At 49.2% G+C, this 55843-nt stretch carries 62 protein-coding genes, 2 tRNA genes, 1 other RNA gene, 1 pseudogene and 1 other annotated feature (2 of these 67 running past the window's edge); of the genes and pseudogenes, 33 read left to right on the top strand and 33 right to left on the bottom strand.

All coding sequences use genetic code 11. The features are described 5' to 3' along the window. On the top strand, window positions 1-404 hold the final stretch of the coding sequence (gene pdeR, locus ACJHXA_RS01625) for a cyclic di-GMP phosphodiesterase (protein ID WP_000859945.1). It extends 1582 nt beyond the left edge of the window; 404 of the gene's 1986 nt are visible here — the last part of the coding sequence; the start codon falls outside the window, past its left edge; its stop codon occupies window positions 402-404. Here the strand turns inward: pdeR and ymiD are convergent. Continuing rightward, entirely contained in the window at window positions 386-514 is a 129-nt protein-coding gene (gene ymiD / locus ACJHXA_RS01620; RefSeq protein ID WP_211180493.1) for a protein YmiD, read from the bottom strand. The genes pdeR and ymiD overlap by 19 nt on opposite strands. A gap of 36 nt (window positions 515-550) precedes the next feature. Between ymiD and yciZ the strand changes: the two genes are divergently transcribed. From yciZ to osmB, 3 genes are all read left to right on the top strand, one after another. Then, the gene (gene yciZ, locus ACJHXA_RS01615) at window positions 551-724 is read left to right on the top strand and encodes a protein YciZ (protein WP_001288368.1); all 174 of its coding nucleotides are present in this window, start codon (window positions 551-553) and stop codon (window positions 722-724) included. Between the two features lie 89 nt (window positions 725-813). Then, entirely contained in the window at window positions 814-1563 is a 750-nt protein-coding gene (locus ACJHXA_RS01610; protein ID WP_001088621.1) for a DNA-binding transcriptional regulator YciT, read from the top strand. A 268-nt stretch (window positions 1564-1831) separates the two neighbouring features. Next, window positions 1832-2050: an osmotically-inducible lipoprotein OsmB gene (gene osmB / locus ACJHXA_RS01605; RefSeq protein WP_000498253.1), complete on the top strand. Its 219-nt coding sequence runs from the start codon at window positions 1832-1834 to the stop codon at window positions 2048-2050. Between the two features lie 125 nt (window positions 2051-2175). On the opposite strand, the gene yciH is transcribed toward osmB, so the two are convergent. The 5 genes from yciH to pgpB form a co-directional block, all read right to left on the bottom strand. Continuing rightward, on the bottom strand, window positions 2176-2502 hold the full coding sequence (yciH, locus tag ACJHXA_RS01600; protein WP_001295580.1) for a stress response translation initiation inhibitor YciH: 327 nt from the start codon (window positions 2500-2502) through the stop codon (window positions 2176-2178). Continuing rightward, window positions 2502-3239: an orotidine-5'-phosphate decarboxylase gene (gene pyrF / locus ACJHXA_RS01595; protein ID WP_000176283.1), complete on the bottom strand. Its 738-nt coding sequence runs from the start codon at window positions 3237-3239 to the stop codon at window positions 2502-2504. Before pyrF ends, yciH begins: the two co-directional genes overlap by 1 nt. A gap of 192 nt (window positions 3240-3431) precedes the next feature. Continuing rightward, window positions 3432-4601, bottom strand: a complete 1170-nt coding sequence (gene lapB, locus ACJHXA_RS01590) for a lipopolysaccharide assembly protein LapB (RefSeq protein WP_000891353.1) — start codon at window positions 4599-4601, stop codon at window positions 3432-3434. Between the two features lie 6 nt (window positions 4602-4607). Continuing rightward, on the bottom strand, window positions 4608-4916 hold the full coding sequence (lapA, locus tag ACJHXA_RS01585; protein WP_000876286.1) for a lipopolysaccharide assembly protein LapA: 309 nt from the start codon (window positions 4914-4916) through the stop codon (window positions 4608-4610). Between the two features lie 148 nt (window positions 4917-5064). Continuing rightward, entirely contained in the window at window positions 5065-5829 is a 765-nt protein-coding gene (pgpB, locus tag ACJHXA_RS01580) for a phosphatidylglycerophosphatase B (protein WP_039023324.1), read from the bottom strand. Between the two features lie 169 nt (window positions 5830-5998). On the opposite strand from pgpB, the gene ribA reads away from it, so the two are divergent. Then, window positions 5999-6589 carry a GTP cyclohydrolase II gene (ribA, locus tag ACJHXA_RS01575; RefSeq protein WP_001176295.1) on the top strand — a complete coding sequence of 197 codons (591 nt, stop codon included), beginning with the start codon at window positions 5999-6001 and terminating at the stop codon, window positions 6587-6589. A 63-nt stretch (window positions 6590-6652) separates the two neighbouring features. Here ribA and acnA read toward each other — a convergent pair whose 3' ends face one another. From acnA to topA, 6 genes are all read right to left on the bottom strand, one after another. Next, window positions 6653-9328, bottom strand: a complete 2676-nt coding sequence (gene acnA / locus ACJHXA_RS01570) for an aconitate hydratase AcnA (protein WP_000099530.1) — start codon at window positions 9326-9328, stop codon at window positions 6653-6655. A 163-nt stretch (window positions 9329-9491) separates the two neighbouring features. Continuing rightward, a complete protein-coding gene (gene ymiC / locus ACJHXA_RS01565) occupies window positions 9492-9587 on the bottom strand; it encodes a small membrane protein YmiC (RefSeq protein ID WP_001310756.1) in 96 nt (31 codons plus the stop codon). Between the two features lie 113 nt (window positions 9588-9700). After that, the gene (gene yciX / locus ACJHXA_RS01560; protein ID WP_001297116.1) at window positions 9701-9868 is read right to left on the bottom strand and encodes a protein YciX; all 168 of its coding nucleotides are present in this window, start codon (window positions 9866-9868) and stop codon (window positions 9701-9703) included. 2 nt (window positions 9869-9870) lie between these two features. Further along, window positions 9871-10011: a YmiA family putative membrane protein gene (locus ACJHXA_RS01555; protein ID WP_001300896.1), complete on the bottom strand. Its 141-nt coding sequence runs from the start codon at window positions 10009-10011 to the stop codon at window positions 9871-9873. Between the two features lie 318 nt (window positions 10012-10329). After that, window positions 10330-11304 carry an HTH-type transcriptional regulator CysB gene (gene cysB / locus ACJHXA_RS01550; protein WP_000776253.1) on the bottom strand — a complete coding sequence of 325 codons (975 nt, stop codon included), beginning with the start codon at window positions 11302-11304 and terminating at the stop codon, window positions 10330-10332. A 209-nt stretch (window positions 11305-11513) separates the two neighbouring features. Further along, window positions 11514-14111 carry a type I DNA topoisomerase gene (gene topA, locus ACJHXA_RS01545; RefSeq protein WP_001297122.1) on the bottom strand — a complete coding sequence of 866 codons (2598 nt, stop codon included), beginning with the start codon at window positions 14109-14111 and terminating at the stop codon, window positions 11514-11516. A gap of 379 nt (window positions 14112-14490) precedes the next feature. On the opposite strand from topA, the gene ACJHXA_RS01540 reads away from it, so the two are divergent. Further along, window positions 14491-14742: a YciN family protein gene (locus ACJHXA_RS01540; RefSeq protein WP_001031530.1), complete on the top strand. Its 252-nt coding sequence runs from the start codon at window positions 14491-14493 to the stop codon at window positions 14740-14742. Window positions 14743-14777: 35 nt separating this feature from the next. Here ACJHXA_RS01540 and sohB read toward each other — a convergent pair whose 3' ends face one another. Next, window positions 14778-15827, bottom strand: a complete 1050-nt coding sequence (gene sohB / locus ACJHXA_RS01535; protein WP_000422045.1) for a protease SohB — start codon at window positions 15825-15827, stop codon at window positions 14778-14780. 219 nt (window positions 15828-16046) lie between these two features. On the opposite strand from sohB, the gene ACJHXA_RS01530 reads away from it, so the two are divergent. Further along, entirely contained in the window at window positions 16047-16805 is a 759-nt protein-coding gene (locus ACJHXA_RS01530; RefSeq protein ID WP_000559280.1) for a YciK family oxidoreductase, read from the top strand. Continuing rightward, window positions 16802-17392 (top strand): cob(I)yrinic acid a,c-diamide adenosyltransferase, encoded by a 591-nt coding sequence (gene cobO, locus ACJHXA_RS01525; protein ID WP_001278906.1) that lies wholly within the window; start codon window positions 16802-16804, stop codon window positions 17390-17392. The genes ACJHXA_RS01530 and cobO overlap by 4 nt, the downstream gene beginning before the upstream one ends. Before the next feature lie 39 nt (window positions 17393-17431). Here cobO and rluB read toward each other — a convergent pair whose 3' ends face one another. From rluB to rnm, 3 genes are all read right to left on the bottom strand, one after another. Then, the gene (gene rluB / locus ACJHXA_RS01520) at window positions 17432-18304 is read right to left on the bottom strand and encodes a 23S rRNA pseudouridine(2605) synthase RluB (RefSeq protein WP_001291216.1); all 873 of its coding nucleotides are present in this window, start codon (window positions 18302-18304) and stop codon (window positions 17432-17434) included. Between the two features lie 100 nt (window positions 18305-18404). Next, window positions 18405-19025 (bottom strand): L-threonylcarbamoyladenylate synthase, encoded by a 621-nt coding sequence (locus ACJHXA_RS01515; protein WP_001295575.1) that lies wholly within the window; start codon window positions 19023-19025, stop codon window positions 18405-18407. Beyond that, a complete protein-coding gene (rnm, locus tag ACJHXA_RS01510) occupies window positions 19022-19903 on the bottom strand; it encodes an RNase RNM (RefSeq protein WP_001285661.1) in 882 nt (293 codons plus the stop codon). The genes ACJHXA_RS01515 and rnm overlap by 4 nt, the downstream gene beginning before the upstream one ends. Window positions 19904-20040: 137 nt before the next feature. Between rnm and trpL the strand changes: the two genes are divergently transcribed. From trpL to ACJHXA_RS01465, 9 genes are all read left to right on the top strand, one after another. After that, window positions 20041-20085, top strand: a complete 45-nt coding sequence (trpL, locus tag ACJHXA_RS01505) for a trp operon leader peptide (RefSeq protein ID WP_001700591.1) — start codon at window positions 20041-20043, stop codon at window positions 20083-20085. Further along, window positions 20062-20155 (top strand) — a sequence feature (Trp leader region). Its footprint overlaps the gene before it by 24 nt. 21 nt (window positions 20156-20176) lie before the next feature. After that, the gene (gene trpE, locus ACJHXA_RS01500; RefSeq protein WP_001194590.1) at window positions 20177-21739 is read left to right on the top strand and encodes an anthranilate synthase component I; all 1563 of its coding nucleotides are present in this window, start codon (window positions 20177-20179) and stop codon (window positions 21737-21739) included. Continuing rightward, window positions 21739-23334: a bifunctional anthranilate synthase glutamate amidotransferase component TrpG/anthranilate phosphoribosyltransferase TrpD gene (gene trpD / locus ACJHXA_RS01495; protein ID WP_000763511.1), complete on the top strand. Its 1596-nt coding sequence runs from the start codon at window positions 21739-21741 to the stop codon at window positions 23332-23334. Before trpE ends, trpD begins: the two co-directional genes overlap by 1 nt. Continuing rightward, the gene (gene trpCF, locus ACJHXA_RS01490; protein WP_000983930.1) at window positions 23335-24696 is read left to right on the top strand and encodes a bifunctional indole-3-glycerol-phosphate synthase TrpC/phosphoribosylanthranilate isomerase TrpF; all 1362 of its coding nucleotides are present in this window, start codon (window positions 23335-23337) and stop codon (window positions 24694-24696) included. An 11-nt stretch (window positions 24697-24707) separates the two neighbouring features. Next, window positions 24708-25901 (top strand): tryptophan synthase subunit beta, encoded by a 1194-nt coding sequence (trpB, locus tag ACJHXA_RS01485; protein WP_000209530.1) that lies wholly within the window; start codon window positions 24708-24710, stop codon window positions 25899-25901. Further along, the gene (gene trpA, locus ACJHXA_RS01480) at window positions 25901-26707 is read left to right on the top strand and encodes a tryptophan synthase subunit alpha (RefSeq protein WP_000443056.1); all 807 of its coding nucleotides are present in this window, start codon (window positions 25901-25903) and stop codon (window positions 26705-26707) included. The genes trpB and trpA overlap by 1 nt, the downstream gene beginning before the upstream one ends. A gap of 380 nt (window positions 26708-27087) precedes the next feature. Next, window positions 27088-27267, top strand: a complete 180-nt coding sequence (locus ACJHXA_RS01475) for a general stress protein (protein WP_000807651.1) — start codon at window positions 27088-27090, stop codon at window positions 27265-27267. A gap of 85 nt (window positions 27268-27352) precedes the next feature. Beyond that, window positions 27353-27853 (top strand): ferritin-like domain-containing protein, encoded by a 501-nt coding sequence (locus tag ACJHXA_RS01470; protein WP_001056491.1) that lies wholly within the window; start codon window positions 27353-27355, stop codon window positions 27851-27853. 45 nt (window positions 27854-27898) lie between these two features. Then, window positions 27899-28405 (top strand): ferritin-like domain-containing protein, encoded by a 507-nt coding sequence (locus ACJHXA_RS01465; RefSeq protein WP_001079514.1) that lies wholly within the window; start codon window positions 27899-27901, stop codon window positions 28403-28405. Between the two features lie 59 nt (window positions 28406-28464). Here the strand turns inward: ACJHXA_RS01465 and ompW are convergent, their stop codons facing one another. Continuing rightward, window positions 28465-29103, bottom strand: coding sequence for an outer membrane protein OmpW (gene ompW, locus ACJHXA_RS01460; RefSeq protein ID WP_000737226.1), 639 nt, complete (start codon window positions 29101-29103; stop codon window positions 28465-28467). A gap of 239 nt (window positions 29104-29342) precedes the next feature. On the opposite strand from ompW, the pseudogene ACJHXA_RS01455 reads away from it, so the two are divergent. The 4 genes and pseudogenes from ACJHXA_RS01455 to yciA all read left to right on the top strand — a co-directional run. Beyond that, window positions 29343-29432 (top strand): annotated as a pseudogene (locus ACJHXA_RS01455) (YkgJ family cysteine cluster protein); the annotation flags it as partial. Between the two features lie 27 nt (window positions 29433-29459). Further along, complete coding sequence (locus ACJHXA_RS01450) at window positions 29460-30203, top strand: YciC family protein (RefSeq protein WP_000028545.1); 744 nt, start codon at window positions 29460-29462, stop codon at window positions 30201-30203. 29 nt (window positions 30204-30232) lie between these two features. Next, window positions 30233-30772: a septation protein A gene (locus tag ACJHXA_RS01445; RefSeq protein ID WP_000808667.1), complete on the top strand. Its 540-nt coding sequence runs from the start codon at window positions 30233-30235 to the stop codon at window positions 30770-30772. 104 nt (window positions 30773-30876) lie between these two features. Beyond that, window positions 30877-31275 (top strand): acyl-CoA thioester hydrolase YciA, encoded by a 399-nt coding sequence (gene yciA / locus ACJHXA_RS01440; RefSeq protein WP_000108160.1) that lies wholly within the window; start codon window positions 30877-30879, stop codon window positions 31273-31275. Between the two features lie 39 nt (window positions 31276-31314). Here yciA and tonB read toward each other — a convergent pair whose 3' ends face one another. Further along, window positions 31315-32034, bottom strand: a complete 720-nt coding sequence (tonB, locus tag ACJHXA_RS01435) for a TonB system transport protein TonB (RefSeq protein WP_000171273.1) — start codon at window positions 32032-32034, stop codon at window positions 31315-31317. Window positions 32035-32257: 223 nt separating this feature from the next. On the opposite strand from tonB, the gene ACJHXA_RS01430 reads away from it, so the two are divergent. Further along, entirely contained in the window at window positions 32258-32554 is a 297-nt protein-coding gene (locus ACJHXA_RS01430) for a YciI family protein (RefSeq protein WP_000967595.1), read from the top strand. A 298-nt stretch (window positions 32555-32852) separates the two neighbouring features. Further along, entirely contained in the window at window positions 32853-34106 is a 1254-nt protein-coding gene (gene kch, locus ACJHXA_RS01425; protein WP_001299682.1) for a voltage-gated potassium channel protein, read from the top strand. Between the two features lie 54 nt (window positions 34107-34160). Here the strand turns inward: kch and ACJHXA_RS01420 are convergent, their stop codons facing one another. Further along, complete coding sequence (locus ACJHXA_RS01420; protein ID WP_001309467.1) at window positions 34161-34334, bottom strand: YciY family protein; 174 nt, start codon at window positions 34332-34334, stop codon at window positions 34161-34163. A gap of 142 nt (window positions 34335-34476) precedes the next feature. Between ACJHXA_RS01420 and cls the strand changes: the two genes are divergently transcribed. Then, a complete protein-coding gene (gene cls / locus ACJHXA_RS01415) occupies window positions 34477-35937 on the top strand; it encodes a cardiolipin synthase (RefSeq protein ID WP_000214516.1) in 1461 nt (486 codons plus the stop codon). A gap of 34 nt (window positions 35938-35971) precedes the next feature. Continuing rightward, window positions 35972-36301 carry an HI1450 family dsDNA-mimic protein gene (locus ACJHXA_RS01410; protein WP_000366959.1) on the top strand — a complete coding sequence of 110 codons (330 nt, stop codon included), beginning with the start codon at window positions 35972-35974 and terminating at the stop codon, window positions 36299-36301. Between the two features lie 52 nt (window positions 36302-36353). Here ACJHXA_RS01410 and oppF read toward each other — a convergent pair whose 3' ends face one another. From oppF to oppA, 5 genes are all read right to left on the bottom strand, one after another. Further along, entirely contained in the window at window positions 36354-37358 is a 1005-nt protein-coding gene (gene oppF, locus ACJHXA_RS01405; protein ID WP_000994905.1) for a murein tripeptide/oligopeptide ABC transporter ATP-binding protein OppF, read from the bottom strand. Further along, window positions 37355-38368: a murein tripeptide/oligopeptide ABC transporter ATP-binding protein OppD gene (gene oppD / locus ACJHXA_RS01400; RefSeq protein ID WP_000110945.1), complete on the bottom strand. Its 1014-nt coding sequence runs from the start codon at window positions 38366-38368 to the stop codon at window positions 37355-37357. The genes oppF and oppD overlap by 4 nt, the downstream gene beginning before the upstream one ends. Window positions 38369-38379: 11 nt before the next feature. Next, entirely contained in the window at window positions 38380-39288 is a 909-nt protein-coding gene (oppC, locus tag ACJHXA_RS01395; RefSeq protein WP_000979661.1) for an oligopeptide ABC transporter permease OppC, read from the bottom strand. A 14-nt stretch (window positions 39289-39302) separates the two neighbouring features. Next, window positions 39303-40223, bottom strand: a complete 921-nt coding sequence (gene oppB, locus ACJHXA_RS01390; protein ID WP_000911112.1) for an oligopeptide ABC transporter permease OppB — start codon at window positions 40221-40223, stop codon at window positions 39303-39305. An 85-nt stretch (window positions 40224-40308) separates the two neighbouring features. Beyond that, a complete protein-coding gene (oppA, locus tag ACJHXA_RS01385; protein ID WP_001297114.1) occupies window positions 40309-41940 on the bottom strand; it encodes an oligopeptide ABC transporter substrate-binding protein OppA in 1632 nt (543 codons plus the stop codon). A 283-nt stretch (window positions 41941-42223) separates the two neighbouring features. On the opposite strand from oppA, the gene ACJHXA_RS01380 reads away from it, so the two are divergent. Continuing rightward, complete coding sequence (locus tag ACJHXA_RS01380; RefSeq protein WP_001211509.1) at window positions 42224-42520, top strand: hypothetical protein; 297 nt, start codon at window positions 42224-42226, stop codon at window positions 42518-42520. A 157-nt stretch (window positions 42521-42677) separates the two neighbouring features. Here the strand turns inward: ACJHXA_RS01380 and ychE (ACJHXA_RS01375) are convergent, their stop codons facing one another. Both ychE (ACJHXA_RS01375) and ychE (ACJHXA_RS01370) read right to left on the bottom strand, forming a co-directional pair. Further along, window positions 42678-43325, bottom strand: a complete 648-nt coding sequence (gene ychE, locus ACJHXA_RS01375) for an NAAT family transporter YchE (protein WP_000616560.1) — start codon at window positions 43323-43325, stop codon at window positions 42678-42680. Window positions 43326-43355: 30 nt separating this feature from the next. Next, window positions 43356-43409, bottom strand: a complete 54-nt coding sequence (ychE, locus tag ACJHXA_RS01370; protein WP_211180492.1) for a protein YchT — start codon at window positions 43407-43409, stop codon at window positions 43356-43358. A 392-nt stretch (window positions 43410-43801) separates the two neighbouring features. Between ychE (ACJHXA_RS01370) and adhE the strand changes: the two genes are divergently transcribed. Next, the gene (adhE, locus tag ACJHXA_RS01365) at window positions 43802-46477 is read left to right on the top strand and encodes a bifunctional acetaldehyde-CoA/alcohol dehydrogenase (protein ID WP_000301651.1); all 2676 of its coding nucleotides are present in this window, start codon (window positions 43802-43804) and stop codon (window positions 46475-46477) included. A 302-nt stretch (window positions 46478-46779) separates the two neighbouring features. On the opposite strand, the gene tdk is transcribed toward adhE, so the two are convergent. Then, complete coding sequence (tdk, locus tag ACJHXA_RS01360) at window positions 46780-47397, bottom strand: thymidine kinase (RefSeq protein WP_000068079.1); 618 nt, start codon at window positions 47395-47397, stop codon at window positions 46780-46782. A gap of 604 nt (window positions 47398-48001) precedes the next feature. On the opposite strand from tdk, the gene hns reads away from it, so the two are divergent. Then, window positions 48002-48415 carry a histone-like nucleoid-structuring protein H-NS gene (hns, locus tag ACJHXA_RS01355; protein ID WP_001287378.1) on the top strand — a complete coding sequence of 138 codons (414 nt, stop codon included), beginning with the start codon at window positions 48002-48004 and terminating at the stop codon, window positions 48413-48415. A gap of 143 nt (window positions 48416-48558) precedes the next feature. Here hns and galU read toward each other — a convergent pair whose 3' ends face one another. The 3 genes from galU to rssA form a co-directional block, all read right to left on the bottom strand. Beyond that, a complete protein-coding gene (galU, locus tag ACJHXA_RS01350; protein ID WP_000718995.1) occupies window positions 48559-49467 on the bottom strand; it encodes a UTP--glucose-1-phosphate uridylyltransferase GalU in 909 nt (302 codons plus the stop codon). 201 nt (window positions 49468-49668) lie between these two features. Next, window positions 49669-50682, bottom strand: a complete 1014-nt coding sequence (gene rssB / locus ACJHXA_RS01345) for a two-component system response regulator RssB (RefSeq protein WP_000193437.1) — start codon at window positions 50680-50682, stop codon at window positions 49669-49671. Window positions 50683-50773: 91 nt separating this feature from the next. Further along, the gene (gene rssA / locus ACJHXA_RS01340; RefSeq protein WP_001226476.1) at window positions 50774-51679 is read right to left on the bottom strand and encodes a patatin-like phospholipase RssA; all 906 of its coding nucleotides are present in this window, start codon (window positions 51677-51679) and stop codon (window positions 50774-50776) included. Window positions 51680-51791: 112 nt separating this feature from the next. Here rssA and ACJHXA_RS01335 point away from each other — a divergent pair, with 112 nt between their 5' ends. The 5 genes from ACJHXA_RS01335 (at window position 51792) to ACJHXA_RS01315 (ending at window position 53683) form a co-directional block, all read left to right on the top strand. Next, complete coding sequence (locus tag ACJHXA_RS01335) at window positions 51792-52250, top strand: YchJ family protein (RefSeq protein WP_001307143.1); 459 nt, start codon at window positions 51792-51794, stop codon at window positions 52248-52250. 49 nt (window positions 52251-52299) lie between these two features. Beyond that, window positions 52300-53142 carry a formyltetrahydrofolate deformylase gene (purU, locus tag ACJHXA_RS01330; protein ID WP_000555849.1) on the top strand — a complete coding sequence of 281 codons (843 nt, stop codon included), beginning with the start codon at window positions 52300-52302 and terminating at the stop codon, window positions 53140-53142. A 159-nt stretch (window positions 53143-53301) separates the two neighbouring features. Beyond that, window positions 53302-53386: transfer RNA gene (locus ACJHXA_RS01325), tRNA-Tyr, on the top strand. A 34-nt stretch (window positions 53387-53420) separates the two neighbouring features. Continuing rightward, a tRNA-Tyr gene (locus ACJHXA_RS01320) sits at window positions 53421-53505 on the top strand. Window positions 53506-53551: 46 nt separating this feature from the next. Next, window positions 53552-53683: non-coding RNA, RtT sRNA (locus ACJHXA_RS01315), on the top strand. A 183-nt stretch (window positions 53684-53866) separates the two neighbouring features. Here ACJHXA_RS01315 and narI read toward each other — a convergent pair. The 3 genes in view from narI to narH are tightly spaced (each overlapping or abutting the next) and all read right to left on the bottom strand, a layout consistent with a single transcriptional unit that may run on beyond the window. Next, complete coding sequence (gene narI / locus ACJHXA_RS01310; RefSeq protein ID WP_001160110.1) at window positions 53867-54544, bottom strand: respiratory nitrate reductase subunit gamma; 678 nt, start codon at window positions 54542-54544, stop codon at window positions 53867-53869. Further along, the gene (narJ, locus tag ACJHXA_RS01305; protein ID WP_000571699.1) at window positions 54544-55254 is read right to left on the bottom strand and encodes a nitrate reductase molybdenum cofactor assembly chaperone; all 711 of its coding nucleotides are present in this window, start codon (window positions 55252-55254) and stop codon (window positions 54544-54546) included. Before narJ ends, narI begins: the two co-directional genes overlap by 1 nt. After that, a protein-coding gene (narH, locus tag ACJHXA_RS01300) for a nitrate reductase subunit beta (protein ID WP_000702660.1) crosses the window boundary here: on the bottom strand, window positions 55251-55843 show its end. It continues 946 nt past the right edge of the window; only the last 593 of its 1539 coding nucleotides appear in the window; its start codon lies beyond the right edge, outside the window — the gene reads right to left on this strand; the stop codon is at window positions 55251-55253. The genes narJ and narH overlap by 4 nt, the downstream gene beginning before the upstream one ends.

Below are 55843 nucleotides of genomic sequence, written 5' to 3'. Positions count from 1 at the left end.
ATGTTGAACTGACAGAGAGTTGTCTGATTGAGAATGATGAACTGGCACTGTCTGTTATTCAACAATTTAGCCAACTAGGTGCGCAAGTGCATCTGGATGATTTTGGTACCGGCTACTCTTCACTTTCGCAACTGGCGCGCTTTCCGATCGATGCCATCAAACTTGACCAGGTTTTTGTTCGAGATATTCACAAACAACCTGTCTCGCAGTCACTGGTCCGGGCGATCGTCGCTGTGGCCCAGGCATTGAATCTTCAGGTGATCGCCGAAGGTGTAGAGAGTGCAAAGGAAGATGCTTTTTTAACCAAGAACGGGATCAATGAGCGGCAAGGATTTTTGTTTGCCAAACCGATGCCCGCCGTCGCCTTCGAACGCTGGTATAAACGCTATCTGAAGCGCGCATAAGTAGATGAATATATATACTTAGCGCTATATCCCGTCATTATATATCGTATTCCTGGATGATAATTAGCCGTTGCTGTTAAACACTTCTCTTTTAGCGGCAATTTTTGCATTATTCATTTTCCACTTTTGCTATAAGGATGTCCTTGATGTCTGAATTTGATGCCCAGCGCGTTGCCGAACGTATTGATATTGTGTTAGATATCCTTGTGGCAGGCGATTACCACTCTGCGATCCATAATCTCGAGATACTTAAAGCAGAACTCTTGCGCCAGGTTGCTGAATCTACGCCAGACATCCCGAAGGCACCGTGGGAGATTTAACAATCGTGCCTTCAGGTTTTCCTATTTGAGGATGCCCGGCGCGTCAGTATTTTTTTATTTAGTATTATAACGTTATAAGAATTACAGCGATGAATTCCCGACAACAAACTATTCTACAGATGGTCATTGACCAGGGTCAGGTTAGCGTAACCGATCTGGCAAAAGCCACTGGAGTTTCTGAAGTTACCATTCGCCAGGATCTCAACACCCTCGAAAAACTGAGTTACCTCCGCCGTGCACATGGCTTTGCAGTTTCGCTTGATAGTGATGACGTCGAAACCCGTATGATGAGCAACTATACGCTGAAGCGTGAACTCGCCGAGTTTGCCGCGTCACTGGTTCAACCGGGCGAAACCATCTTTATCGAAAATGGTAGCAGCAATGCCCTGCTCGCCCGGACTCTGGGCGAACAGAAGAAAAATGTCACTATCATCACAGTCAGCAGCTACATTGCGCATTTGCTGAAAGACGCGCCTTGTGAAGTCATTTTGCTCGGTGGCGTGTACCAGAAAAAAAGCGAAAGTATGGTTGGCCCTTTGACACGCCAGTGCATCCAGCAGGTACATTTCAGCAAAGCATTTATTGGTATTGATGGCTGGCAACCTGAAACTGGATTCACCGGTCGCGATATGATGCGTACCGATGTGGTCAATGCCGTGCTGGAAAAAGAGTGCGAAGCGATAGTCCTGACTGACAGCTCGAAATTTGGTGCTGTACATTCATACTCCATCGGTCCCGTTGAGCGATTCAATCGCGTGATTACCGATTCGAAAATACGCGCCAGCGATCTGATGCATCTTGAGCACAGTAAACTCACCGTTCACGTCGTTGACATTTAACCATTTCCCTTCTCTACGGATGATTTGCAGTTTGGCAAATCATCCGCTCTAAGATGATTCCTGGTTGATAATTAAGACTATTTACCTGTTATTAACACTCTCAAGATATAAAATTATTATCAGCGATATAACAGGAAGTCATTATCACCTGCGTGATATAACCCTGCGCGCGAGCAGATTTCACGGAATAATTTCACCAGGCTTATTCTTAGCTATTATAGTTATAGAGAGCTTACTTCCGTGAATCATAAATTCAGGAGAGAGTATTATGTTTGTAACGAGCAAAAAAATGACCGCGGCTGTTCTGGCAATTACCCTGGCAATGTCTCTGAGTGCCTGTTCTAACTGGTCTAAACGGGACCGCAACACCGCAATCGGCGCGGGTGCAGGGGCATTAGGCGGTGCAGTACTGACCGATGGCAGTACGTTGGGTACATTAGGTGGTGCAGCTGTCGGTGGTGTTATTGGTCACCAGGTCGGTAAATAATCGTAAATAAATGTCGATTATCGACTCGCAATTATAATACGCTTGATTCTGTTCAGTACGAAATAACTGAATAATACACACAGTAAAATATTCGAAAGCCACGGATATATCCGTGGCTTTTTATGTTAACCACCTGCGAGTTTTACCTTCATCCCTTTCGCTTCAAGTAGTGATTTTAATAAATCACGCTTATCGCCCTGGATTTCAATAACTCCATCTTTAACTGCTCCGCCGCAGCCGCATTTTTTCTTCAGTTCCGCTGCAAGTTTTGTCAGTTCGGCATCATCGAGATCGACACCGGTAATCAGGCAAACGCCCTTACCTTTACGTCCACTGGTCTGACGCTGAATACGCACCACACCGTCGCCTTTAGGGCGTACAGGGGCCGCTTTGGGCTCATCAATACGTCCGGTTTCCGTTGAGTAGACCAGACGGCTGTTGGAATCACTCATCATGCACTCCGCTGTAAAGAGGCGTTGATCGCTTTCAGCGTCTGCGCTGGATCTACCGATTGCGTTACCGGGCGACCAATCACCATATAATCAACACCAGCCGACAACGCCTGTTCTGGCGTCATAATGCGGCGCTGGTCACCAGCTTCACTCCCCTGCGGACGAATGCCCGGCGTAACCAGTTTGAACTCCTGACCGAATACCTGTTTAAAGCGCACAGCTTCCTGAGCAGAACACACCACACCATCAAGGCCACATTTTTGCGTCAGTGCCGCCAGACGTTCTGCATAATCTGCAGGTGACAGTGTCATGCCAAGATCGACCAGGTCGCTGGCTTCCATGCTGGTCAACACTGTCACAGCAATCAAAAGCGGTGCATCTTTGCCAAACGGAACCAGTGCCTCACGCGCTGCGGTCATCATACGCGCCCCACCAGAGGCATGAACATTCACCATCCACACGCCTAAGTCAGCTGCAGCAGCGACAGCGTGCGCAGCAGTGTTAGGAATATCGTGGAATTTCAGGTCAAGAAAGATATCAAAACCACGCTGTTGAAGTTCGCGCACAAACTGTGGCCCAAACAATGTAAACATCTCTTTGCCGACCTTCAGACGACAATCGCGTGGTTCGATCTTGTCGACAAAGGACAGCGCGTCATCACGATTATGATAATCAAGGGCAACAACCACAGGAGAATTCGTAACAGCGCGGGAAGAAGATGAAGCAGTTAACGTCATGACCAGACCTTCTTGATGATGGGCACCGGAAGTGGCGCGAAACAGGTAAACGGCGAGCATTCTACCCGTGGAAATAAAAAATTAACAGTTGCGATTTTTCCCCTGGCAGGCTTTTTCTGCGCCGTCGTTGCCGGAGCACAATGGAACATCAATAACTAGTATGTTGTAACTAAAGTAGGATTTTTTTAAAAATTACAGGCCATCAAGACCGCGAATCGGTTTAATGGTTGACCAGGCCCGACAAGACGGACAATGCCAGTAGAGGGTGTATGCGGTAAAACCACATTTCTGGCAGCGATAACGAGGCTTACTACGTACCTTTTCGCCAACCATGTCACGCAGCACCATCAGGCTCTCTTTGGCACGCCCTTCTTCCGCTTCATTTAAGTGGTAATCCATTAACTTATGGAACACACGCATGGTCGGATGACGCTGAAGCTGGCGCGTAATATAGACCTGTGCGGCCTCACTACCGTCGCGCGCTTCGATGATATCAGCAAGCATCAATTCAGCATCGGCACCGGTGTTCTCTTCCACCGCGCGTTGCAGGAATTCTGCCCATTCGGCAGTTTTACCCAACTGCTGATAGCAGGTTTGCAACATTTCCAGCGTTTCGCTGACCAGTTCTCTGTCCTGGGATATCACGCGTTGCAAACTTTCGACGGCTTTGGCGTATTCTCCTTTCGCCATAAACACGCGTCCCATCATGATGGATACGCGGGCGCTGTTTTTATCTGCCGCCGCCCCTTTTTTTAGCAAGGTCATGGCACGATCGAGATCGTCGCTGGCCATATGCTGCAGGGCTAACTCACAGTAGAAATGGGCAATTTCGACGCGCTGTTTATCTTTACCCAGCTTCACCAGGCGTTCGGCAACATCAATTGCTTTCTGCCACTCACTGGTAGCCTGGTAGATTTGTAGCAACTGTTGCAGAGCGCCAATGCGGAAGTCAGTTTCATCGGTCAGCTGATTGAACATGTCTTCCGCGCGGTCGTATAACCCGGCGGCCATGTAATCACGCCCTAGTTGTTGAATCGCCAACAGACGCTGTTCATAGGTCAGCGAGGCGCTTTCCATTAGGGTCTGATGGATGCGAATAGCGCGATCAACTTCGCCACGCGAACGGAACAGGTTTCCGAGCGTAAGGTGGGCTTCAACGGTGCCTGTATCCTCTTTAAGCATATCGAGAAACAGGTCTACCGCTTTATCCTGTTGATTACTAAGCAGGAAGTTAACCCCCGCTACGTAATCACGCGACAAGCGGTTGGCTTCATCTTGCTTGTTTTGTTGCGCACTTCTGCGGCCCATATACCAGCCATAGGCAGCGGCTACAGGCAAAAGCAGAAACAACAACTCCAGCATAGAAAGTTATTCCTTCGCCGCTGACGAGTGCGGCACTACAGCCACGTCAGTCGCGGGTGAAAGCTGGTTTTCCAGTCGCTTTATTTTACGTTCAGCGCGCGCCAGGGAAACACGAACTCGCAGCCAGAACAGGCCACAAATCAACCAACCGATAGCAAACCCCGCAGCAAACAATACCGCCAGCAATGTGGAAATACGGTACTCCCCTTGCGCTAACAGATAATTAAACGTCACCTGTTGATCGTTCTGCGCACCCAACGTGACCGAAATCACGAAGATCGCTAACACCAGTAAGAAAATGAGTAAATATTTCACATTACTTCCCGTTATGTGGTTAGAGCGAATAAATTATGGTCAACTTACCGCAATAGCCCTTTAAAGTACCATTTTCGCGCCGTCTGCGAAATGGCATCCACGCGCATTGTTGATGATTTAAGGGCTAAATTCGGAAAATCAACCAGCGTTAACTTTCTTGTTCTCGTTGCGCTATTTCGCGATTTTCTTCCGTAGGTGGTGTTAATGGCCCACAAATTCGTTGCGCAAGCCACGTTGCCACCGCCACCAGCGCCCACGAAATCAACGTAGCTACTACCAGATCGCGTGGCCAATGCATCCCGAGCAGCAGGCGGCTTCCCATGACTCCCGTTGCCCAGACCAGCAAGATAGCAATGGTTAACGTTCGCCGACGCGGCCACAGCAAACCAACGGCCAGCAGTGCCCAACTGGCAGCAAACATCGTGTGACCGGAAGGAAAGGCAAACCCCGTCTCTTTCTGCCAGTGTGAACGCAAATATTGTGGGATATTTTTCTCTTCAGCCAACTGTTCTTTCACTAGATTTCCGCGTTCTGCTCGCTTTAAAGTGTAGAACTCATCAACCGGAATATGATGTGTTTTTTCCAGCCAGATAACAAAAGGTCGTGGTTCCTGGACTTTGTCTTTGATCCAGGATTTAACGCCTTGTCCCACAAGGATTGCGGCCGCCAGAATGGCAAATAATACAAAGGCAGCCTTAATGCGAAAACGCAGACACCAGAGAAACCAGCCGAATAAAATCAAATGTGTAATGACGCCCCAGGGCTGGGTGACAGTTTCAGTAACCCAAAAAGCCGCTTTTAGTAGCCAACTTTGTTCTCCAGGTTGCCAACGCCAGCCAGAAATCCATACGGCTACTGGCATGACAAGCAATAGTGCAGCTCCCACTGCGGTACGTCTGGCAATCGAACGCATGGCCTCTCCTTTTTGATAAGTCCCACAATCATAACTGAAAACGCCAGTTCCAGGAAAAATTGACAGATTTGTGCCATTCCGTGAACGATCGACGCGTCGTGATTAGGTGAACCCCTTCTCGTTATGGCAAAATAAGCCAATACAGAACCAGCATTATCTGGAGAATTTCATGCAGCTTAAACGTGTGGCAGAAGCCAAACTGCCAACCCCATGGGGCGATTTCCTGATGGTGGGATTTGAAGAACTGGCAACCGGACACGATCATGTCGCGCTAGTCTATGGCGATATTTCCGGGCATACCCCGGTACTTGCGCGCGTCCATTCCGAATGTCTGACCGGTGACGCCCTGTTCAGCTTGCGCTGCGATTGTGGCTTCCAGCTCGAAGCGGCATTGACGCAAATTGCCGAGGAAGGCCGTGGTATTTTGCTGTATCACCGTCAGGAAGGTCGTAACATTGGTCTGCTGAATAAAATCCGCGCTTACGCACTGCAGGATCAAGGTTACGATACCGTAGAGGCTAACCACCAGTTAGGCTTCGCCGCTGATGAGCGCGACTTCACTCTTTGCGCTGATATGTTCAAACTCCTTGGCGTCAATGAAGTCCGCTTGTTAACCAATAACCCGAAAAAAGTCGAAATTCTGACCGAAGCAGGGATTAATATTGTTGAACGCGTACCATTGATTGTAGGTCGTAACCCCAATAACGAACATTATCTCGATACCAAAGCCGAGAAAATGGGCCATTTGCTGAACAAATAACCCTCTTGCATTGTGTAATTAGTTTGCTTGCCGGAAGCAAAATAACCGGCAAGCAAATACTTGTTACTTCAACATATTACGAATGACATAATGCAAAATGCCGTCGTTCTGGTAGTAGGTCAACTCCGTCGCGGTGTCGATACGACAACGGCAGGGTACGACCTCCTGGCTACCATCCGCGCGCGTAAGCGTCACCGGAACCGTCGCACCGGGTTGTAGATTTTGCAGATCGCCAATATCAATCTTCTCTTCCCCGGTTAGTCCTAACGTTTTACGCGTTACGCCTTGCGGAAATTCCAGCGGCAGGATGCCCATGCCAATTAAATTCGAACGGTGAATTCGTTCAAACGATTCGGCAATCACCACACGAATTCCAAGCAGACGAGGACCTTTTGCCGCCCAGTCACGGCTTGAGCCTGATCCATACTCTTTCCCGGCAATCACCGCCAGCGGCGTTTGTTCCTGCTTATAGCGCATCGCAGCATCATAAATAGAGACTACGTCGCTGTCAGGTAAATGCCGCGTCATCCCCCCTTCAACGCCAGGCACCATTTCATTACGGATGCGAATATTGGCGAAGGTGCCGCGCATCATCACTTCATGGTTACCACGCCGCGAACCGTAGGAGTTAAAGTCTTTTCGCTCAACACCCCGACCTTGTAGATATCGACCCGCTGGGCTGTCGGGCTTAATACTGCCCGCCGGAGAGATATGGTCAGTGGTGACTGAATCCCCCAGCATTGCGAGGATCCGCGCACCGTGAATATCTTCCACTGGTGCTGGTGTTGCCTGCATTTCATCAAAGAAAGGCGATAAGCGAATATAGGTTGAGTCCTCCTGCCAACCGTAGGTATCGGATCGTGTGACGTTAATTTCCTTCCACTCTGCTGTGCCTTCAAAAACTTCTGCGTACTCTTTGCGGAACATTTCTGTGGAGACTTGTTCTACCGCACGGGCAATTTCTTGTGCCGATGGCCAGATATCTTTCAGATATACCGGATCGCCTTTACGATCATGGCCGATAGGCTCAGAAGCCAGGTTGATATTCATATTTCCCGCCAGCGCATAGGCAACCACCAGCGGCGGCGAGGCCAGCCAGTTGGTTTTAACCAGCGGATGGATACGGCCTTCAAAGTTACGGTTGCCGGACAGCACTGCACCGACGGTTAAATCGCCTTTTTTGATTGCCGTTTCGATAGGATCGGGCAGCGGCCCAGAGTTACCAATACAGGTGGTACAACCGTATCCCACAAGGTTAAACCCCAGTTCGTCGAGATACGGTGTCAATTTCGCTTTTGCCAGATAATCAGAAACAACTTTCGAGCCTGGTGCCAGCGACGCTTTGACCCACGGTTGCCGCTTGAGGCCAAGAGTTACGGCTTTTTTCGCCAGCAAGCCTGCAGCCATCAGCACACTTGGGTTAGAGGTGTTGGTGCACGAGGTTATCGCAGCAATGACCACAGCGCCATCAGGTAACTGATACTGATGTCCGTTCATAACATAATCGACCGGCTGGCGATCTTTATGCGTGGCATTCACTTCCAGTTCGTTACTGGCGGCAAATGCTTTTGGTACATCGGGCAGTGCAACGCGATCCTGTGGGCGTTTTGGCCCTGCCAGGCTCGCTTCAACGTCATTCATATCCAGTTCTAACGTACTGGTAAAAATCGGTTCATCGCCCGGGTTACGCCACATGCCCTGCGCTTTGGCATATTTTTCGACCAACTCAACCTGATCTTCGCTGCGCCCGCTTAAACGCATGTAATCGAGGGTTACAGCATCGATTGGGAAGAAGCCACAGGTGGCACCATATTCTGGCGACATATTGGCAATGGTGGCGCGATCCGCCAGCGGTAGTGAATCCAGACCATCACCATAAAATTCGACGAATTTCCCCACCACGCCATGTTTGCGCAGCATTTGGGTAACAGTGAGAACCAGGTCTGTGGCGGTAATACCTTCACGTAATTTACCGGTAAGTTTAAAGCCCACTACGTCCGGGATAAGCATGGAAACCGGCTGGCCTAACATTGCGGCTTCTGCTTCGATCCCACCCACGCCCCACCCCAGCACGCCAAGGCCGTTGATCATAGTGGTGTGCGAGTCAGTACCAACGAGTGTATCCGGATAAGCAATCCATTCACCGTCCTGCAATTCACTCCACACTGCTTTGCCGAGATATTCGAGGTTAACCTGATGGCAAATGCCTGTGCCTGGCGGCACGACGCTAAACCGACTGAACGCTTGCTTTCCCCATTTCAGGAACACATAACGTTCGTGGTTGCGCTCCATTTCCAGGCGTACGTTTTCTTCAAATGCCTCATCATCACCAAAACGATCGACGGTCACCGAGTGGTCAATGACCAGGTCGACCGGTGAGAGCGGGTTAACCTTTGCAGTATCGCCGCCGAGGCGTTTAACCGCTTCGCGCATTGCCGCCAGATCAACAACGGCAGGTACGCCGGTAAAGTCCTGCATCAGCACCCTTGCCGGGCGGTAGGCAATTTCACGGTCAGCATGGGCATTTTTCAGCCATCCTGCCAGCGCGTGGATATCCTCTTCGGTAACCGAGTTACCATCCTGCCAGCGCAGCAGGTTTTCGAGCAAAACTTTGAGTGACTTGGGCAGACGGGTGATATCGCCCAGTGATTTAGCAGCAAGCGGCAGGCTGTAGTAGTGGTAAGTTTTATCTTTGGCCTGCAACGTGTCCTTACTGGCTTCTCGTAGGGTTGACGACATAGCTCCTCCTTAATGACAGGGTTGCGAAGCCCTGATTCTCTTCAGGGTGAATATTAAAGATAACACAAACATCGCGTAACGATTTGATAACAACCCAAATTGATAAAAGAGGAGAAACCTTGTGGCAAAGCAAATGACAACCCCGCCGCAGCGGGGTCAAGGATCAGTGAGTAATGATCCAGAGGAGTTCGGCCCAGAAGAGCATCGACAGAGAAAACGCGCCCATCCAGGACCAATATTTCATATTTGTGTTGATCATAGGCTACACCCTTAACGGTTATTATTTTGTGTTGAGATAACTCAAGCTGTTATTGCTGCGGTGTATTAAAAGCCCTTTAATTCATTAAAAATGGGTAATAAGAATGATGATAATTATTGTTTCGGCTGATCATCTTCAGCAAACAGTTCTATAAAGGCTTGCTGCTGCGATGTTAGTTGCCAGTCGTCTGGAATAACGACGGAACATTCCCGTTTCGTTTCTGTTTCATTGTCACTATGCTGGCATAATGGTGACGACTCCAGTTGCTCCTGACCGACCATAGTTATCCCCACACTTTCCAAATCAGCAGTGCGACAACCACCCAGAAAAGTGCAGAACCAAGAAAAACCGCCAGCCAGGCTTTACGTTTTAATTCAGGATCGCGGCGGGGTTCCTGATTTCCAGAAGGCATTGCTAACCTCATATAATCGCCATCACTTATCAGCAAGACGTTGAACGATTGGTGTAATTAATCATACGATGAGACAAATCCTAAAGAAACTTTAGTCAAAAATCCAGCGAATTTACGAATCGTCTCCAGTGAATAATTCAATCTTTTGACCTGAAATAGATATTTGAAAACTGGAGTTTGCGAGGCGGGTAATTAGACACTACTTTACAGGTAATTTACCCTATAAATATGAGGGATAAAAATATTGTGCACGGTATAGAAATAAGTAACAAAAGAGAATATATTCCGGCACCTTCGCTACATAAAAGGTGCCGAAAATAACGCAAGAAATTATTTTTCCGGCAGTTTTATATCTTTAAACATGACCTCAATTTCTTCATTAGAGCGCAATGCGACAGCCGCATCAACGACATCACGCGTTAAATGCGGTGCAAAACGCTGAATGAAATCATACATATAACTGCGCAAGAAAGTACTACGGCGAAAACCAATTTTGGTTGTACTGTGGCTGAAGATATCGTGAGCATCAACACGCACAAGGTCGGGATCGGCGACCGGATCCACCGCCATGCTGGCAATGACCCCTACCCCCAGCCCTAACCGGACGTAAGTTTTAATGACGTCAGCATCCGTTGCCGTGAAGACGATACGCGGCGTTAACCCTGCGCGGTTAAAGGCAGTATCCAGTTCTGAACGTCCGGTAAAGCCGAAGGTATATGTCACCAACGGATATTGCGCCAGTTCTTCAATGGTAATGGCTTTTTTGCCTGCCAGCGGGTGATCCGGAGTGACTACAATAGCCCGATTCCAGTGGTAGCACGGTAACATCACTAAATCTTCATACAGATGCAGCGCTTCTGTGGCGATAGCGAAATCAGCATTGCCTTTAGAGACGGCATCAGCAATTTGTGTCGGCGAGCCCTGGTGCATATGCAAAGAAACGCGGGGATAACGCTCAATAAAGCCTTTGATAACGTTTGGTAACGCGTAGCGTGCCTGGGTATGCGTGGTGGCGATATACAGCGAGCCTTTATCCGGCCAGGTGTGCTCACCGGCAACCGATTTTATGGCATCGACTTTCGACAGGACTTCGCGAGCGATACGAATTATTTCTTGTCCTGCTGGCGTTACCTGCGTCAGGTGCTTGCCGCTTCGGGAAAAAATTTGAATGCCTAGCTCGTCTTCCAGCATTCTGACTTGTTTACTGATCCCGGGTTGTGATGTGTAAAGTCCTTCCGCTGTTGATGAGACATTCAGGTTATGATTGACCACCTCAACAATATAGCGAAGTTGTTGTAATTTCATGTTAAACCATCCACTTAGACGCCATCAGAACATCGTTTTTTCGTCACACCTGGCGGGTGACTAATACGATTTAATAATAAAAAAGGTGCTAACTATAACCACTATATCATTTATAGCCTTAGTGTATAGGTGTGAAGAAAAAATAATATGCAATAAAAAAGGGCCGCTTTCGCGACCCTTTGTTTATAAAAACCTGACAGAATTAAAGGTTATTTTTTTCCTTCAACCCATTTGCCATCAACATAAAATGCTGACCAGCCAGTCGCCTTTCCGTCTTTTTCCGAAGAGACATATTGCTGTTTGGTTTTACGGCTAAAGCGAACCATGGTCTTATTACCTTCCGGATCCTGCTGTGGCGCATCGGCCAGATAACGCAGTTTTTCCGGCAGACGGTCGCGGAAGCGATAAAGCTCTTCCACCAGTGGCGCACGCGTTTCACGCGATTTCGGGAAAGTGTTGGCAGCCAGGAACACACCGGCAGCACCGTCACGCAGCACGAAATAAGCATCTGATTTTTCGCACGGCAGCTCAGGTAATGGCACCGGATCTTCTTTCGGTGGTGCCACTTCGCCGTTACGTAAAATCTTACGTGTGTTTTTACACTCTTCGTTGGTGCAGGCCATGTATTTACCGAAACGCCCCATTTTCAGGTGCATTTCAGAGCCACATTTTTCACACTCAACGATCGGGCCGTCATAACCTTTAATGCGGAATTCGCCCTCTTCGATCTCGTAACCGTCGCAGGTTGGGTTATTACCACAGACATGCAACTTACGTTTCGGATCGATGAGATAGCTGTCCATCGCCGTGCCGCATTTCGGGCAACGACGTTTTGCGCGCAGCGCGTTGGTTTCAGCATCTTCGCCTTCCAGCACGTTCAGCACTTCGTTTTCCGGCACCAGGTTAATGGTGGTTTTGCAACGCTCTTTCGGCGGCAGCGCATAGCCAGAACAGCCAAGGAATACCCCGGTGCTCGCTGTGCGAATCCCCATTTTGCGACCACAAGTCGGGCAGTCAATGCTGGTCAGAACCATCTGGTTCGGGCGCATACCACCCTCTTCCGGATCTTTTTCAGCTTTATCTAACTGCTGGGTGAAATCCGAGAAGAAGTGATCCAGTACAGCTTTCCACTCTGCTTCGTGATTTGCCACTTGGTCGAGGCTGTTTTCCATCTGCGCGGTAAAGTCGTAGTTCATTAACTCGCGGAAATTTTCTTCAAGGCGATCGGTGACGATTTCGCCCATTTTTTCCGCATAGAAACGACGATTTTCTACTCGCACGTAGCCACGATCCTGAATGGTCGAAATGATCGACGCATAGGTAGACGGACGACCGATACCACGTTTTTCCAGCTCTTTAACCAGCGATGCTTCACTGAAACGGGCTGGCGGCTTGGTAAAGTGCTGGGCTGGTGTAAGTTCAACGAGCGTCAGAGCATCGCCTTTATTAACTGCTGGTAAGATGCGATCTTCATCGCCTTTACGCAACGCAGGCATCACTTTTGTCCAGCCATCAAAACGCAAAATACGACCGCGTGCTTTCAGGCGGAAATCGCCCGCACCAACGGTCAGCGTCGTGGAGTCATATTTCGCTGGGGTCATCTGGCAGGCTACGAACTGACGCCAGATTAACTGGTACAGTTTCTGCGCATCTGCTTCCATATCCTTCAGCGATTCCGCCATCACATTGACGTCAGAAGGACGAATCGCTTCATGCGCTTCCTGTGAGTTTTCTTTGCTGGCGTACTGATTCGGACTTTCCGGCAGATATTTCTTACCAAAATTATCGCTGATATAACCGCGAACCATATTTACCGCGTCCTGACTCAGGTTAGTGGAGTCGGTACGCATGTAAGTGATATAGCCTGCTTCATACAAACGCTGCGCCATCATCATGGTTTTTTTCACGCCAAATCCAAGACGGGTGCTGGCAGCTTGTTGCAGCGTAGAGGTAATAAAAGGAGCGCCAGGTTTACTGGTTGTCGGTTTGTCTTCACGTTCCAGCACGCTGTAGCGCGCTTTTTCCAGCAGACTTACCGCAGCCTGAGTTTGTTCTTTGTTGACCGGACGGAACGGTTTGTCGTTCTGATGAGTCACCTGCAACGCCAACGCTTCACCAGATGGCGTGGTCGTGCTGGCATCGACTTCCCAGAACTCTTCCGGCACGAACGCTTTAATTTCACGCTCACGCTCGACCACCAGGCGAACCGCCACCGACTGCACACGACCGGCAGACAGACCACGAGCGATCTTTTTCCATAGCAGCGGCGAAACCATATACCCAACCACGCGGTCCATAAAGCGACGCGCCTGCTGGGCATTAACACGATCAATATTCAGCTCACCCGGTTTGTTAAATGCCTGGCGGATCGCGTTTTTAGTAATTTCGTTAAACACCACTCGGCTATAGCGCGCATCATCACCACCAATCACTTCCCGCAGGTGCCATGCAATGGCTTCCCCTTCGCGGTCAAGGTCGGTTGCGAGATAGATGTGGTCGGCTTTTTCAGCCAGTTGTTTCAGTTCAGAGACGACCTTCTCTTTACCAGGCAACACTTCATAGTGCGCCTCCCAATTGTGCCACGGGTCAACCCCCATACGGTTGACGAGAGCGCCACGTTCATCCTTTTTAGGCTTTTTAGCCGTCTTGGTGGAGGTAGAGTCGGCACTCTTTTTGGCAGCTGAGCCACTGGTCGGCAAATCGCGGATGTGACCGACGCTGGATTTCACCACGTAGTCACTACCCAGATACTTGTTGATCGTTTTGGCTTTTGCCGGGGACTCAACGATGACAAGAGCTTTACCCATATTCACCTTACCTAATTTGATTCTTCCAGGAATGCGTCGCACGTTGATAAACCTTCCACTGGCAACGAGTTACCGATATGGACTCGTTCTCTGCGGATATCAACCCCTTGTCGTGACTCTGTTCACGAAAATTCAGGTGACTGAGTTAACAGGTCTTGGCCTACAGGCGCTATAGCACGACGGAATTTTGGTCGAATGTCAAGCAAATCTATTGCCAGATTGACGAAAGCGTCACACTGTACCTGATAAAATCCGATACGCAACTTTATTAGCATGCAAAATCCAAAGTTACCAGTAAGGCGCTCTTGCCACCAGCGTGGTATATTTGTCTGCAAGCCATGCCTGGCGTAGACTAATGTCCTTGTTTAAGGAGTAAATAATGAACAAAGAGACACAACCCATCGACCGCGAAACGCTGTTGAAAGAGGCCAACAAAATCATTCGTGAGCATGAGGATACGCTCGCAGGGATTGAAGCCACCGGCGTCACGCAGCGTAATGGCGTGCTGGTATTTACCGGCGACTACTTTTTAGATGAACAAGGATTGCCAACAGCCAAAAGCACCGCGGTGTTTAATATGTTCAAACACCTGGCCCATGTGCTTTCAGAAAAATATCATCTGGTTGATTAAAGCAAAACGCGAGGTCTTAGCCTCGCGTTTGTCTTTTACATCAATGGCTTTTGACCCCGCTGCCACCAGCGTAGCAACAATCGATCGGCGCTCTCTGCCGCGCTGCCGGTGAATCGGTCAATGAGTCGTTTACGCTGCATATAGCGTACATTAACCACTTCACGGCCTTCCATCAAGCTAAGAATAACTTCATCACTGGTGTTGATTTCATCAACCAGGCCTTTCTCTACCGCCTGTTGTCCGTACCAGTGTTCACCCGTTGCCACCTGTTCAATATCCAGAGACGGACGCATACGCTTCACAAAATCTTTAAACAACTGATGCGTTTCGTTCAACTCTTCGCGGAATTTCTCCCGCCCTTCTTCGGTATTTTCACCCAGCAACGTCAGAGTACGCTTATACTGCCCGGCAGTGTGCAGTTCGATATCAATATCTTTGCTTTTCAGGAAGCGGTTAAAGTTGGGCATTTGCGCCACCACCCCAATGGAACCCACAATAGCAAACGGTGCGGAAACAATTTTGTCCGCCACACAGGCCATCATGTAACCGCCGCTGGCAGCGACTTTGTCTACCGTAACAGTTAAAGGAATGTTTTTATCACGCAGACGCTGCAGCTGCGAAGCCGCCAACCCGTAACCATGCACCATGCCACCAGGGCTTTCCAGACGGAGCACAACCTGATCCTGCGGTTTGAATGCTGCGAGTACCGCCGTTATCTCTTCACGTAGCGAGTTCACTTCATGGGCGTCCATGCTGCCTTTAAAATCCAGCACCCAGACGCGAGGTTTACTGTCAGTTGCCACCTCGCCCAGTTTGGCTTTCGCTTTTGCTGCTTTCGCTTCTTGCTTGTGCTTTTTCTTCTGCGCTTTGTGCCACTGTTTTTGCTGATGTGAGTCCATCAGCGCCGCGGCCAGTTCTTCTTTCATCTCCTTATACTGTTCGCTGAGATTGTTGACCCGTAACTCGCCACGCTGGCGTTTATTACGTTGAGCAACATTGACAATAATGGCGGCAATCGCCGCAATCGCTAGCACAACGGTAACGATTTTCGCCAAAAACAAACCATATTCAGACAACAATTCCACGAGTCCCCACCTTGGTTAAACAACGCTTTGGCTCACAGTTTACAACAGGCATGTTAAGCCGTCTCGCAGAGATGTTATTGCAGCGAAAGTATGACAAAGTATCCATTTTGCGGTGTTATCGCCCCAGGCTGATTGAAATGCCCTTCTGTTTCAGGCATAAAGCCCCAAAGTCATAAAGTACACTGGCAGCACGACAGACAACGTCGTTGAGGAGTAGCCATGCATTACCAGCCAAAACAAGATTTACTCAATGATCGCATTATCCTGGTGACGGGAGCCAGCGATGGGATTGGCCGTGAAGCCGCGATGACGTATGCACGCTATGGTGCGACAGTGATTCTGTTGGGCCGTAATGAAGAAAAATTACGTCAGGTAGCCAGCCACATAAACGAAGAAACTGGACGTCAGCCACAGTGGTTTATTCTCGATTTGCTGACCTGCACGTCCGAAGATTGCCAACAACTGGCACAGCGCATTACCGTTAATTATCCGCGTCTGGATGGTGTTTTGCATAATGCCGGATTGCTCGGCGATGTTTGCCCAATGAGCGAACAAAATCCACAGGTCTGGCAGGACGTCATACAGGTCAACGTTAATGCCACCTTTATGCTCACCCAGGCACTGCTTCCTTTATTACTCAAATCGGACGCCGGTTCACTGGTCTTTACTTCATCAAGCGTTGGACGTCAGGGACGAGCCAACTGGGGCGCATATGCAGCGTCGAAATTTGCCACCGAAGGGATGATGCAGGTACTGGCCGATGAATATCAGCAGCGCCTGCGCGTCAACTGCATTAACCCAGGCGGTACGCGCACCGCAATGCGTGCCAGCGCCTTCCCGACCGAAGATCCACAGAAACTTAAAACACCCGCTGATATCATGCCGCTCTACCTCTGGCTGATGGGCGATGACAGCCGCCGTAAAACCGGCATGACCTTTGACGCCCAACCGGGCCGTAAACCAGGAATTTCCCAATGAGTGATGAACGCTACCAACAGCGTCAGCAGCGAGTGAAAGAAAAAGTAGATGCTCGTGTGGCCCAGGCCCAGGATGAACGCGGTATTATCATCGTCTTTACCGGCAATGGAAAAGGCAAAACCACCGCGGCATTTGGTACGGCAACACGCGCAGTTGGTCACGGAAAAAAAGTAGGCGTCGTGCAGTTTATTAAAGGCACCTGGCCTAATGGCGAACGCAATCTGCTGGAGCCACATGGCGTTGAGTTTCAGGTGATGGCAACGGGCTTTACCTGGGATACACAAAACCGCGAGTCTGATACCGCCGCCTGCCGCGAAGTCTGGCAACATGCAAAGCGGATGCTTGCTGATTCCTCACTGGATATGGTTTTGCTTGATGAACTGACGTATATGGTGGCGTATGACTATTTGCCACTGGAAGAAGTGGTGCAGGCGTTAAATGAACGTCCACATCAACAGACGGTGATTATCACGGGTCGTGGTTGTCATCGGGATATTCTTGAACTGGCAGATACGGTAAGTGAATTACGCCCCGTCAAACATGCGTTTGATGCCGGTGTAAAAGCGCAGATAGGGATTGATTATTAATCTGTAAAAATGCCGGATATGACGTCCGGCATACTTTGATTAACCGTTATTACGCCCGCCAGAACGACGACCGCCGCTCACCTGACTGTGACGTTTCACCGCACGACGAATCTGATTAGCCTTCATGCGACGACGGTCTTTTTCTACAGCGACTTTAGAGCTGGTTTCTGGCGGAAGCTCCACCAGTTCGCGCAGATAGTTAGTCTGGGCGAGGTCCAGCTCCGTCCAGCCACCGCGTGGCAGACCTTTTGGCAGTGGGATATCACCGTAACGAACACGGATCAGGCGGCTCACCTGCACACCAACCGCTTCCCACAGACGACGAACTTCACGGTTACGGCCTTCGGTCAGAGTCACGTTGTACCACTGGTTGATCCCTTCGCCGCCGCTGAACTTGATGGTTTTAAAAGCTGCCGGACCATCTTCCAGTTGCACGCCACGACTCAAATCACGCAGTTTCGCGTCGTCAACCTGACCAAATACACGCACGGCGTATTCACGTTCAACTTCACGGCTTGGATGCATTAAACGGTTTGCCAGTTCACCATCGGTGGTGAACAGCAGCAGACCACAGGTGTTAACGTCCAGACGACCTACGGCAATCCAGCGTGCGCCACGCAGCTTTGGCAGACGGTCAAACACCGTCGGACGCCCTTCCGGATCGTTACGGGTACACAACTCACCTTCCGGTTTGTAATAGGCCAGAACGCGACAAATTTGTTCAGCGGACTCACGTACCGAAATCAGATGACCATCGATACGAATTTTCAGCCCAGGGGTAACTTCAACGCGATCGCCGAGTTTAGCAATTTTGCCATCAACACTCACACGACCGGCTTCAATAATAGATTCGATTTCACGGCGGGAGCCGTGGCCAGCGCGGGCCAGCACTTTCTGTAATTTTTCGCTCATAGAGCTTCCTTTTGGTGTCGCCTTCACAGGCGTCGAACAGGAGAATCAATGGCGCCGTATAGCGCCATTTTAAGGCCGCGTAGTATACAGAGTTACGCACTTATAAGAAAGGCTTCACATCACCTACGCCTTCACGCACCACGACCGGCGTATCATCGGTAAGATCAATAACCGTTGTCGGTTTCTGTCCGAGATAGCCGCCGTGGATAATCAAATCCACCTGTTTTTCCAGACGGTCTTTAATTTCTTCGGGATCGGATTCGGTAAATTCGCTGCCTGGCAGCATTAGCGAAGTGGAAAGCATCGGTTCGCCCAGTGCTTCAAGCAACGCCTGCGCAATCGGGTTAGAAGGCACACGCATACCGATGGTTTTGCGTTTTTCCTGCAACAGACGGCGTGGCACTTCCTTCGTCCCCTTCAAGATGAAGGTATAGTTGCCCGGCGTGTTGTTTTTCATTAAACGAAACGCAACGTTATCAACAAATGAATAGGTCGAGAGTTCAGAAAGATCGCGACACATCAGGGTAAAGTTGTGACCGTCCGGCAGCTGGCGAATACGACAAATACGCTCCATCGCGTTTTTATCTTCAATTTTACAGCCGAGCGCATAGCCGGAATCAGTTGGATAAACAATCACCCCGCCTTTACGCACGATCTCCACCGCCTGGTTGATCAGACGTTGCTGTGGGTTATCAGGATGAATATAAAAAAACTGGCTCATAATTCCCTCTCTGTGGTGTTCTGCGGCTGTTCCCATAGCTGCCAGACGCCTTCAACGCCTGCGGGCAGCCAGAGTTTACGACCCAGTTCGATCCACGGGCATGGCTGATGAAAATCAGATCCTTGTGATGCCCATAAATGATGCTGACGCGCAAGGGCCGCCAGCTGGGTACGTTCATTGGGCGATTGCTGGCACTGCGCGACTTCCATCGCGTCACCGTGGTGTTCGGCAAAATGCGCAACCAATCTTTTCAGCCATTTAGCACTAAGATTGTACCGCCCAGGATGAGCTAGCACCGCCTTACCGCCAGAATGATGAATGACATCAATAGCTTGTTCTATTGTACACCACTGTGGCGGAACGTATCCGGTTTTCCCGCGCGCCAGATACTTTTTAAAGACATCCGCCATTGAACTGGCTTTGCCGCACTCAACAAGGAAACGCGCAAAATGACCGCGCGTCACTGCGCCGCCCTGCGCCAGTCGTTGTGCGCCTTCCAGCGCCCCAGGTATTTGCGCTTTTTCAAGTCTTTCGGCAATCAGCTGCGCCCGCTGATTGCGCCGTTCTGTCTGCTGCGCGAGGAACTCACACATTAGCGGATGAGTAATATCAATATTCAGCCCGACAATATGAATTTCATGATTTTCCCAGACCGTGGAAATTTCCACGCCGGGAATAAGATTCAGCGCCAGTCCCGAACGTGAAATTTCCTCTCTTGCTGGCGCGATTGCAGCTGTGGTGTCATGGTCGGTGATCGCCAGGGTGCCGACGCGCATCTCGACTGCACGGTGCACCAATGCTTCTGGCGTCAGGCAGCCATCGGAAGCTGTGGTATGGCTGTGCAGGTCGTAAATCACTGCGTAATTCGTGTCGCTCAAGGCGCACTCCCGTTCTGGATAATGTTTTTTGCGCCGACATCATAACGGTTCTGGCAAATATTCTGAAATGAGCTGTTGACAATTAATCATCGAACTAGTTAACTAGTACGCAAGTTCACGTAAAAAGGGTATCGACAATGAAAGCAATTTTCGTACTGAAAGGTTGGTGGCGCACTTCCTGAAACGGGCAGTGTATTCACCATGCGTAAAGCAATCAGATACCCAGCCCGCCTAATGAGCGGGCTTTTTTTTGAACAAAATTAGAGAATAACAATGCAAACACAAAAACCGACTCTCGAACTGCTAACCTGCGAAGGCGCTTATCGCGACAATCCCACCGCGCTTTTTCACCAGTTGTGTGGGGATCGTCCGGCAACGCTGCTGCTGGAATCCGCAGATATCGACAGCAAAGATGATTTAAAAAGCCTGCTACTGGTAGACAGTGCGCTGCGCATTACAGCTTTAGGTGACACTGTCACAATCCAGGCACTTTCCGGCAACGGCGAAGCCCTGCTGACACTACTGGATAACGCCCTGCCTGCGGGTGTGGAAAATGAACAATTACCAAACTGCCGTGTGCTGCGCTTCCCCCCTGTCAGTCCACTGCTGGATGAAGACGCTCGCTTATGCTCCCTTTCGGTTTTTGACGCTTTCCGTTTATTGCAGAATCTGTTGAATGTACCGAAGGAAGAACGAGAAGCAATGTTCTTCGGCGGCCTGTTCTCTTATGACCTTGTGGCGGGATTTGAAGATTTACCGCAACTGTCAGCGGAAAATAACTGCCCTGATTTCTGTTTTTATCTCGCTGAAACTCTGATGGTGATTGACCATCAGAAAAAAAGCACCCGTATTCAGGCCAGCCTGTTTGCTCCGAATGAAGAAGAAAAACAACGTCTCACTGCTCGCCTGAACGAACTACGTCAGCAACTGACCGAAGCCGCGCCGCCGCTGCCGGTGGTTTCCGTGCCGCATATGCGTTGTGAATGTAATCAGAGCGATGAAGAGTTCGGTGGCGTAGTGCGTTTGTTGCAAAAAGCGATTCGCGCTGGAGAAATTTTCCAGGTGGTGCCATCTCGCCGTTTCTCTCTGCCCTGCCCGTCACCGCTGGCGGCCTATTACGTGCTGAAAAAGAGTAATCCCAGCCCGTACATGTTTTTTATGCAGGATAATGATTTCACCCTGTTTGGCGCGTCGCCGGAAAGTTCGCTCAAGTATGACGCCACCAGCCGCCAGATTGAGATCTACCCGATTGCCGGAACACGTCCACGCGGTCGTCGTGCCGATGGCTCGCTGGACAGAGACCTCGACAGCCGCATCGAACTGGAAATGCGTACCGATCATAAAGAGCTTTCTGAACATCTGATGCTGGTGGATCTTGCCCGTAATGATCTGGCACGCATTTGCACCCCCGGCAGCCGCTACGTCGCCGACCTCACCAAAGTTGACCGTTACTCTTACGTGATGCACCTGGTCTCCCGCGTGGTCGGTGAGCTGCGCCACGATCTCGACGCCCTACACGCTTACCGCGCCTGTATGAATATGGGGACGTTAAGCGGTGCGCCGAAAGTGCGCGCCATGCAGTTAATTGCCGAGGCGGAAGGTCGTCGCCGCGGCAGCTACGGCGGCGCGGTAGGTTATTTCACCGCGCACGGCGATCTCGACACCTGCATTGTGATCCGCTCGGCGCTGGTGGAAAACGGTATCGCCACCGTGCAAGCCGGTGCTGGCGTAGTCCTTGATTCTATTCCGCAGTCGGAAGCCGACGAAACCCGTAATAAAGCCCGCGCTGTACTGCGCGCTATTGCCACCGCGCATCATGCACAGGAGACTTTCTGATGGCTGACATACTGCTGCTCGATAATATCGACTCTTTTACGTACAACCTGGCAGATCAGTTGCGCAGCAATGGGCATAACGTGGTGATTTACCGCAACCATATTCCGGCGCAGACCTTAATTGAACGCCTGGCGACCATGAGCAATCCGGTACTGATGCTTTCTCCTGGCCCCGGTGTGCCGAGCGAAGCCGGTTGTATGCCGGAACTCCTCACCCGCTTGCGTGGCAAGCTGCCCATTATTGGCATTTGCCTCGGACATCAGGCAATTGTCGAAGCTTACGGGGGCTATGTCGGTCAGGCGGGCGAAATTCTTCACGGTAAAGCGTCGAGCATTGAACATGACGGTCAGGCGATGTTTGCCGGATTAACAAACCCGCTGCCGGTGGCGCGTTATCACTCGCTGGTTGGCAGTAACATTCCGGCCGGTTTAACCATCAACGCCCATTTTAATGGCATGGTGATGGCAGTACGTCACGATGCGGATCGCGTTTGTGGATTCCAGTTCCATCCGGAATCCATTCTCACCACCCAGGGCGCTCGCCTGCTGGAACAAACGCTGGCCTGGGCGCAGCAGAAACTAGAGCCAGCCAACACGCTGCAACCGATTCTGGAAAAACTGTATCAGGCGCAGACGCTTAGCCAACAAGAAAGCCACCAGCTGTTTTCAGCGGTGGTGCGTGGCGAGCTGAAGCCGGAACAACTGGCGGCGGCGCTGGTGAGCATGAAAATTCGCGGTGAGCACCCGAACGAGATCGCCGGGGCAGCAACCGCGCTACTGGAAAACGCAGCGCCGTTCCCGCGCCCGGATTATCTGTTTGCTGATATCGTCGGTACTGGCGGTGACGGCAGCAACAGTATCAATATTTCTACCGCCAGTGCGTTTGTCGCCGCGGCCTGTGGGCTGAAAGTGGCGAAACACGGCAACCGTAGCGTCTCCAGTAAATCTGGTTCGTCCGATCTGCTGGCGGCGTTCGGTATTAATCTTGATATGAACGCCGATAAATCGCGCCAGGCGCTGGATGAGTTAGGCGTATGTTTCCTCTTTGCACCGAAATATCACACCGGATTTCGCCATGCAATGCCGGTTCGCCAGCAACTAAAAACCCGCACCCTGTTCAATGTGCTGGGGCCATTGATTAACCCGGCGCATCCGCCGCTGGCGTTAATTGGTGTTTATAGTCCGGAACTGGTGCTGCCGATTGCCGAAACCTTGCGCGTGCTGGGGTATCAACGCGCGGCGGTGGTGCACAGCGGCGGGATGGATGAAGTTTCATTACACGCGCCGACAATCGTTGCCGAGCTGCATGACGGCGAAATTAAGAGCTATCAATTGACCGCTGAAGATTTTGGCCTGACACCCTACCACCAGGAGCAACTGGCAGGCGGAACACCGGAAGAAAACCGTGACATTTTAACACGTTTGTTACAAGGTAAAGGCGACGCCGCCCATGAAGCAGCCGTCGCTGCGAACGTCGCCATGTTAATGCGCCTGCATGGCCATGAAGATCTGCAAGCCAATGCGCAAACCGTTCTTGAGGTACTGCGCAGTGGTTCCGCTTACGACAGAGTTACCGCGCTGGCGGCACGAGGGTAAATGATGCAAACCGTTTTAGCGAAAATCGTCGCAGACAAGGCGATTTGGGTAGAAACCCGCAAACAGCAGCAACCGCGGGCCAGTTTTCAGAATGAGGTTCAGCCGAGCACGCGACATTTTTATGATGCGCTACAGGGTGCGCGCACGGCGTTTATTCTGGAGTGCAAGAAAGCGTCGCCGTCAAAAGGCGTGATCCGTGATGATTTCGATCCAGCACGCATTGCCGCCATTTATAAACATTACGCTTCGGCAATTTCGGTGCTGACTGATGAGAAATATTTTCAGGGGAGCTTTGATTTCCTCCCCATCGTCAGCCAAATCGCCCCGCAGCCGATTTTATGTAAAGACTTCATTATCGATCCTTACCAGATCTATCTGGCGCGCTATTACCAGGCTGATGCCTGCTTATTAATGCTTTCAGTACTGGATGACGAACAATATCGCCAGCTTGCCGCCGTCGCCCACAGTCTGGAGATGGGTGTGCTGACCGAAGTCAGTAATGAAGAGGAACTGGAGCGTGCCATTGCATTGGGGGCAAAGGTCGTTGGCATCAACAACCGCGATCTGCGGGATTTGTCGATTGATCTCAACCGTACCCGCGAGCTTGCGCCGAAACTGGGGCACAACGTAACGGTAATCAGCGAATCCGGCATCAATACTTACGCTCAGGTGCGCGAGTTAAGCCACTTCGCTAACGGTTTTCTGATTGGTTCGGCGTTGATGGCCCATGACGATTTGCACGCCGCCGTGCGCCGGGTGTTGCTGGGTGAGAATAAAGTATGTGGCCTGACGCGTGGGCAAGATGCTAAAGCAGCTTATGACGCGGGCGCGATTTACGGTGGGTTGATTTTTGTTGCGACATCACCGCGTTGCGTCAACGTTGAACAGGCGCAGGAAGTGATGGCTGCGGCACCGTTGCAGTATGTTGGCGTGTTCCGCAATCACGATATTGCCGATGTGGTGGACAAAGCTAAGGTGTTATCGCTGGCGGCAGTGCAACTGCATGGTAATGAAGAACAGCTGTATATCGATACGCTGCGTGAAGCTCTGCCAGCACATGTTGCCATCTGGAAAGCATTAAGCGTCGGTGAAACCCTGCCCGCCCGCGAGTTTCAGCACGTTGATAAATATGTTTTAGACAACGGCCAGGGTGGAAGCGGGCAACGTTTTGACTGGTCACTATTAAATGGTCAATCGCTTGGCAACGTTCTGCTGGCGGGGGGCTTAGGCGCAGATAACTGCGTGGAAGCGGCACAAACCGGCTGCGCCGGACTTGATTTTAATTCTGCTGTAGAGTCGCAACCGGGCATCAAAGACGCACGTCTTTTGGCCTCGGTTTTCCAGACGCTGCGCGCATATTAAGGAAAGGAACAATGACAACATTACTTAACCCCTATTTTGGTGAGTTTGGCGGCATGTACGTGCCACAAATCCTGATGCCTGCTCTGCGCCAGCTGGAAGAAGCTTTTGTCAGTGCGCAAAAAGATCCTGAATTTCAGGCTCAGTTCAACGACCTGCTGAAAAACTATGCCGGGCGTCCAACCGCGCTGACCAAATGCCAGAACATTACAGCCGGGACGAACACCACTCTGTATCTCAAGCGTGAAGATTTGCTGCACGGCGGCGCGCATAAAACTAACCAGGTGCTCGGTCAGACTTTACTGGCGAAGCGGATGGGTAAAACCGAAATCATCGCCGAAACCGGTGCCGGTCAGCATGGCGTGGCGTCGGCCCTTGCCAGCGCCCTGCTCGGCCTGAAATGCCGTATTTATATGGGTGCCAAAGACGTAGAACGCCAGTCGCCTAACGTTTTTCGTATGCGCTTAATGGGTGCGGAAGTGATCCCGGTGCATAGCGGTTCCGCGACGCTGAAAGATGCCTGTAACGAGGCGCTGCGCGACTGGTCCGGTAGTTACGAAACCGCGCACTATATGCTGGGCACCGCAGCTGGCCCGCATCCTTATCCGACCATTGTGCGTGAGTTTCAGCGGATGATTGGCGAAGAAACCAAAGCGCAGATTCTGGAAAGAGAAGGTCGCCTGCCGGATGCCGTTATCGCCTGTGTTGGCGGCGGTTCGAATGCCATCGGCATGTTTGCTGATTTCATCAATGAAACCAACGTCGGCCTGATTGGTGTGGAGCCAGGTGGTCACGGTATCGAAACTGGCGAGCACGGCGCACCGTTAAAACATGGTCGCGTGGGCATCTATTTCGGTATGAAAGCGCCGATGATGCAAACCGAAGACGGGCAGATTGAAGAATCTTACTCCATCTCCGCCGGACTGGATTTCCCGTCTGTCGGCCCACAACACGCGTATCTTAACAGCACTGGACGCGCTGATTACGTGTCTATTACCGATGATGAAGCCCTTGAAGCCTTCAAAACGCTGTGCCTGCACGAAGGGATCATCCCGGCGCTGGAATCCTCCCACGCCCTGGCCCATGCGTTGAAAATGATGCGCGAAAACCCGGATAAAGAGCAGCTACTGGTGGTTAACCTTTCCGGTCGCGGCGATAAAGACATCTTCACCGTTCACGATATTTTGAAAGCACGAGGGGAAATCTGATGGAACGCTACGAATCTCTGTTTGCCCAGTTGAAGGAGCGCAAAGAAGGCGCATTCGTTCCTTTCGTCACGCTCGGTGATCCGGGCATTGAGCAGTCATTGAAAATTATCGATACGCTAATTGAAGCCGGTGCTGACGCGCTGGAGTTAGGTATCCCCTTCTCCGACCCACTGGCGGATGGCCCGACCATTCAAAACGCCACTCTGCGCGCCTTTGCGGCAGGTGTGACTCCGGCACAATGTTTTGAAATGCTGGCACTGATTCGCCAGAAACACCCGACCATTCCCATTGGCCTGTTGATGTATGCCAATCTGGTGTTTAACAAAGGCATTGATGAGTTTTATGCCCAGTGCGAGAAAGTCGGCGTCGATTCGGTGCTGGTTGCCGATGTGCCAATTGAAGAGTCCGCGCCCTTCCGCCAGGCCGCGTTGCGTCATAATGTCGCACCTATCTTCATCTGCCCGCCAAATGCCGATGACGACCTGCTGCGCCAGATAGCCTCTTACGGTCGTGGTTACACCTATTTGCTGTCACGAGCGGGCGTGACCGGCGCAGAAAACCGCGCCGCGTTACCCCTCAATCATCTGGTTGCGAAGCTGAAAGAGTACAACGCTGCACCTCCATTGCAGGGGTTTGGTATTTCCGCCCCGGATCAGGTAAAAGCAGCGATTGATGCAGGAGCTGCGGGCGCGATTTCTGGTTCGGCCATTGTTAAAATCATCGAGCAACATATTAATGAGCCAGAGAAAATGCTGGCGGCACTGAAAGTTTTTGTACAACCGATGAAAGCGGCGACGCGCAGTTAATCCCACAGCCGCCAGTTCCGCTGGCGGCATTTTAACTTTCTTTAATGAAGCCGGAAAAATCCTAAATTCATTTAATATTTATCTTTTTACCGTTTCGCTTACCCCGGTCGAACGTCAACTTACGTCATTTTTCCGCCCAACAGTAATATAATCAAACAAATTAATCCCGCAACATAACACCAGTAAAATCAATAATTTTCTCTAAGTCACTTATTCCTCAGGTAATTGTTAATATATCCAGAATGTTCCTCAAAATATATTTTCCCTCTATCTTCTCGTTGCGCTTAATTTGACTAATTCTCATTAGCGACTAATTTTAATGAGTGTCGACACACAACACTCATATTAATGAAACAATGCAACGCAACGGGAGAAATAACATGGCCGAACATCGTGGTGGTTCAGGAAATTTCGCCGAAGACCGTGAGAAGGCATCCGACGCAGGCCGTAAAGGCGGTCAGCATAGCGGCGGTAATTTTAAAAATGATCCGCAACGCGCATCTGAAGCGGGTAAAAAAGGCGGTCAACAAAGCGGTGGTAATAAATCAGGCAAATCCTGATTCACCGTTAATTATTAATATCAGCTGATAAAGATAATTGCATCTGCGGGCCGTATGGCTCGCAGTGATTTCACTGGAGAAAAATATGAATATGAAGACCATTGAAGATGTATTTATTCACCTGCTTTCAGATACCTACAGCGCAGAAAAACAATTAACCCGGGCACTGGCAAAACTCGCAAGAGCAACATCAAACGAAAAATTAAGTCAGGCTTTTCATGCGCACCTCGAGGAAACACATGGACAGATTGAACGTATTGATCAAGTTGTGGAATCAGAATCGAATCTGAAAATTAAGCGCATGAAATGTGTGGCAATGGAAGGTCTTATTGAAGAAGCTAATGAGGTCATCGAAAGTACCGAGAAAAACGAAGTGCGTGATGCCGCACTGATTGCCGCAGCACAGAAAGTCGAGCATTATGAGATTGCCAGTTACGGGACATTAGCGACGCTGGCTGAACAATTAGGTTATCGTAAAGCAGCGAAGCTTCTGAAAGAGACCCTGGAAGAAGAAAAGGCCACCGACATCAAACTGACTGATCTGGCCCTTAATAACGTAAATAAGAAAGCCGAAAATAAAGCCTGAAATATGAACTTTAACTTTTAGTCATTTTATAAAGAGGACATTTTCATGAATCGTATTGAACATTATCATGACTGGTTACGTGACGCCCACGCAATGGAAAAGCAAGCCGAATCTATGCTTGAATCCATGGCCAGCCGTATAGATAATTATCCTGAACTACGCGCTCGTATTGAACAACATCTTAGTGAAACCAAAAACCAGATTGTTCAATTGGAAACTATTCTTGATCGTAATGACATTTCACGTTCAGTCATTAAAGATTCCATGAGTAAAATGGCTGTGCTTGGGCAGTCAATCGGTGGTATATTCCCTTCTGATGAAATAGTCAAAGGCTCTATTAGCGGATATGTCTTCGAGCAATTTGAAATCGCCTGTTACACCTCACTATTAGCAGCAGCAAAAAATGCCGGTGATACAGCTTCAATTCCAACCATCGAAGCGATTTTAAATGAGGAAAAGCAAATGGCCGACTGGCTGATTCAGCATATTCCGCAAACAACTGAGAAATTTTTAATTCGCTCTGAAACTGACGGCGTAGAAGCGAAGAAATAATACACTTTATGCCATGTCCTTATTGACCCCGTATATTACGGGGTCGTTTTTTTGTGGAATTAAAAACGATATCCTGCTGAGAACATAAACACCCACGGATCGAGGCGTACGCTATCGTGTTGCTGTGCACCGCCTAGCTTATAATTGGCGGTGGTATCGATATCCATGTACCAGACTGACATGTTAACCAACCAGTCACGGTTAATCAGATAATCAACCCCCACCTGCCCGGCAGCTCCCCAGGAATCTTTCAGACTGAGATCGGAAAGCCCTGCCTCTTTGCCATGATCGTTAAATCCATTATCAAAGAAGGTGGTGTAGTTAATACCGGCCCCAACGTAAGGACGGAATTTGCTGCTGGCATCACCAAAATACCACTGCGCCATCAGTGTTGGCGGCAGATGATGAACGGTTGCAATATCGCCGGTCGCCCGGGTGCCGATTTTATGGCGGAACGGCGTCGCTGCCAGTAATTCCACACCAATGTTGTCGGTCGCCATATAAGTAAACGTCAGGCCCAGTTGAGTGTTATTGGTCACGCTGAATCCACCCAGACTTCCTAACGTACCACCAGCACCTTCTGTTGGACGTACGGTTGCAGAACCTGCACGCATAAAAAATTCGCCTGCTTCATGCGCAAAGGCACTGCCAGAGAGAAGAGTTGTTACTGCCAAAGCCGCCACTGTTAACTTTTTCATATCCGCTCCGTCGTTATGGTTATAAAAACGTGACGAATATACCTACATTGGAGTAACAAATGATCCTACATAGATCACATTACATATGATAATTCACCATTTATTGATCTGGATTAATTTAGAAGTTGCATTGAGAATCCTGGTTAACGTGATTTAAATCAATTTTTAAATATTTTCGCTACGCAAATATTAACTCGTTCGCCACTTGCCGCGGTTTGCCCACGCCTGAAGGCCAGCAATTACCTCCGCTTTACAAAGATATGCTTTTCCATACAAGACCTGATGCTGCCACCCGAGGCTTAACCAGGGTACAATTGCCCGCTAATTAACACCTGCATAAAACTCAAGGAGAGTGCATGTCTATCACGGCGCAGTCCGTATACCGTGACACCGGAAATTTCTTCCGTAATCAATTTATGACCATTCTGTTGGTATCGTTGCTATGTGCGTTTATCACAGTGGTGTTAGGGCATGTTTTCTCACCCAGTGATGCACAGCTTGCGCAGCTCAATGACGGCGTGCCCGTTAGCGGCAGTAGTGGGTTGTTCGACCTGGTTCAGAATATGTCACCGGAACAGCAACAAATTTTGCTGCAGGCTTCAGCGGCGTCCACTTTTTCAGGATTAATCGGTAACGCCATTCTCGCCGGAGGCGTAATATTAATTATCCAGCTGGTGTCTGCGGGTCAGAGAGTCAGTGCGCTGCGAGCTATTGGTGCCAGTGCGCCGATATTGCCAAAGTTATTTATTCTGATTTTTCTGACTACCCTTTTAGTACAGATTGGCATCATGCTGGTGGTCGTTCCGGGAATTATCATGGCCATATTACTGGCCCTGGCACCGGTGATGTTGGTACAGGACAAAATGGGCGTTTTTGCCTCGATGCGTAGCAGTATGCGGCTGACTTGGGCGAATATGCGTCTGGTGGCACCCGCAGTACTGAGCTGGTTGCTGGCAAAAACACTGTTGCTGCTTTTTGCCTCTTCTTTTGCCGCATTAACCCCGGAAATTGGTGCCGTACTGGCGAACACCTTGAGCAACCTGATTTCTGCCATATTGCTCATCTATCTGTTCCGCCTGTATATGTTGATTCGCCAATAACCTTAAGCATTTGATTACGGAATCGTAAAATGAAGCAGTTTCTTGATTTTTTACCGCTGGTTGTCTTTTTCGCGTTTTACAAGATTTATGACATCTATGCGGCTACTGCGGCGCTGATCGTCGCCACGGCGATTGTGCTTATCTATAGCTGGGTTCGCTTTCGTAAGGTTGAGAAGATGGCCCTGATCACTTTTGTTCTGGTGGTCGTCTTCGGTGGCTTGACGCTGTTCTTCCACAATGATGAGTTTATTAAATGGAAGGTTACAGTCATTTATGCTCTATTTGCGGGAGCCCTGTTAGTCAGCCAATGGGTGATGAAAAAGCCGCTAATTCAGCGGATGCTGGGTAAAGAACTCACGCTGCCGCAACCGGTATGGTCGAAGCTGAATCTGGCCTGGGCTGTTTTCTTTATCCTTTGCGGTCTGGCAAACATCTACATCGCATTCTGGCTGCCGCAAAATATTTGGGTCAACTTTAAAGTCTTTGGCCTGACCGCCCTTACCTTAATCTTCACATTGTTAAGCGGTATCTATATCTACCGCCACATGCCGCAGGAAGATAAATCCTAACCAGACTGCCAGTCCTTCGGGGCTGGCGCTGTATCTCCTCTGTTCTCCTCAGGAAAATCATAGTAGCATCGCGCCTGTGATTTTCCTTTTAAGTCGGTTTTACCATGTCTACAACACATAACGTCCCTCAGGGCGATCTTGTTTTACGTACTTTAGCCATGCCCGCCGATACCAATGCCAATGGTGACATCTTTGGTGGTTGGTTAATGTCACAAATGGATATTGGCGGCGCTATTCTGGCAAAAGAAATTGCCCACGGTCGCGTAGTGACTGTGCGGGTTGAAGGAATGACTTTCTTACGGCCGGTTGCGGTCGGCGATGTGGTGTGCTGCTATGCACGCTGTGTCCAGAAAGGGACGACATCGGTCAGCATTAATATTGAAGTGTGGGTGAAAAAAGTAGCGTCTGAACCAATCGGGCAACGCTATAAAGCGACAGAAGCATTATTTAAGTATGTCGCGGTTGATCCTGAAGGAAAACCTCGCGCCTTACCTGTTGAGTAATAGTCAAAAGCCTCCGGTCGGAGGCTTTTGACTTTCTGCTTACTGAATTTCGGTGGTGCCGTTAATTTTAAACAGGATATTCACCACAATCCCACTGCCTGGCTTACCCGGCTCATAACGCCATCTGCGCATCGCATTTTTCACCTCACGCTCAAACATGTTCGCAGGCTTGGCTGAGAGGATTTGTACGTTATCCACGCGACCATCCGGCGTGACGTCAAATTTAACTTTAACCTGCCCTTCAATGCGCAATGCCTGTGCTCGTGCCGGATACTGCGGCTGATTACGGCTTAATGCGCGTGGTCCTGAAGCCACACTGGTAACCGGCTTGCTGGTTGCAGCCGTTGCCGTACTTGATGTCAGGCGTGCGGGTGCCGTATTTTCAAACGGTGATGCCGGACGCGACTCTACGGGTTTGACATCGCGTTTTGGCTGCTCCTGTACCTTTTTCACCGGCTTCGGTTTTGGCTTAGGTTTCGGCTTCGGCTTTTCAATGACCGCCGGTGCTTCTTTTGGTGGTTCGGGGATCGGCTCAGGTTCCGGTTCTGGCTCTACCACCGGCTCCGGTGGCGGCTGAACGGCTTGTGGCGGTTCGAGATCAGCAGGCGCAACCATCGTGACAGAAATTGGCTGCGCAGGCGCAGGTAGTTCAATAACCTGATGTACCGAGGTATAGAGCAGACCCGCCACAACAGCACCATGAATGCAGACCGAAAGTAACGTCGGCCAGGGGAAGCGGCGAGGTAAATCAAGGGTCATTGAAGTCATAATCATTTCAGTAGAAAAACCAGGTCTCGATTTTAAATGCAAATAGCAATCATATTCAATAAGGCAAGACGATCAGGATCAGTGAAAATGTCATTTTTGGCGTAATTGACCTTACTTTATGCATGGTCTTAACAAAGACATCATCTTTCCGTTGCAGATCTTCGCCCTTTCAAATAACGTACTTTACAACTTTCCCGAACAAGGAGTTGTGCCCGTGTTGTATGTTATTTACGCTCAAGACAAAGCTGATAGCCTCGAAAAACGCCTTTCCGTTCGTCCGGCACATTTAGCACGTTTACAGTTACTGCATGATGAAGGTCGTTTGTTGACAGCTGGTCCAATGCCAGCGGTAGACAGTAACGATCCAGGGGCTGCGGGATTTACTGGCTCAACCGTTATTGCTGAATTTGAATCGCTGGAAGCAGCTCAGGCCTGGGCCGATGCTGACCCGTACGTAGCGGCAGGTGTCTATGAACACGTTTCAGTGAAACCATTTAAGAAAGTGTTCTGAATAGAGATTCAATATTTAAGGGCACGGTTTTTGCAACCGTGTTCTTGTTTGGCCTTTCCTTATAGCCGGTCAGTGCATTCACTACCACAAGCAGATAATAACTTTATCTGTATTTCTTTATATGATGTGAACATATTCAGGAAAATGCCCTTTCCTGACGCAGAGTTGCTCGCTCAAAACCTTTGATTACTGCCGATAAAGTCATCTACTATTGTTTAACACATTCACGCGCTGCATGTATGTTCAGAAAATGTGCACGCTAAGATAATTAAACAAAATTGTGGTTACAGAGGTATCAGTGAGTCACTGGGCTACATTCAAACAAACAGCAACAAATTTATGGGTGACCCTACGGCACGACATTCTCGCGCTGGCCGTCTTTTTAAATGGATTGCTTATTTTTAAAACAATCTATGGTATGTCGGTCAATTTGCTTGATATTTTCCATATCAAAGCATTTTCAGAGTTGGATCTCTCCTTGCTGGCAAACGCCCCACTATTTATGCTCGGCGTCTTTCTTGTCCTGAACTCCATTGGCTTACTGTTCCGGGCAAAGCTCGCATGGGCAATCAGTATCATTTTGTTGTTGATAGCGCTAATTTACACCCTGCATTTTTATCCCTGGCTGAAATTTAGTATTGGATTTTGCATTTTTACGCTGGTGTTTTTGCTGATACTGCGCAAAGACTTCTCCCACAGTAGCGCCGCAGCCGGGACAATTTTTGCATTTATTAGTTTCACGACATTACTGTTTTACTCAACCTACGGTGCGCTTTATTTAAGCGAAGGTTTTAATCCGCGAATAGAAAGTTTGATGACCGCGTTCTATTTTTCGATAGAAACCATGTCAACCGTCGGCTATGGCGATATTGTCCCTGTTTCTGAATCAGCACGATTGTTCACTATTTCGGTCATTATTTCCGGCATTACCGTTTTTGCCACATCTATGACCTCAATTTTTGGTCCGCTTATCCGCGGGGGATTCAACAAACTTGTAAAAGGAAACAATCATACAATGCATCGTAAAGATCATTTTATTGTTTGCGGACATTCGATTCTCGCCATCAATACGATCCTGCAACTGAATCAACGCGGACAAAACGTAACGGTTATCAGCAACTTGCCTGAAGATGATATCAAGCAACTTGAGCAACGCTTAGGCGATAACGCTGATGTTATCCCCGGTGACAGTAATGACAGTTCAGTATTAAAGAAAGCGGGAATCGATCGTTGCCGGGCCATTCTGGCGCTGAGTGATAACGATGCAGATAACGCGTTTGTTGTACTCTCGGCAAAAGATATGAGCAGTGATGTCAAAACAGTTCTCGCCGTCAGTGATAGCAAAAACCTGAATAAGATTAAGATGGTACATCCGGATATCATTCTCTCACCGCAACTGTTTGGCAGCGAAATTCTGGCGCGAGTTTTAAATGGTGAAGAGATTAATAATGATATGCTCGTTTCAATGTTGTTGAACTCCGGTCATGGCATTTTCAGCGATAACGATGAACAAGAAACGAAAGCTGACAGTAAAGAATCAGTGCAAAAATAGAGTTTAAAGACGAAAGAGTAAACTTATTGGGCACCGCAATGGTGCCCAGTATATTTAGATATTGTAGATCGCAAACAATAACGAGTTACGCTGTTTGTTTAGAATGCACTTCCTGATGCTGTGGATACGCATATTTCGGCGCGATTGCCCCTCAAGCCAACGCGATTTACGTCGGCTAGCCTGACGCTGCATGCGCCAGCGCCCCACTTCCGTTCTACTCCGCTTCATGTTAACTACTCTATGCAATAACAGAATGGTCATTATACCCCCACCCCCGACGCTGACCAGTGCTTTTCCCGCGTTTTTATTTGCCAGATGAATCCATATGCGTAAACTCATAACAATGCGCTTTCAAAAGGATTTCTAATCTATGACAACCGTTTATACGTTGGTGAGTTGGTTGGCCATTCTGGGATACTGGTTGCTCATTGCAGGCGTAACTTTACGCATTCTAATGAAACGACGCGCAGTTCCCTCCGCGATGGCCTGGCTGTTGATTATTTACATTCTGCCGTTAGTCGGAATTATTGCCTATCTTGCCGTTGGCGAGCTCCATTTAGGCAAACGCCGCGCTGAGCGCGCCAGAGCGATGTGGCCTTCCACCGCAAAATGGCTTAACGACCTTAAAGCCTGTAAGCATATCTTCGCCGAAGAAAATAGCAGTGTCGCTGCGCCATTATTCAAGCTTTGCGAGCGTCGTCAGGGGATCGCTGGGGTCAAAGGGAATCAGCTACAACTGATGACCGAGTCAGATGATGTGATGCAGGCGTTAATCCGCGACATCCAGCTCGCGCGCCATAATATTGAGATGGTGTTTTATATCTGGCAGCCCGGCGGCATGGCGGACCAGGTGGCTGAATCATTAATGGCGGCTGCACGGCGTGGTATTCATTGCCGATTGATGCTCGACTCCGCCGGGAGTGTGGCTTTTTTCCGCAGCCCGTGGCCCGAGCTAATGCGTAATGCCGGTATTGAAGTGGTCGAAGCCTTAAAGGTCAATCTGATGCGTGTGTTTTTACGCCGTATGGACCTGCGCCAACATCGCAAGATGATCATGATCGATAATTACATCGCGTACACCGGCAGCATGAATATGGTCGATCCTCGCTACTTCAAACAAGATGCGGGCGTAGGGCAATGGATTGATCTGATGGCGCGTATGGAAGGCCCCATCGCCACCGCGATGGGGATTATTTATTCCTGCGACTGGGAGATTGAAACCGGAAAACGTATTCTGCCGCCACCACCAGATGTCAATATTATGCCGTTTGAACAGGCCAGCGGTCACACCATTCACACAATTGCTTCTGGCCCCGGCTTTCCGGAAGATCTCATTCACCAGGCATTATTGACTGCGGCTTATTCGGCGCGTGAATATTTGATCATGACCACGCCCTACTTTGTGCCAAGCGATGATTTACTTCATGCGATTTGCACGGCGGCGCAGCGCGGGGTGGATGTCAGTATTATCCTTCCGCGAAAAAATGACTCGATGCTGGTCGGCTGGGCCAGTCGCGCATTCTTTACGGAACTTCTTGCTGCTGGGGTTAAAATTTATCAGTTTGAAGGCGGGTTACTGCATACCAAGAGCGTGCTGGTCGATGGCGAACTAAGTCTGGTTGGCACCGTTAACCTTGATATGCGTAGTCTGTGGCTGAATTTCGAGATTACCCTGGCAATCGACGATAAAGGTTTTGGTGCAGACCTTGCCGCCGTTCAGGACGATTATATTTCGCGTTCACGTCTGCTCGATGCCCGTTTATGGCTAAAACGTCCATTATGGCAACGTGTCGCCGAGCGACTGTTTTACTTCTTCAGTCCGTTGCTGTAAAACGTCGCCAACAGAGGTTAAACAGGTAGTGACTATGGATATGGATCTAAACAATCGCCTGACTGAAGATGAAACGCTTGAGCAGGCCTACGATATTTTTCTCGAACTGGCTGCCGACAATCTCGATCCAGCTGATGTTCTGCTGTTCAATCTTCAGTTTGAAGAGCGCGGCGGCGCGGAGTTATTCGATCCGGCGGAAGACTGGCAGGAACATGTTGATTTCGATTTGAACCCAGACTTTTTTGCCGAAGTGGTGATTGGTCTGGCGGACAGTGAAGATGGTGAAATCAACGATGTTTTCGCCCGCATTCTGTTATGCCGCGAAAAAGATCACAAACTTTGCCATATCATCTGGCGGGAATAAATAATCGCTTTTAGCGTGAAAAAGGGCTGACAACTGTCAGCCCTTATTGTGTTTAAAGCGGATCGACTTTCAGGCAAGAAACGGCGTGTCTGAAACTCCCCTCCAGAACAGGACGTGTTTTGGCGCACTCCGGACCGGCAATCGGGCAACGGGTACGGAAAACACAACCGGAAGGCGGGTTGATCGGCGACGGCAATTCCCCTTCCAGTAACTGGATGGTTTTGTTCTTCTCCAGATCCGGATCAGGTATGGGGACTGCCGACATCAATGCCCTGGTGTAAGGATGTAGTGGATTGTGGTAGACCTCATCATAGGTCCCCAGTTCTACCGCATGGCCGAGATACATCACCAACACACGATCGGAAATGTGTTTTACCACGGCCAGGTCATGAGCGATAAAAATTAATGACAATCCCATCTCACGTTGCAGCTGCTGGAGCAGGTTGACCACCTGCGCCTGAATTGACACGTCCAGCGCCGAAACCGGCTCATCGCAGATAATCAGCTTCGGTTCAAGAATAAGAGCACGAGCAATCCCGATACGCTGGCACTGCCCACCGGAGAACTCATGCGGATAGCGGTTAATCAGGTTAGGCAATAACCCGACTTTCAGCATCATCGCCTTCACGCGCTCGCGAACTTCCTGGCGTGACATTTTCGGATGATAAGTACGCAGTGGTTCAGCGATGATCTCGCCGATGGTCATACGCGGGTTTAGCGATGCCAACGGATCCTGGAAAATCATCTGAATATCACTGCGAACGGCACGCCATTCATCGGGCTTCATGCCCAGCAACTCTTTACCTAACCAGGCAACATGACCGTCGGTCGCCTTGACCAAACCGATGATGGCGCGAGCAAAGGTGGACTTACCGCATCCCGATTCCCCTACCACACCTAATGTTTCCCCTTCATACAGGCGAAGAGTGACACCATCGACGGCTTTGAGCGTTTTCGGCGGTTGCCAGAACCACTGTTTGCCATCTTTGATTTCAAAGTGCACTTTAAGATCGGCGATTTCAAGGAGGACTTTTCTTCCTTCAGTTACAGCATTCATAACAGTTCCTCCACCGGTTTAAAGCAAGCACGCAGACGGCCAGGCGTAAACTCTTCCAGCGGCGGTGCGCTACTACAAATTTCCATCGCATGTGGACAACGTGGCTGGAACGGGCAACCTTTCGGTAATCGCAGCAAGTTTGGCGGATTACCCGGGATGGTCAACATTGTTTCACCTTCCGCATCAAGACGCGGCACCGCGTTGAGCAAACCGATAGAATAAGGATGAACGGGTTGATAAAAGACATCGCGCGCATTGCCATATTCCATCGTGCGCCCGGCGTACATTACCAGCACTTTGTCACAGATCCCCGCCACCACGCCAAGATCGTGGGTGATCATAATGATGGCGGTATTAAATTCCCGCTTCAGTTCATTTAATAGCGTCATGATCTGCGCCTGTACGGTGACGTCCAGCGCAGTAGTGGGTTCATCCGCAATCAGTAGCTTAGGTCGACATAGCAATGCCATCGCAATCATGACTCGCTGACGCATGCCGCCAGAAAATTCGTGCGGGTACATTTTCATGCGTTTACGCGCTTCCGGCATTTTTACCGCATCGAGCATCCGCACCGACTCTTCAAACGCCTCAGCTTTGCTCATGTTCTTATGCAGCATCAGCACTTCCATTAACTGCTCACCGACGCGCATATAGGGATTCAACGAAGTCATTGGGTCCTGAAAAATCATTGAGATTTGTTCAGCGCGCAGTTTATTGAGTTCATGCTCTGGCAAATTGAGGATTTCACGCCCATTGAAGGTTGCCGATCCGCCAATACGTCCGTTGGCAGCCAACAGGCCCATCAACGCAAATGCAGTTTGCGATTTACCCGAACCAGACTCACCTACAATACCCAGCGTTTCTCCGGCACGTAGGGAAAAATTCAAATCATTGACCGCCGTGACGTCGCCGTCCGGGGTACTAAAGGTGACACGCAAATCTTTCACGTTCAGCAGTGCGTCAGCCTGTTGTTGTGCGAGCGGCACAGTTGCAGTTTCAATTACGCTCATGGCTGCACTCCTTAACGATCTTTCGGGTCGAGGGCATCACGCAAGCCATCGCCGATAAAGTTGAAACAAAACAGCGTCACCACGAGGAATCCCGCTGGGAACAACAATAACCATGGAGAGACTTCCATCGAGTTCGCGCCATCACTCAGCAATGCACCCCAGCTGCTTAACGGCTCTTGCGTACCCAACCCCAGGAAGCTAAGGAAAGATTCAAAGAGGATCATGCTGGGCACCAGAAGTGATGCGTAGACCACCACCACACCGAGTACATTCGGCACAATGTGGCGAATAACAATGCCCGATGTCGATACACCGCCAACTTGTGCCGCCTCAATAAACTCTTTGCGCTTCAGACTCAGGGTTTGCCCACGCACAATACGAGCCATATCCAGCCAGGAAACCATGCCTATCGCCACGAAAATCAGCAGGATGTTTTGACCGAAAAAGGTCACCAGCAAAATGACGAAGAACATGAATGGGAAGGAGTTGAGGATTTCCAGCAGACGCATCATTACCGAATCCACTTTACCGCCCAGATAACCGGAAAGCGAACCATAAAGTGTCCCGACGACCACAGCCACCAGTGCCGCAGCAACACCGACCATGAGTGAGATACGCCCGCCAATCGCAACGCGCACAAGCAGGTCGCGACCGGATGAGTCAGTACCAAAGTAGTGACCGGACTCCATATCCGGGGCGCTGGACATCATCGCCCAGTCAGTATCGTCATAGGCAAACTGGGAAAGCATCGGTGCCAGGATTACAAATAACGCGATCAGCACCAGCACTATCAGACTGGCAACCGCCGCACGGTTATGCATAAAACGTCGACGTGCGTCCTGCCACAAGCTGCGCCCTTCGACCTCCAGCTTTTCACTGAAATTTTCCAGCGTCTCGCTGTTTTTCTTACTTAACATCATCGCGAGCTCCAGTATCAGTAACGGATTTTCGGGTCGATAACCGCATATAGCACATCGACAATGGCATTAAACAAAATGGTTAAAGCACCAACCAGGATGGTCAGGCTTAACACTAAGGAATAGTCACGGTTCAATGCGCCATTAACGAACAGTTGTCCAATCCCCGGCAAACCATAAATGGTTTCGATAACCATAGAACCGGTAATAATGCCGACAAATGCGGGGCCCATATAAGAGAGCACGGGTAACAGAGCAGGTTTTAATGCGTGACGTAAAATGATCCGCCGCATAGGTAACCCTTTCGCCCGGGCAGTACGAATAAAATTGGAGTGTAATACTTCAATCATAGAGCCACGGGTAATACGCGCAATACTGGCGATATAAGCGAGTGACAACGCCACCATCGGCAATATCATGAATTTAAGCGCCCCACCATTCCAGCCACCGCCCGGCAGCCAATGCAAAATGATCGCAAATATCATGACTAATAATGGTGCAACCACAAAACTGGGGATAACAACCCCGGTCATTGCCAGCCCCATCACGGTATAGTCCCATTTGGTGTTTTGTTTTAATGCGGCAATAACGCCAGCACTAACACCCAGTATTACCGCAAGGAAAAATGCTGCGGCTCCCAGTTTGGCAGAAACGGGAAAACTGGATGCAACCAAGTCATTGACCGAATAATCTTTATATTTAAACGATGGACCGAAATCACCGTGCGCCAGTTGTTTCAGGTAGCTGAAATACTGTGTCATGATCGGATCATTAAGATGATATTTCGCTTCGATATTGGCCATCACTTCTGGCGGTAAAGTACGTTCGCCGGTAAAAGGGCTTCCCGGCGCGAGGCGCATCATAAAGAACGAAATAGTAATAAGAATAAATAGCGTCGGAATCGCTTCCAGACAGCGACGTAGAATAAATTTTAACATTGCCCTACCTTCTGGCCTGTGCCTTCTGTAATGCGATAAAAATCAGACACCGTGGAGCAGGACACTCCTGCCCCACGTATTGCCATTAGTGCTTCACAATGTACATATTCCGGGTATAGGTATTATCCAGCGGATCTTTGCCGGTATAGCCACCAACCCACGGTTTCACCAGACGCGCATTCACGTAGTAATAAACAGGAACAATGGCCGAATCCTTATCCAGCTGTTGTTCTGCTTTAGTGTACAGAGCTGTGCGCTGCGCCTCGTCAGTCACTTTCAGCGTTTCCGCCATAATGCTGTCAAAGGCCGGGCTCTTATAATGCGCGGTATTCATCGAGCTGTTCGAAAGCATGGTGTTCAGGAAGGAAGTTGGTTCGTTGTAGTCAGCACACCAGCCTGCACGGGCCACATCAAAAGTACCCTGGTGACGGGTGTCGAGGAACGTTTTCCACTCCTGGTTAACCAGTTTGACGTTTACACCAATGTTTTTCTTCCACAATGAAGAGGCAGCAATCGCCAGCTTTTTATGCAGATCGGAGGTGTTATACAACAGGTTGATGGTCAACGGTTTGTCTGCGGTATAACCCGCTTCAGCCAGCAGTTTTTTCGCTTCTTCGTTACGTTTTTCCTGGCTCCAGCCAAACCATTCCGGCTGAGTCAATTTTGCGCCATCAGTATACGGTGGAGTGTAACCATAGGCGGGCATGTCGCCCTGCGCTTTCACTTTATTAACAATGATATCGCGGTCCATACCTAGTTTCAGTGCGGTACGCACACGCACATCGTTGAATGGCGGTTTCTGGTTGTTAATTTCGTAATAGTAAGTGCACAGGTATGGATCAACGTGAACTTCGTCCGGGATCTCTTTTTTCAGCTTCTGGAACAATTCGATCGGCATGTTGTTATAAGTCATGTCGATTTCACCACTACGGTAGCGGTTGACATCGGTAACTTCAGAAGCAATAGGCAAATAGGTTACCTGGTTAATAACGGTTTTCGCGTTGTTCCAGTAGGTCGGGCTGCGTTCAAGAACGATTCGTTCGTTTACGACCCAATCTTTTAAGGTATAGGCACCGTTGGTGACGATATTACCAGGCTGGGTCCATTTTTCGCCGAATTTCTCGATAGCGGCTTTTGGCACCGGTGAAGTTGATGGGTGAACAAGTAATTTATAGAAGTACGGAACGGGTTCACTTAAGGTGACTTCTAATGTGTGATCATCAATAGCTTTCACGCCGAGATCGGTAATCGGTTTTTTCCCTTCAAGAATTTCATCAATACCGGCGATATGCCCATATTGCAGATAACTGGCATACGGAGAAGCAGTGTTCGGATCAACAGAACGTTGCCAGCTATACACAAAGTCTTGTGCTGTGACTGGCGTGCCATCAGACCATTTCGCATCTTTACGCAAATGGAAGGTCCAGACTTTCGCGTCTTTATTATCCCAGGATTCAGCGACGCCAGGTGCTGGATGACCGTCAAGATCGCTGACCAGTAAGCCTTCAAACAGGTCTCGGCTGATATTAGACTCCGGAACACCTTCAATTTTGTGCGGATCTAATGACTGAACTTCTGAACCATTGTTACGTACCAGTGTTTGTTTTTCCGCCAGTGTGACGCCTGCGGGTACATCAGCTGCCAGCGCGACATTCCCTGCCATTAGCGCAGCCAGAACGCCAGCTGCTACTAAACTTCTCTTGGTGATGTTGGTCATTGTTTTTTGGACTCCCTCATTATAATTACTGGTATTAACCAGCATGTGTAATCCCGGATTGGGACCCTGCACAGGCTCGGAGACTTTCTGCTGTCAGGTTACTTTATCGTTACGTATTACTATCACCGACTTTATTTATTCTGGTGATTCAGACGATCACCTTATGTCGATTCGTACTGTGTCTCCCCTGTCGAGACACATTATTCTTTCGCGACGCTCTTTAATTGTTAATTATTCTCATTACCAATAAAGAATCGTCTGGCGGTTGCCCGGAAAGTACCAAATGCGGTTCTTACTCGCCAATACATTTTGCAAAATTGTTAAGCAATTCTCTTTTATTGACCGTATCAGAATCTATAGCTTGCATCCATGCTTTAACAAACATCTTTCAATTCAATCAAATAGAGATTGGCTAAGCATGTCTATCTTTTCTGATTACAGTTCCAGTAGTGAAATGCACAATAATTTAACAATTGATTATTATTTAGCACTTTCCTCTACCAAAGGCAGTGGAATTACTAATATCATTTCAATTATTCTTCAGCAAGCCCAGGATTATGATGTGGCGAAAATAACATGATGGTGAGGAGAAGCAGTTAAGGAAATCCTTATAACTAACTGTAATTTGAGAAGAATATTTTTACCTATTCCTTTTGCTTTTGATAACTGCGCGGGAACAAAGTAAAAATAATGACGAAGTAAACGGAGCATGGCAGCTCCGTTTCATTTGAAAGGAATTAATTAAGCAGGCCGGGGAAAATCCCCTTAATACCAGTAACGATAAATTCAATCCCCAATGCCATCAGCAATAGCCCCATAATACGCGTAATCACGTTGATGCCGGTCTGGCGTAAAACCCGTACCAGCCACGGTGCCATGCGGAACAATCCCCAGCAACATAAAGCGAACAATGCAATAGCCACAAAGAAACCAAACAGATAGCTAATGCTGTGATAACGCGTACCCCAGACGATGGTAGAACTGATCGCCCCTGGCCCCGCCATCAACGGCAACGCCAATGGCACCACACCAATGCTTTCACGTACCGCGGTTTCTGATTTTTCTTGCTTGTTCTGTTTATCCTCGCCAAGCTTGCCGCTGATCATCGACATCGCTATCGTCACCACCAGGATGCCCCCGGCGATACGGAACGAATCAATTGATATACCAAAAAGTTGCAGAATCGTGTCGCCGAGAAAAAGCGAGATCCACAAGATAATGGCCACAGACAGGTTGGCTGTAAGGTTAGTTTTGTTTCGCGCTGCCGCTGTCTGATAACTGGTCATGCTGATAAAGACGGGAAGAATCCCTACCGGGTTGACCAGCGCAAATAACCCGATGAAAAATTTGAAGTAAACGGGAAAATCAAAAAAGGTCTGAATCACGGTTAGCTCCGAAGCAAAAGCCGGATAATGTTAGCCATAAATAAGGTTGAAAAGACGCGCTGACAATACGCCTTTTGACAGCATTTTTCACCTCCTAACTACTTAAAATTGCTATCATTCGTTATTGTTATCTAGTTGTGCAAAACATGCTAATGTAGCCACCAAATCATACTACAATTTATTAACTGTTAGCTATAATGGCGAAAAGCGATGCTGAAAGGTGTCAGCTTTGCAAAAATTTGATTTGGATCACGTAATCAGTACCCAGAAGTGAGTAATCTTGCTTACGCCACCTGGAAGTGACGCATTAGAGATAATAACTCTAATGTTTAAACTCTTTTAGTAAATCACAGTGAGTGTGAGCGCGAGTAAGCTTTTGATTTTCATAGGTTAAGCAAATCATCACCGCACTGACTATACTCTCGTATTCGAGCAGATGATTTACTAAAAAAGTTTAACATTATCAGGAGAGCATTATGGCTGTTACTAATGTCGCTGAACTTAACGCACTCGTAGAGCGTGTAAAAAAAGCCCAGCGTGAATATGCCAGTTTCACTCAAGAGCAAGTAGACAAAATCTTCCGCGCCGCCGCTCTGGCTGCTGCAGATGCTCGAATCCCACTCGCGAAAATGGCCGTTGCCGAATCCGGCATGGGTATCGTCGAAGATAAAGTGATCAAAAACCACTTTGCTTCTGAATATATCTACAACGCCTATAAAGATGAAAAAACCTGTGGTGTTCTGTCTGAAGACGACACTTTTGGTACCATCACTATCGCTGAACCAATCGGTATTATTTGCGGTATCGTTCCGACCACTAACCCGACTTCAACTGCTATCTTCAAATCGCTGATCAGTCTGAAGACCCGTAACGCCATTATCTTCTCCCCGCACCCGCGTGCAAAAGATGCCACCAACAAAGCGGCTGATATCGTTCTGCAGGCTGCTATCGCTGCCGGTGCTCCGAAAGATCTGATCGGCTGGATCGATCAACCTTCTGTTGAACTGTCTAACGCACTGATGCACCACCCAGACATCAACCTGATCCTCGCGACTGGTGGTCCGGGCATGGTTAAAGCCGCATACAGCTCCGGTAAACCAGCTATCGGTGTAGGCGCGGGCAACACTCCAGTTGTTATCGATGAAACTGCTGATATCAAACGTGCAGTTGCATCTGTACTGATGTCCAAAACCTTCGACAACGGCGTAATCTGTGCTTCTGAACAGTCTGTTGTTGTTGTTGACTCTGTTTATGACGCTGTACGTGAACGTTTTGCAACCCACGGCGGCTATCTGTTGCAGGGTAAAGAGCTGAAAGCTGTTCAGGATGTTATCCTGAAAAACGGTGCGCTGAACGCGGCTATCGTTGGTCAGCCAGCCTATAAAATTGCTGAACTGGCAGGCTTCTCTGTACCAGAAAACACCAAGATTCTGATCGGTGAAGTGACCGTTGTTGATGAAAGCGAACCGTTCGCACATGAAAAACTGTCCCCGACTCTGGCAATGTACCGCGCTAAAGATTTCGAAGACGCGGTAGAAAAAGCAGAGAAACTGGTTGCTATGGGCGGTATCGGTCATACCTCTTGCCTGTACACTGACCAGGATAACCAACCGGCTCGCGTTTCTTACTTCGGTCAGAAAATGAAAACGGCTCGTATCCTGATTAACACCCCAGCGTCTCAGGGTGGTATCGGTGACCTGTATAACTTCAAACTCGCACCTTCCCTGACTCTGGGTTGTGGTTCTTGGGGTGGTAACTCCATCTCTGAAAACGTTGGTCCGAAACACCTGATCAACAAGAAAACCGTTGCTAAGCGAGCTGAAAACATGTTGTGGCACAAACTTCCGAAATCTATCTACTTCCGCCGTGGCTCCCTGCCAATCGCGCTGGATGAAGTGATTACTGATGGCCACAAACGTGCGCTCATCGTGACTGACCGCTTCCTGTTCAACAATGGTTATGCTGATCAGATCACTTCCGTACTGAAAGCAGCAGGCGTTGAAACTGAAGTCTTCTTCGAAGTAGAAGCGGACCCGACCCTGAGCATCGTTCGTAAAGGTGCAGAACTGGCAAACTCCTTCAAACCAGACGTGATTATCGCGCTGGGTGGTGGTTCCCCGATGGACGCCGCGAAGATCATGTGGGTTATGTACGAACATCCGGAAACTCACTTCGAAGAGCTGGCGCTGCGCTTTATGGATATCCGTAAACGTATCTACAAGTTCCCGAAAATGGGCGTGAAAGCGAAAATGATCGCTGTCACCACCACTTCTGGTACAGGTTCTGAAGTCACTCCGTTTGCGGTTGTAACTGACGACGCTACTGGTCAGAAATATCCGCTGGCAGACTATGCGCTGACTCCGGATATGGCGATTGTCGACGCCAACCTGGTTATGGACATGCCGAAGTCCCTGTGTGCTTTCGGTGGTCTGGACGCAGTAACTCACGCCATGGAAGCTTATGTTTCTGTACTGGCATCTGAGTTCTCTGATGGTCAGGCTCTGCAGGCACTGAAACTGCTGAAAGAATATCTGCCAGCGTCCTACCACGAAGGGTCTAAAAATCCGGTAGCGCGTGAACGTGTTCACAGTGCAGCGACTATCGCGGGTATCGCGTTTGCGAACGCCTTCCTGGGTGTATGTCACTCAATGGCGCACAAACTGGGTTCCCAGTTCCATATTCCGCACGGTCTGGCAAACGCCCTGCTGATTTGTAACGTTATTCGCTACAATGCGAACGACAACCCGACCAAGCAGACTGCATTCAGCCAGTATGACCGTCCGCAGGCTCGCCGTCGTTATGCTGAAATTGCCGACCACCTGGGTCTGAGCGCACCGGGCGACCGTACTGCTGCTAAGATCGAGAAACTGCTGGCATGGCTGGAAACGCTGAAAGCTGAACTGGGTATTCCGAAATCTATCCGTGAAGCTGGCGTTCAGGAAGCAGACTTCCTGGCGAACGTGGATAAACTGTCTGAAGATGCGTTCGATGACCAGTGCACCGGCGCTAACCCGCGTTACCCGCTGATCTCCGAGCTGAAACAGATCCTGCTGGATACCTACTACGGTCGTGATTATGTAGAAGGTGAAACTGCAGCGAAAAAAGAAGCCGCTCCGGCTAAAGCTGAGAAAAAAGCGAAAAAATCCGCTTAATCAGTAGCGCTGTCTGGCAATATAAACGGCCCCTTCTGGGGCCGTATTTTTTGTTTACCCAAAGCAACTTTTCCATAAACCGACAGCATTAGCCTTCATCATATTTGCGACGATGTATAACGCCTAAACACAGGGATATTGTACTTTACAGGTCACAAGTCAACGTCGGTGCTTAAGAGCCCTGTGAGGCGTATAGCGGCGTTAAAAAACTGCCGAGAAGGGTATATAGCCCGGAAGAAGTGCGTAAAACGAACTGACAGGATAAAAGTGCCCTGCTCACCCTGTCAGTAAAGAAATTCTTATTAATCGTGGCGATGCCTTTCCTGAATAGCCGTTAATGAGCCGACTTGTAACGCCTCTTTATAGTGTTTACGGCATACAGAAACGTATCGTTCATTACCACCAATTACCACCTGCTCACCTTCGTTATAAGGTCTGCCTGCTTGATCAAGACGCAGCACCATGCTTGCTTTACGGCCACAAAAACAGATGGTTTTTAATTCAACCAGTTTGTCGGACCATGCCAGTAAGTATTGGCTGCCAATAAATAATTCACCTCGAAAATCGGTACGTAAACCATAACAAAGTACGGGTATATCGAGTTGATCGACAACCTCCGATAATTCATATACTTGTTGTCTGGTTAAAAACTGGCATTCATCAACCAGTACGCAATGAATTGCCTGCTGTTCATGTTCCGCACGAATCTCATCAAATAATGATGAATTTTGGTTAAATAATTTTGCAGGCGATGACAAACCTATACGCGAACTGACTTTCCCGGCACCAAAGCGATCATCAATTTCTGCCGTATATACGACAGTGCGCATGCCGCGTTCCTGGTAATTGTATGAAGATTGCAACAATGCTGTAGACTTACCCGCATTCATTGCGGAATAGTAGAAATATAGCTGTGCCATCAGCCACAGGCCCTCAATGATATGAAATAAAGTTGGCTGGAGTTTATCATAATTCGTCAGTTTTTCAGCTCAACAGTATGCACAGAAGTGGGTATATGCGTTCTCCCTTACGAAGCCTTGCATAATCCTTCTGAGCTATCATTACAACTGCCTCGCTTGTTATAAGCGGGTAAATGACTGCTGGTAACTATTCACAATCTTTAACCTGTTGCGCAAGTAATAGCCCTCTGTTGACCTCCAGGAGATAGTGCAATACTAAGTCCATGCTCTTATTGCGACTGTTCTACTTTTCATCATTCGCTTAATAGGGAATTCTCGTAAACACAACTAATACAGAAGACTGAAAGGTCGTCAGCCTACGATAATCTCCCCATAAAATGTGACATGAATCAGGAAGTTTTAACCTCACGTGCTGCGAAATCATCGGTGTAAATAGGGCTATATGCCGCGTCTTTTCTGGCTAATTTTATGAAAAGATATTTATTGGCGGCACAAAATAAAGAACAATTTTGAATTCCTTACATTCCTGGCTATTGCACAACTGAATTTAAGGCTCTATTATTACCTCAACAAACCACCCCAATATAAGTTTGAGATTACTACAATGAGCGAAGCACTTAAAATTCTGAACAACATCCGTACTCTTCGTGCGCAGGCAAGAGAATGTACACTTGAAACGCTGGAAGAAATGCTGGAAAAATTAGAAGTTGTTGTTAACGAACGTCGCGAAGAAGAAAGCGCGGCTGCTGCTGAAGTTGAAGAGCGCACTCGTAAACTGCAGCAATATCGCGAAATGCTGATCGCTGACGGTATTGACCCGAACGAACTGCTGAATAGCCTTGCTGCCGTTAAATCTGGCACCAAAGCTAAACGTGCTCAGCGTCCGGCAAAATATAGCTACGTTGACGAAAACGGCGAAACTAAAACCTGGACTGGCCAAGGCCGTACTCCAGCTGTAATCAAAAAAGCAATGGATGAGCAAGGTAAATCCCTCGACGATTTCCTGATCAAGCAATAATCTTTTGTAGATTGCACTTGCTTAAAATCCCGCCAGCGGCGGGATTTTTTATTGTCCGGTTTAAGACAATTTAATAAGAATAAGCTATAAAAAAACGGCGTCGATTGCTCAACGCCGTTTCGTGGATAACACCGATACGGATGTTACTTCTTAATGCCCATCTCTTCTTCAAGCCAGGCTTTAAATTCCGTGCCAAGGGTGTTATGACGAATACCGTATTCAACGAAGGCCTGCATGTAACCTAATTTATTACCGCAGTCATGGCTCTTCCCTTTCATATGATAGGCTTCCACCGTTTCTTTTTCGATCAGCATATCAATTGCGTCGGTGAGCTGAATTTCATCACCAGCTCCCGGAGGGGTTTTTGCCAGCAACGGCCAAATATCCGCGCTAAGTACGTAACGACCCACAATAGCGAGATTAGACGGCGCAACATCCGCTTTCGGTTTTTCTACCACACCAACCATCGGTACGCTTTCACCCGGCGCTAATTCAACGCCTTTGCAATCCACAACGCCATATGCGGTCACATCAGCAACCGGTTCAACCATGATCTGGCTATGACCCGTTTCATCAAAGCGGCGGATCATCTCTGCCAGGTTATCCTGTGACAAATCGGATTCATATTCATCCAGAATAACATCAGGCAAAATAACAGCTACCGGTTCATCACCCACTACCGGGTGAGCACACAATACCGCGTGTCCCAGGCCTTTCGCCAGACCCTGACGAACTTGCATAATAGTTACGTGCGGCGGACAAATAGACTGCACTTCATCAAGCAGTTGACGTTTTACACGTTTTTCCAGCATTGCTTCCAGTTCAAAACTGGTATCAAAGTGGTTTTCAATAGAGTTTTTAGATGAGTGTGTAACCAGCACAATTTCAGTAATGCCAGCCGCAATACATTCATTCACGACGTATTGAATTAATGGCTTATCGACAAGTGGCAGCATCTCTTTCGGGATGGCTTTCGTCGCCGGCAACATCCTGGTTCCTAATCCCGCAACGGGGATAACGGCTTTTTTGACTTTCGTATTAATGGCAGCCATTTAAATTCTCCTGGACTGTTCGTGTTTTGAACGTGTTCATATTTCTGTATCGCATCCCAGTATATCAGCACCCCGAAGGGGCTAAGTTCTGAAAAGGAGGCGAGTTAGCATAATTAAGACAATTACTTATACGAATGGCGACGATAGTACCACCAGCCGACATTAGCAGGTAATGCAAATTTAGCCCGCGTTATCGTTTGCTCATTCTGCAGACAACATCAAGCGCAGTCGACCACCGGTTCCCCATATTTGGCATTGCCAGGCATCGCATCGCTGGCTCAATTGATTCAAATAAGCGTTACCTAAAGTGCCTAACGGAACACCATTACTGATTTGCACCTGGTGTTCGCCGGTATTTAACGTCGCATTCAGACCCGCAGAAACCAGAATGAGATTTTTCAGTTCGCGATGATAATAGCCAACTAATAGCGGAAACTGCCCCGGCAGATTGGCCTGACGAAGTAAATGGTTTACCTGCTTCAATAACGCGCCCAACTCTGGCAACCGTTGATTTTGGTGTGCAAGCTGTTCCTGTAATAATCCGTTAAACAATGCGCGTAATAACAAGGCAGCAAGTACGCCATTATGTCCAGCTCGGGTGACATCAAGGCAATAAAATGCCAGATCGTTTTCCGAAAGTGCGGCAATATCAAGCACCAGGCCGGGTTTGTCCGCGGCAACCAATTGACGATAATTAACCCGGCAATGGGAAATCACCTGCTGAACCGGCGGTTGTAGTTCCTGTAATAATTTCGCCGCTGCGGCAGGGTTATCAACCATTGCATCCCAGTCGCGAAAAAGCCTTTCCTCTTCCTCAACGCGCGAATTAAACATGCTGGGATAGAGACAGGCAAAAACCATCTCGCGCAAGCGATTCAGATCTTTAACTGGTTTCAGCAAAACATCTTCAACGCCCAGACGTAACGCTTTGGCAATATCTGCCATATTTTCGGTGGCAGATATCACCAGAACCGGTGTCTGGTCACCTCTGTTGCGTATATGTTCCAGCAGTTTAAGCCCGTTCATTCGTGGCATCGCGATATCACATATCATCAGGTCTGGAGTGAAACCTCCCAGCAACTCAAGGGCATCCACCCCATCAGCCGCCAGTACCGTTGTCGCTCCCAATGAGGAAAACCACGAATCCAGAAGCGAGCGAAATACCGGCTCATCTTCAACAATGAGAATCTGTTTTCCGACCAATGGCTGCGTCATGTTCTCTCCCCTGACTGGCTTTACTCAATAGTGGCATGCTATTGCCACCTGCGCCTGTCAGAATTAACTTAAGTGTAGATAAAAATTCTGGTCAAATGTTGGTGCGTACCAACGGCAAAAGTTCGTCCATTTTCTTTTCCACTGCCAGCTGTCCGGCCGCAATGGCAGCGTGCGCGCGATGGAAATCAAGCGTAGATATTTGCGGGCAAACAGGTTGAATCAGAATATCGGGCGGATCACCTGCCATGCGGTTCCTTTTAAGGCGGTTCTCCAGCACCTGGATAGAAGTGGTCATAATCTCTGTTGCCGTTGGCGCTGTCACCGCCCGACGTGTCGTTATGCTGCCTAACCTTTCTTTCAGACGCGCATGCCACGGCAGAGAATCACCATTCTCGCTATTTTCTTCACTGACATTAAAGGAGAGCAAATCTTGTTGCATCAAATGAGCATCGTGCTGCAGGTCAACCGCTATCACAATATCAGCCCCCAATGCACGCGTGAGGGAAATAGGAATTGGGTTAACGACTGCTCCATCAACCAGCCAGTAGCCGTTATGTGCAACAGGTGCCATGAGTCCTGGAATACTGCATGATGCGCGAATAGCAAGATGGAGATCGCCTTCAGTAAACCATAATTCACGTCCCGTACTTAAATTGGTGGCAACAGCCGCAAAGCGACGGGAACAATTTTCGATCTCTGTTTCCGGCATTATTTCGCGGTATTGATTGAAGACACGCTCGCCGCGCAGTAACCCACCGCGCTGCCAGGAGAGATCCATCAGGCGTAAAACATCCCAATAACTGAAAGAGGTCACCCAATCTTCCAGCGCAGATAATCGATCGCATGCATAGGCAGCGCCCACCAGCGAACCAATTGAACATCCTGCAACGATATCAATTTCAATACCCACTTTTTTTAGCGCATTAATAACGCCAATATGCGACCAACCTCTCGCCGCGCCAGATCCCAGCGCCAGCCCTATTTTTATCTTTCTCATTATTCCCGCAAGATTCCCCTGGAATGCAATCGTAGCCACATCGCTACTGCTCGGTTAACATAGTGCTACTCAGGCGGTTAATACGCCGTTATTGTTTCCAGGGAGATTATTTGTGTCTCAGCTTTGTCCCTGTGGTAGTGCTGTCGAGTATAGCCTATGTTGCCACCCTTATGTGTCTGGTGAAAAGGTTGCACCTGATCCAGAACATCTCATGCGTTCGCGTTACTGCGCTTTTGTGATGCAAGACGCAGATTATTTAATAAAGACCTGGCATCCCTCTTGTGGAGCAGCGGCGTTACGTGCCGAATTGATGGCCGGATTTGCGCATACTGAATGGTTGGGATTGACCGTATTTGAACATTGTTGGCAGGACGCCGACAATATCGGATTTGTCAGTTTTGTTGCTCGATTTACCGAAGGTGGTAAAACAGGTGCAATAATTGAACGTTCGCGATTTTTGAAAGAAAACGGTCAATGGTACTATATTGACGGTACACGTCCGCAGTTTGGTCGCAACGATCCCTGCCCTTGTGGTTCAGGTAAAAAATTTAAAAAGTGCTGCGGCCAATAATGGTTGACGGTACGGTTTAGCAAACACTCTCAACAAGGTTTTTCCAGCAATGCATTCACTCCAACGTAAAGTTCTGCGTACTATTTGTCCGGACCAAAAAGGTCTGATCGCACGTATTACCAATATTTGCTACAAGCACGAGTTAAATATCGTACAGAACAATGAATTTGTTGATCACCGTACCGGGCGCTTTTTTATGCGCACGGAACTGGAAGGGATTTTTAATGATTCCACCCTGCTGGCGGATCTCGATAGCGCATTGCCAGAAGGCTCCGTGCGTGAGCTGAATCCTGCCGGTCGTCGCCGGATAGTGATTCTGGTCACTAAAGAAGCGCATTGCCTTGGCGATTTGTTGATGAAAGCCAATTACGGCGGCCTGGATGTCGAAATCGCGGCAGTTATTGGTAACCACGATACTTTACGTTCTCTGGTTGAGCGTTTTGATATTCCGTTTGAGCTGGTAAGCCATGAAGGGTTAAGCCGCAACGAGCACGATCAAAAGATGGCGGACGCCATTGATGCTTATCAACCTGACTATGTGGTGCTGGCGAAGTATATGCGGGTATTAACGCCGGAATTTGTGGCACGCTTCCCGAATAAAATCATCAATATTCACCATTCATTCCTGCCTGCGTTTATCGGCGCACGTCCTTATCACCAGGCCTATGAACGTGGTGTGAAGATTATTGGCGCAACCGCTCACTATGTGAATGACAATCTGGACGAAGGCCCAATCATCATGCAGGACGTTATTCATGTCGATCATACCTACACAGCTGAAGATATGATGCGCGCAGGTCGTGACGTCGAGAAAAACGTCTTAAGTCGTGCGCTATACAAAGTACTGGCACAGCGCGTCTTTGTTTACGGTAATCGGACGATTATTCTTTAATCGCCAGCAAAAATAACTGGTTACCTTTAATCCGTTACGGATGAAAATTACGCAACCAGTTCATTTTTCTCAACGTAACACTTTACAGCGGCGCGTCATTTGATATGATGCGCCCCGCTTCCCGATAAGGGAGCAGGCCAGTAAAAAGCATTACCCCGTGGTGGGGTTCCCGAGCGGCCAAAGGGAGCAGACTGTAAATCTGCCGTCATCGACTTCGAAGGTTCGAATCCTTCCCCCACCACCATCTCAAGTATTACCTCAAAATTTGAATTACCCCTGGTGGGGTTCCCGAGCGGCCAAAGGGAGCAGACTGTAAATCTGCCGTCATCGACTTCGAAGGTTCGAATCCTTCCCCCACCACCATCACTTTCAAAAGTCCGTGAACTCTCAAACGAATCCGCGATTAAATATTCTGCCCATGCGGGGAAGGATGAGAAGCCTCGACCAAGGTTCGACTCGAGCGCCAGCGAGAGAGCGTTGCCGCAGGCAACGACCCGAAGGGCGAAGCGCGCAGCGTTGAGTAATCCTTCCCCCACCACCATCACTTCCTTAAATAATCAAAACCTGTTACTCCGAGCTAATTTTGCCCGATGGCACCACGTTTACCGGGCCTACAATATCCTCCCCTGTAGGTCGGATAAGCGAAGCGCATCCGACAACTCACCCCGCACCGTGCCCATAAAAAAACCCCGCCGAAGCAGGGTCTATGTGAACTAAAATTCGCTTAGTGACGAGCGCGCACCAGCTGGTACTTACGTGTCAGATACTCCACCGGTACGCTCCAGATGTGTACCAGACGCGAGAACGGGAACAGCAGGAATAACGTCATCCCCAGCACCAGGTGCAGACGGAAGATAAACGCCACACCATCGAGGTGTTGAGAAGCGCCACCGTGGAAGGTCACCACCGACTGCGCCCAGCCAACCAGTTTCATCATCTCGCTACCGTCCATATGCTGAGCGGAGAACGGAATGGTCAACAGGCCCAGCGCGCACTGGATAACGAGCAGCGACAGGATCAGGATATCCGCTCCGGTAGTGGTTGCACGCACGCGTGGGCTGAACAGACGACGCTTCAGCAACAGCACGCCGCCAATCAGACACAGCACGCCGCTGGCACCACCAGCAAACATCGCCATTTTCTGTTTCACTTCAATCGGCAGCCAGGCTTCATACATCCAGTGCGGCGTCAGCATACCGAAGAAGTGACCAACAAAAATCCCCAGAATACCGATATGGAACAGGTTCGACGCCAGGTTCATCCCTTTGCGATCCAGCATCTGGCTGGACGCCGCGCGCCAGGTGTACTGCCCGTAGTCATAACGCAGCCAGCTACCAATCAGGAAGACCGCCCCGGCTATGTACGGGTAGATATCAAAGAAGAACATATTCAGGAATTGCATTAGTGCTGTCCTCCGGTGGTGATATTCAGATATTGCGGCGCGACGGCACCGGCAAAGCGACGCTGATGAGCAGTGATTGCTGAATCACCGCAGCCTTTGTCAGCAAAGAATTTAACCTGCTCTTCTTCCCAGACAGCATCCAGCGCCTGCGGCGTATCATCGCGCGCTTCGTCGGCAATTTTTTCCGCCACTTTGTCGCTGTCGATAGCGGTATTGGCCAATTTCAGCAGCAGATCAAACATCACGGCATAACGGCTTTCACGCTGTTGCAGACGCGCGCTCAGCAATGCCAGAATCGGCGCGATATCTTTCAAACCTTCCACGGCTTCGCTTTGCGGCAGCTGCGACAGGTACTCCAGATACAGCGGCAGATGGTCCGGTAATTCGCGGCTGTTTAACTGCAAGCCGTGCTGCTCGTACTGCGCCAGCAGGTCCACCATCGCCTGGCCGCGGTCACGGGATTCACCGTGAACATGTTCAAATAGCAACAGTGACGTGGCGCGGCCACGGTCGAACAGTTCGCTGTACTGGGCCTGGGCATCGAGCGGATCCATCGCCGTTAAATCGCGCAGGAAAATGCCCAGCGCATGGGCATCTTCTTTCGACAGATTTTTCGACGCAGCAATCGCCTCAAACATCTCTTGTTGATGCTGCCATAAGGCAGCATCCGGATATTCAAGGAGACGCGATACAATCACGAGTTCGATCATGGATGCGGCTCCGTTTTGCTGGTCACATCGATGGCATCGATACGACGGCTGTTGAACAGATTGAATTTGGTATCTGAACCGTGGCAGCCATCACCAAAGGTAAAGCCGCAGCCATTTTTCTCCGGGAAGGCTTCCCGTGCCAGTTCACGATGACTACTCGGCACCACAAAGCGATCTTCGTAGTTAGCAATCGCCAGATAACGGTACATCTCCTGTGCCTGGGCTTCGGTCAGACCGACCTCTTCCAGCGCACGGGTATCAACTTTACCGTCAACGGTTTCAGCACGTTTGTAATGACGCATCGCCAGCATACGTTTCAGTGCGCGCAGTACCGGTTTGGTATCACCGGCGGTCAGCAGATTCGCCAGATACTGTACCGGAATACGCAAGCTTTCGACGTCTGGCAGAATGCCGTTGCTACCCAGCTCACCCGCGTCTGCCGCAGACTGAATCGGAGACAGAGGCGGCACGTACCAGACCATCGGCAGTGTGCGATATTCTGGATGCAGCGGCAGCGCCAGTTTCCATTCCATTGCCATTTTATAAACCGGCGACTGCTGTGCGGCTTCAATAACGCTCAGCGGAATAC

Origin of the sequence: Escherichia sp. WS33, assembly GCF_046486385.1 — a bacterium.
In the GTDB taxonomy this organism is placed as follows: domain Bacteria; phylum Pseudomonadota; class Gammaproteobacteria; order Enterobacterales; family Enterobacteriaceae; genus ECMA0423.
Note: the sequence above shows the minus strand (reverse complement) of the source record. Positions and strands in the feature narration are given on the sequence as shown.

Excerpts from the sequence above, each read along its gene's own strand:
- ymiD (WP_211180493.1), bottom strand. The coding sequence starts at position 514 with ATGCAAAAATTGCCGCTAAAAGAGAAGTGTTTAACAGCAACGGCTAAT.
- yciZ (WP_001288368.1), top strand. The coding sequence starts at position 551 with ATGTCTGAATTTGATGCCCAGCGCGTTGCCGAACGTATTGATATTGTG.
- ACJHXA_RS01610 (WP_001088621.1), top strand. The coding sequence starts at position 814 with ATGAATTCCCGACAACAAACTATTCTACAGATGGTCATTGACCAGGGT.
- osmB (WP_000498253.1), top strand. The coding sequence starts at position 1,832 with ATGTTTGTAACGAGCAAAAAAATGACCGCGGCTGTTCTGGCAATTACC.
- yciH (WP_001295580.1), bottom strand. The coding sequence starts at position 2,502 with ATGAGTGATTCCAACAGCCGTCTGGTCTACTCAACGGAAACCGGACGT.
- pyrF (WP_000176283.1), bottom strand. The coding sequence starts at position 3,239 with ATGACGTTAACTGCTTCATCTTCTTCCCGCGCTGTTACGAATTCTCCT.
- lapB (WP_000891353.1), bottom strand. The coding sequence starts at position 4,601 with ATGCTGGAGTTGTTGTTTCTGCTTTTGCCTGTAGCCGCTGCCTATGGC.
- pgpB (WP_039023324.1), bottom strand. The coding sequence starts at position 5,829 with ATGCGTTCGATTGCCAGACGTACCGCAGTGGGAGCTGCACTATTGCTT.
- ribA (WP_001176295.1), top strand. The coding sequence starts at position 5,999 with ATGCAGCTTAAACGTGTGGCAGAAGCCAAACTGCCAACCCCATGGGGC.
- acnA (WP_000099530.1), bottom strand. The coding sequence starts at position 9,328 with ATGTCGTCAACCCTACGAGAAGCCAGTAAGGACACGTTGCAGGCCAAA.
- ymiC (WP_001310756.1), bottom strand. The coding sequence starts at position 9,587 with ATGATCAACACAAATATGAAATATTGGTCCTGGATGGGCGCGTTTTCT.
- yciX (WP_001297116.1), bottom strand. The coding sequence starts at position 9,868 with ATGGTCGGTCAGGAGCAACTGGAGTCGTCACCATTATGCCAGCATAGT.
- ACJHXA_RS01555 (WP_001300896.1), bottom strand. The coding sequence starts at position 10,011 with ATGAGGTTAGCAATGCCTTCTGGAAATCAGGAACCCCGCCGCGATCCT.
- cysB (WP_000776253.1), bottom strand. The coding sequence starts at position 11,304 with ATGAAATTACAACAACTTCGCTATATTGTTGAGGTGGTCAATCATAAC.
- topA (WP_001297122.1), bottom strand. The coding sequence starts at position 14,111 with ATGGGTAAAGCTCTTGTCATCGTTGAGTCCCCGGCAAAAGCCAAAACG.
- ACJHXA_RS01540 (WP_001031530.1), top strand. The coding sequence starts at position 14,491 with ATGAACAAAGAGACACAACCCATCGACCGCGAAACGCTGTTGAAAGAG.
- ACJHXA_RS01530 (WP_000559280.1), top strand. The coding sequence starts at position 16,047 with ATGCATTACCAGCCAAAACAAGATTTACTCAATGATCGCATTATCCTG.
- cobO (WP_001278906.1), top strand. The coding sequence starts at position 16,802 with ATGAGTGATGAACGCTACCAACAGCGTCAGCAGCGAGTGAAAGAAAAA.
- rluB (WP_001291216.1), bottom strand. The coding sequence starts at position 18,304 with ATGAGCGAAAAATTACAGAAAGTGCTGGCCCGCGCTGGCCACGGCTCC.
- ACJHXA_RS01515 (WP_001295575.1), bottom strand. The coding sequence starts at position 19,025 with ATGAGCCAGTTTTTTTATATTCATCCTGATAACCCACAGCAACGTCTG.
- trpE (WP_001194590.1), top strand. The coding sequence starts at position 20,177 with ATGCAAACACAAAAACCGACTCTCGAACTGCTAACCTGCGAAGGCGCT.
- trpD (WP_000763511.1), top strand. The coding sequence starts at position 21,739 with ATGGCTGACATACTGCTGCTCGATAATATCGACTCTTTTACGTACAAC.
- trpCF (WP_000983930.1), top strand. The coding sequence starts at position 23,335 with ATGATGCAAACCGTTTTAGCGAAAATCGTCGCAGACAAGGCGATTTGG.
- trpB (WP_000209530.1), top strand. The coding sequence starts at position 24,708 with ATGACAACATTACTTAACCCCTATTTTGGTGAGTTTGGCGGCATGTAC.
- trpA (WP_000443056.1), top strand. The coding sequence starts at position 25,901 with ATGGAACGCTACGAATCTCTGTTTGCCCAGTTGAAGGAGCGCAAAGAA.
- ACJHXA_RS01475 (WP_000807651.1), top strand. The coding sequence starts at position 27,088 with ATGGCCGAACATCGTGGTGGTTCAGGAAATTTCGCCGAAGACCGTGAG.
- ACJHXA_RS01470 (WP_001056491.1), top strand. The coding sequence starts at position 27,353 with ATGAATATGAAGACCATTGAAGATGTATTTATTCACCTGCTTTCAGAT.
- ACJHXA_RS01465 (WP_001079514.1), top strand. The coding sequence starts at position 27,899 with ATGAATCGTATTGAACATTATCATGACTGGTTACGTGACGCCCACGCA.
- ompW (WP_000737226.1), bottom strand. The coding sequence starts at position 29,103 with ATGAAAAAGTTAACAGTGGCGGCTTTGGCAGTAACAACTCTTCTCTCT.
- ACJHXA_RS01450 (WP_000028545.1), top strand. The coding sequence starts at position 29,460 with ATGTCTATCACGGCGCAGTCCGTATACCGTGACACCGGAAATTTCTTC.
- ACJHXA_RS01445 (WP_000808667.1), top strand. The coding sequence starts at position 30,233 with ATGAAGCAGTTTCTTGATTTTTTACCGCTGGTTGTCTTTTTCGCGTTT.
- yciA (WP_000108160.1), top strand. The coding sequence starts at position 30,877 with ATGTCTACAACACATAACGTCCCTCAGGGCGATCTTGTTTTACGTACT.
- tonB (WP_000171273.1), bottom strand. The coding sequence starts at position 32,034 with ATGACCCTTGATTTACCTCGCCGCTTCCCCTGGCCGACGTTACTTTCG.
- ACJHXA_RS01420 (WP_001309467.1), bottom strand. The coding sequence starts at position 34,334 with ATGAAGCGGAGTAGAACGGAAGTGGGGCGCTGGCGCATGCAGCGTCAG.
- cls (WP_000214516.1), top strand. The coding sequence starts at position 34,477 with ATGACAACCGTTTATACGTTGGTGAGTTGGTTGGCCATTCTGGGATAC.
- ACJHXA_RS01410 (WP_000366959.1), top strand. The coding sequence starts at position 35,972 with ATGGATATGGATCTAAACAATCGCCTGACTGAAGATGAAACGCTTGAG.
- oppF (WP_000994905.1), bottom strand. The coding sequence starts at position 37,358 with ATGAATGCTGTAACTGAAGGAAGAAAAGTCCTCCTTGAAATCGCCGAT.
- oppD (WP_000110945.1), bottom strand. The coding sequence starts at position 38,368 with ATGAGCGTAATTGAAACTGCAACTGTGCCGCTCGCACAACAACAGGCT.
- oppC (WP_000979661.1), bottom strand. The coding sequence starts at position 39,288 with ATGATGTTAAGTAAGAAAAACAGCGAGACGCTGGAAAATTTCAGTGAA.
- oppB (WP_000911112.1), bottom strand. The coding sequence starts at position 40,223 with ATGTTAAAATTTATTCTACGTCGCTGTCTGGAAGCGATTCCGACGCTA.
- oppA (WP_001297114.1), bottom strand. The coding sequence starts at position 41,940 with ATGACCAACATCACCAAGAGAAGTTTAGTAGCAGCTGGCGTTCTGGCT.
- ACJHXA_RS01380 (WP_001211509.1), top strand. The coding sequence starts at position 42,224 with ATGCGGTTCTTACTCGCCAATACATTTTGCAAAATTGTTAAGCAATTC.
- adhE (WP_000301651.1), top strand. The coding sequence starts at position 43,802 with ATGGCTGTTACTAATGTCGCTGAACTTAACGCACTCGTAGAGCGTGTA.
- tdk (WP_000068079.1), bottom strand. The coding sequence starts at position 47,397 with ATGGCACAGCTATATTTCTACTATTCCGCAATGAATGCGGGTAAGTCT.
- hns (WP_001287378.1), top strand. The coding sequence starts at position 48,002 with ATGAGCGAAGCACTTAAAATTCTGAACAACATCCGTACTCTTCGTGCG.
- galU (WP_000718995.1), bottom strand. The coding sequence starts at position 49,467 with ATGGCTGCCATTAATACGAAAGTCAAAAAAGCCGTTATCCCCGTTGCG.
- rssB (WP_000193437.1), bottom strand. The coding sequence starts at position 50,682 with ATGACGCAGCCATTGGTCGGAAAACAGATTCTCATTGTTGAAGATGAG.
- rssA (WP_001226476.1), bottom strand. The coding sequence starts at position 51,679 with ATGAGAAAGATAAAAATAGGGCTGGCGCTGGGATCTGGCGCGGCGAGA.
- purU (WP_000555849.1), top strand. The coding sequence starts at position 52,300 with ATGCATTCACTCCAACGTAAAGTTCTGCGTACTATTTGTCCGGACCAA.
- narI (WP_001160110.1), bottom strand. The coding sequence starts at position 54,544 with ATGCAATTCCTGAATATGTTCTTCTTTGATATCTACCCGTACATAGCC.
- narJ (WP_000571699.1), bottom strand. The coding sequence starts at position 55,254 with ATGATCGAACTCGTGATTGTATCGCGTCTCCTTGAATATCCGGATGCT.